This is a genomic window from Paracoccus sp. R12_2 (assembly GCF_017744015.1).
Lineage (GTDB): Bacteria > Pseudomonadota > Alphaproteobacteria > Rhodobacterales > Rhodobacteraceae > Paracoccus.
In genome coordinates this window covers 55,123-112,793 of sequence record NZ_JAGHRA010000005.1, presented here as the reverse complement: position 1 = coordinate 112,793, position 57,671 = coordinate 55,123, and the positions used below count along the sequence as shown (strand labels likewise).

General features: G+C 64.1%; 49 protein-coding genes, 1 tRNA gene, 1 pseudogene and 1 riboswitch (2 of these 52 only partly in view). Of the genes and pseudogenes, 22 read left to right on the top strand and 29 right to left on the bottom strand.

The genetic code is table 11. The features are described from left to right. The 4 genes from J7359_RS08240 to acs all read right to left on the bottom strand — a co-directional run. On the bottom strand, nt 1-1,602 hold the 5' portion of the coding sequence (locus J7359_RS08240; RefSeq protein ID WP_209056160.1) for a DUF294 nucleotidyltransferase-like domain-containing protein. It extends 207 nt beyond the left edge of the window; only the first 1,602 of its 1,809 coding nucleotides appear in the window; the start codon lies at nt 1,600-1,602; its stop codon lies beyond the left edge, outside the window. Nucleotides 1,603-1,665: 63 nt separating this feature from the next. Further along, nucleotides 1,666-3,477: a sodium:solute symporter family protein gene (locus J7359_RS08235; protein WP_209056159.1), complete on the bottom strand. Its 1,812-nt coding sequence runs from the start codon at nt 3,475-3,477 to the stop codon at nt 1,666-1,668. 12 nt (nt 3,478-3,489) lie between these two features. Continuing rightward, on the bottom strand, nt 3,490-3,747 hold the full coding sequence (locus J7359_RS08230) for a DUF4212 domain-containing protein (protein ID WP_209056158.1): 258 nt from the start codon (nt 3,745-3,747) through the stop codon (nt 3,490-3,492). Nucleotides 3,748-3,880: 133 nt separating this feature from the next. Continuing rightward, the gene (gene acs / locus J7359_RS08225) at nt 3,881-5,836 is read right to left on the bottom strand and encodes an acetate--CoA ligase (protein ID WP_209056157.1); all 1,956 of its coding nucleotides are present in this window, start codon (nt 5,834-5,836) and stop codon (nt 3,881-3,883) included. A gap of 264 nt (nt 5,837-6,100) precedes the next feature. Here acs and J7359_RS08220 point away from each other — a divergent pair, with 264 nt between their 5' ends. Then, nucleotides 6,101-6,595, top strand: a complete 495-nt coding sequence (locus J7359_RS08220) for a pyridoxamine 5-phosphate oxidase (RefSeq protein WP_209056156.1) — start codon at nt 6,101-6,103, stop codon at nt 6,593-6,595. A gap of 46 nt (nt 6,596-6,641) precedes the next feature. On the opposite strand, the gene J7359_RS08215 is transcribed toward J7359_RS08220, so the two are convergent. Both J7359_RS08215 and J7359_RS08210 read right to left on the bottom strand, forming a co-directional pair. Further along, the gene (locus J7359_RS08215) at nt 6,642-8,936 is read right to left on the bottom strand and encodes a right-handed parallel beta-helix repeat-containing protein (protein WP_209056155.1); all 2,295 of its coding nucleotides are present in this window, start codon (nt 8,934-8,936) and stop codon (nt 6,642-6,644) included. A 136-nt stretch (nt 8,937-9,072) separates the two neighbouring features. Next, nucleotides 9,073-10,662, bottom strand: coding sequence for a lysine--tRNA ligase (locus J7359_RS08210; RefSeq protein ID WP_209056154.1), 1,590 nt, complete (start codon nt 10,660-10,662; stop codon nt 9,073-9,075). Between the two features lie 88 nt (nt 10,663-10,750). Between J7359_RS08210 and J7359_RS08205 the strand changes: the two genes are divergently transcribed. Next, on the top strand, nt 10,751-11,173 hold the full coding sequence (locus J7359_RS08205) for a tellurite resistance TerB family protein (RefSeq protein WP_209056153.1): 423 nt from the start codon (nt 10,751-10,753) through the stop codon (nt 11,171-11,173). A 6-nt stretch (nt 11,174-11,179) separates the two neighbouring features. Here the strand turns inward: J7359_RS08205 and J7359_RS08200 are convergent, their stop codons facing one another. The 5 genes from J7359_RS08200 to J7359_RS08180 all read right to left on the bottom strand — a co-directional run bounded on the left by J7359_RS08200 (nt 11,180) and on the right by J7359_RS08180 (nt 15,322). Continuing rightward, nucleotides 11,180-12,583 (bottom strand): D-alanyl-D-alanine carboxypeptidase, encoded by a 1,404-nt coding sequence (locus J7359_RS08200; protein ID WP_209056152.1) that lies wholly within the window; start codon nt 12,581-12,583, stop codon nt 11,180-11,182. After that, nucleotides 12,583-13,203 (bottom strand): nicotinate-nucleotide adenylyltransferase, encoded by a 621-nt coding sequence (locus J7359_RS08195; protein ID WP_209056151.1) that lies wholly within the window; start codon nt 13,201-13,203, stop codon nt 12,583-12,585. Before J7359_RS08195 ends, J7359_RS08200 begins: the two co-directional genes overlap by 1 nt. Before the next feature lie 134 nt (nt 13,204-13,337). Further along, nucleotides 13,338-14,354 carry a GGDEF domain-containing protein gene (locus tag J7359_RS08190; protein WP_209056150.1) on the bottom strand — a complete coding sequence of 339 codons (1,017 nt, stop codon included), beginning with the start codon at nt 14,352-14,354 and terminating at the stop codon, nt 13,338-13,340. Beyond that, nucleotides 14,351-14,947: a heme NO-binding domain-containing protein gene (locus J7359_RS08185; protein WP_209056149.1), complete on the bottom strand. Its 597-nt coding sequence runs from the start codon at nt 14,945-14,947 to the stop codon at nt 14,351-14,353. Before J7359_RS08185 ends, J7359_RS08190 begins: the two co-directional genes overlap by 4 nt. An 84-nt stretch (nt 14,948-15,031) precedes the next feature. Continuing rightward, nucleotides 15,032-15,322 carry a DUF3572 family protein gene (locus tag J7359_RS08180; protein ID WP_209056148.1) on the bottom strand — a complete coding sequence of 97 codons (291 nt, stop codon included), beginning with the start codon at nt 15,320-15,322 and terminating at the stop codon, nt 15,032-15,034. A 123-nt stretch (nt 15,323-15,445) separates the two neighbouring features. Between J7359_RS08180 and J7359_RS08175 the strand changes: the two genes are divergently transcribed. The 3 genes from J7359_RS08175 to J7359_RS08165 all read left to right on the top strand — a co-directional run bounded on the left by J7359_RS08175 (nt 15,446) and on the right by J7359_RS08165 (nt 18,058). After that, entirely contained in the window at nt 15,446-16,840 is a 1,395-nt protein-coding gene (locus J7359_RS08175) for a diguanylate cyclase (protein ID WP_209056147.1), read from the top strand. Between the two features lie 106 nt (nt 16,841-16,946). Further along, nucleotides 16,947-17,363 carry a DUF983 domain-containing protein gene (locus J7359_RS08170; RefSeq protein WP_209056146.1) on the top strand — a complete coding sequence of 139 codons (417 nt, stop codon included), beginning with the start codon at nt 16,947-16,949 and terminating at the stop codon, nt 17,361-17,363. Beyond that, nucleotides 17,360-18,058 (top strand): NUDIX domain-containing protein, encoded by a 699-nt coding sequence (locus J7359_RS08165; RefSeq protein ID WP_209056145.1) that lies wholly within the window; start codon nt 17,360-17,362, stop codon nt 18,056-18,058. The genes J7359_RS08170 and J7359_RS08165 overlap by 4 nt, the downstream gene beginning before the upstream one ends. Nucleotides 18,059-18,066: 8 nt before the next feature. Here J7359_RS08165 and ampH read toward each other — a convergent pair whose 3' ends face one another. From ampH to J7359_RS08145, 4 genes are all read right to left on the bottom strand, one after another. Next, nucleotides 18,067-19,197 (bottom strand): D-alanyl-D-alanine-carboxypeptidase/endopeptidase AmpH, encoded by a 1,131-nt coding sequence (gene ampH / locus J7359_RS08160; protein WP_209056144.1) that lies wholly within the window; start codon nt 19,195-19,197, stop codon nt 18,067-18,069. A 99-nt stretch (nt 19,198-19,296) separates the two neighbouring features. Continuing rightward, nucleotides 19,297-20,811, bottom strand: a complete 1,515-nt coding sequence (locus J7359_RS08155) for an ABC transporter permease (RefSeq protein WP_247740267.1) — start codon at nt 20,809-20,811, stop codon at nt 19,297-19,299. Then, nucleotides 20,801-21,457: an ATP-binding cassette domain-containing protein gene (locus tag J7359_RS08150; RefSeq protein ID WP_209056143.1), complete on the bottom strand. Its 657-nt coding sequence runs from the start codon at nt 21,455-21,457 to the stop codon at nt 20,801-20,803. The genes J7359_RS08155 and J7359_RS08150 overlap by 11 nt, the downstream gene beginning before the upstream one ends. 5 nt (nt 21,458-21,462) lie before the next feature. Then, on the bottom strand, nt 21,463-22,329 hold the full coding sequence (locus J7359_RS08145) for a putative selenate ABC transporter substrate-binding protein (RefSeq protein ID WP_247740266.1): 867 nt from the start codon (nt 22,327-22,329) through the stop codon (nt 21,463-21,465). A 323-nt stretch (nt 22,330-22,652) separates the two neighbouring features. Between J7359_RS08145 and fdnG the strand changes: the two genes are divergently transcribed. The 7 genes and pseudogenes from fdnG (at nt 22,653) to J7359_RS08105 (ending at nt 31,717) form a co-directional block, all read left to right on the top strand. Continuing rightward, nucleotides 22,653-25,736 (top strand): formate dehydrogenase-N subunit alpha, encoded by a 3,084-nt coding sequence (gene fdnG, locus J7359_RS08135; RefSeq protein ID WP_280637493.1) that lies wholly within the window; start codon nt 22,653-22,655, stop codon nt 25,734-25,736. After that, on the top strand, nt 25,733-26,698 hold the full coding sequence (fdxH, locus tag J7359_RS08130) for a formate dehydrogenase subunit beta (protein WP_209056140.1): 966 nt from the start codon (nt 25,733-25,735) through the stop codon (nt 26,696-26,698). The genes fdnG and fdxH overlap by 4 nt, the downstream gene beginning before the upstream one ends. After that, nucleotides 26,698-27,384: a formate dehydrogenase subunit gamma gene (locus tag J7359_RS08125; protein WP_209056139.1), complete on the top strand. Its 687-nt coding sequence runs from the start codon at nt 26,698-26,700 to the stop codon at nt 27,382-27,384. The genes fdxH and J7359_RS08125 overlap by 1 nt, the downstream gene beginning before the upstream one ends. A gap of 45 nt (nt 27,385-27,429) precedes the next feature. Beyond that, nucleotides 27,430-28,344 (top strand): formate dehydrogenase accessory protein FdhE, encoded by a 915-nt coding sequence (gene fdhE, locus J7359_RS08120; RefSeq protein ID WP_209056138.1) that lies wholly within the window; start codon nt 27,430-27,432, stop codon nt 28,342-28,344. Beyond that, on the top strand, nt 28,344-29,720 hold the full coding sequence (gene selA / locus J7359_RS08115) for an L-seryl-tRNA(Sec) selenium transferase (RefSeq protein WP_209056137.1): 1,377 nt from the start codon (nt 28,344-28,346) through the stop codon (nt 29,718-29,720). The genes fdhE and selA overlap by 1 nt, the downstream gene beginning before the upstream one ends. Next, nucleotides 29,717-31,525, top strand: a pseudogene (selB, locus tag J7359_RS08110) (selenocysteine-specific translation elongation factor); the annotation flags it as partial. The gene selA and the pseudogene selB, both read left to right, overlap by 4 nt. 96 nt (nt 31,526-31,621) lie before the next feature. Beyond that, nucleotides 31,622-31,717: transfer RNA gene (locus tag J7359_RS08105), tRNA-Sec, on the top strand. Between the two features lie 35 nt (nt 31,718-31,752). Here J7359_RS08105 and J7359_RS19895 read toward each other — a convergent pair. Continuing rightward, nucleotides 31,753-32,139, bottom strand: coding sequence for a hypothetical protein (locus J7359_RS19895; protein WP_247740264.1), 387 nt, complete (start codon nt 32,137-32,139; stop codon nt 31,753-31,755). Between the two features lie 171 nt (nt 32,140-32,310). Here J7359_RS19895 and tig point away from each other — a divergent pair, with 171 nt between their 5' ends. Both tig and J7359_RS08090 read left to right on the top strand, forming a co-directional pair. Next, entirely contained in the window at nt 32,311-33,645 is a 1,335-nt protein-coding gene (gene tig, locus J7359_RS08095) for a trigger factor (RefSeq protein WP_209056263.1), read from the top strand. Nucleotides 33,646-33,820: 175 nt separating this feature from the next. Further along, nucleotides 33,821-34,243 carry a DUF1489 domain-containing protein gene (locus J7359_RS08090; protein WP_209056136.1) on the top strand — a complete coding sequence of 141 codons (423 nt, stop codon included), beginning with the start codon at nt 33,821-33,823 and terminating at the stop codon, nt 34,241-34,243. A gap of 7 nt (nt 34,244-34,250) precedes the next feature. Here the strand turns inward: J7359_RS08090 and fba are convergent, their stop codons facing one another. Genes fba through J7359_RS08065 form a run of 5 tightly spaced genes read right to left on the bottom strand, consistent with a single transcriptional unit; the run spans nt 34,251 to nt 38,303 of the window. Beyond that, on the bottom strand, nt 34,251-35,285 hold the full coding sequence (gene fba / locus J7359_RS08085) for a class II fructose-bisphosphate aldolase (protein WP_209056135.1): 1,035 nt from the start codon (nt 35,283-35,285) through the stop codon (nt 34,251-34,253). Nucleotides 35,286-35,290: 5 nt separating this feature from the next. Then, entirely contained in the window at nt 35,291-36,268 is a 978-nt protein-coding gene (locus J7359_RS08080; RefSeq protein ID WP_209056134.1) for a class 1 fructose-bisphosphatase, read from the bottom strand. A gap of 18 nt (nt 36,269-36,286) precedes the next feature. Next, nucleotides 36,287-36,748, bottom strand: a complete 462-nt coding sequence (locus J7359_RS08075; protein WP_209056133.1) for an RpiB/LacA/LacB family sugar-phosphate isomerase — start codon at nt 36,746-36,748, stop codon at nt 36,287-36,289. A 12-nt stretch (nt 36,749-36,760) separates the two neighbouring features. After that, nucleotides 36,761-37,519 (bottom strand): triose-phosphate isomerase, encoded by a 759-nt coding sequence (locus J7359_RS08070; RefSeq protein WP_209056132.1) that lies wholly within the window; start codon nt 37,517-37,519, stop codon nt 36,761-36,763. 4 nt (nt 37,520-37,523) lie between these two features. Continuing rightward, nucleotides 37,524-38,303: a DeoR/GlpR family DNA-binding transcription regulator gene (locus J7359_RS08065; RefSeq protein WP_209056131.1), complete on the bottom strand. Its 780-nt coding sequence runs from the start codon at nt 38,301-38,303 to the stop codon at nt 37,524-37,526. 147 nt (nt 38,304-38,450) lie between these two features. Between J7359_RS08065 and tkt the strand changes: the two genes are divergently transcribed. After that, nucleotides 38,451-40,481 carry a transketolase gene (gene tkt, locus J7359_RS08060; RefSeq protein ID WP_209056130.1) on the top strand — a complete coding sequence of 677 codons (2,031 nt, stop codon included), beginning with the start codon at nt 38,451-38,453 and terminating at the stop codon, nt 40,479-40,481. 135 nt (nt 40,482-40,616) lie between these two features. On the opposite strand, the gene J7359_RS08055 is transcribed toward tkt, so the two are convergent. Genes J7359_RS08055 through J7359_RS08035 form a run of 5 tightly spaced genes read right to left on the bottom strand, consistent with a single transcriptional unit; the run spans nt 40,617 to nt 46,778 of the window. Continuing rightward, nucleotides 40,617-41,576 (bottom strand): sugar-binding transcriptional regulator, encoded by a 960-nt coding sequence (locus tag J7359_RS08055; RefSeq protein ID WP_209056129.1) that lies wholly within the window; start codon nt 41,574-41,576, stop codon nt 40,617-40,619. Further along, nucleotides 41,576-42,718, bottom strand: a complete 1,143-nt coding sequence (locus tag J7359_RS08050) for an iron-containing alcohol dehydrogenase (RefSeq protein ID WP_209056128.1) — start codon at nt 42,716-42,718, stop codon at nt 41,576-41,578. The genes J7359_RS08055 and J7359_RS08050 overlap by 1 nt, the downstream gene beginning before the upstream one ends. A 27-nt stretch (nt 42,719-42,745) precedes the next feature. Continuing rightward, on the bottom strand, nt 42,746-43,678 hold the full coding sequence (locus J7359_RS08045) for a TIM barrel protein (protein WP_209056127.1): 933 nt from the start codon (nt 43,676-43,678) through the stop codon (nt 42,746-42,748). Between the two features lie 9 nt (nt 43,679-43,687). After that, nucleotides 43,688-45,205 (bottom strand): glycerol-3-phosphate dehydrogenase, encoded by a 1,518-nt coding sequence (locus J7359_RS08040; RefSeq protein WP_209056126.1) that lies wholly within the window; start codon nt 45,203-45,205, stop codon nt 43,688-43,690. Next, nucleotides 45,195-46,778, bottom strand: coding sequence for an FGGY-family carbohydrate kinase (locus J7359_RS08035; RefSeq protein ID WP_209056125.1), 1,584 nt, complete (start codon nt 46,776-46,778; stop codon nt 45,195-45,197). The genes J7359_RS08040 and J7359_RS08035 overlap by 11 nt, the downstream gene beginning before the upstream one ends. A gap of 610 nt (nt 46,779-47,388) precedes the next feature. Here J7359_RS08035 and J7359_RS08030 point away from each other — a divergent pair. From J7359_RS08030 to J7359_RS08010, 5 genes are all read left to right on the top strand, one after another. Then, nucleotides 47,389-48,054 carry a DUF2291 domain-containing protein gene (locus tag J7359_RS08030; protein ID WP_209056124.1) on the top strand — a complete coding sequence of 222 codons (666 nt, stop codon included), beginning with the start codon at nt 47,389-47,391 and terminating at the stop codon, nt 48,052-48,054. Next, nucleotides 48,051-49,607: a sugar ABC transporter ATP-binding protein gene (locus J7359_RS08025; protein WP_247740262.1), complete on the top strand. Its 1,557-nt coding sequence runs from the start codon at nt 48,051-48,053 to the stop codon at nt 49,605-49,607. The genes J7359_RS08030 and J7359_RS08025 overlap by 4 nt, the downstream gene beginning before the upstream one ends. A gap of 26 nt (nt 49,608-49,633) precedes the next feature. Further along, a complete protein-coding gene (locus J7359_RS08020) occupies nt 49,634-50,677 on the top strand; it encodes an ABC transporter permease (protein ID WP_209056123.1) in 1,044 nt (347 codons plus the stop codon). Between the two features lie 113 nt (nt 50,678-50,790). Then, nucleotides 50,791-51,735 carry a D-ribose ABC transporter substrate-binding protein gene (locus J7359_RS08015; RefSeq protein ID WP_209056122.1) on the top strand — a complete coding sequence of 315 codons (945 nt, stop codon included), beginning with the start codon at nt 50,791-50,793 and terminating at the stop codon, nt 51,733-51,735. A 102-nt stretch (nt 51,736-51,837) separates the two neighbouring features. Then, the gene (locus J7359_RS08010) at nt 51,838-52,698 is read left to right on the top strand and encodes a DeoR/GlpR family DNA-binding transcription regulator (RefSeq protein ID WP_209056121.1); all 861 of its coding nucleotides are present in this window, start codon (nt 51,838-51,840) and stop codon (nt 52,696-52,698) included. 124 nt (nt 52,699-52,822) lie between these two features. Here J7359_RS08010 and J7359_RS08005 read toward each other — a convergent pair whose 3' ends face one another. Further along, on the bottom strand, nt 52,823-53,299 hold the full coding sequence (locus tag J7359_RS08005; RefSeq protein ID WP_209056120.1) for a 6,7-dimethyl-8-ribityllumazine synthase: 477 nt from the start codon (nt 53,297-53,299) through the stop codon (nt 52,823-52,825). Between the two features lie 75 nt (nt 53,300-53,374). After that, nucleotides 53,375-53,502: riboswitch (FMN riboswitch) on the bottom strand. A 233-nt stretch (nt 53,503-53,735) separates the two neighbouring features. Here J7359_RS08005 and ccrA point away from each other — a divergent pair. Beyond that, nucleotides 53,736-55,025, top strand: coding sequence for a crotonyl-CoA carboxylase/reductase (gene ccrA, locus J7359_RS08000; protein ID WP_209056119.1), 1,290 nt, complete (start codon nt 53,736-53,738; stop codon nt 55,023-55,025). A 75-nt stretch (nt 55,026-55,100) separates the two neighbouring features. Here ccrA and J7359_RS07995 read toward each other — a convergent pair whose 3' ends face one another. Continuing rightward, nucleotides 55,101-55,307, bottom strand: coding sequence for a hypothetical protein (locus tag J7359_RS07995; RefSeq protein ID WP_209056118.1), 207 nt, complete (start codon nt 55,305-55,307; stop codon nt 55,101-55,103). A 90-nt stretch (nt 55,308-55,397) separates the two neighbouring features. On the opposite strand from J7359_RS07995, the gene J7359_RS07990 reads away from it, so the two are divergent. Continuing rightward, on the top strand, nt 55,398-56,945 hold the full coding sequence (locus J7359_RS07990) for an AAA family ATPase (protein WP_209056117.1): 1,548 nt from the start codon (nt 55,398-55,400) through the stop codon (nt 56,943-56,945). A gap of 30 nt (nt 56,946-56,975) precedes the next feature. Here the strand turns inward: J7359_RS07990 and J7359_RS07985 are convergent, their stop codons facing one another. Then, a protein-coding gene (locus J7359_RS07985; protein ID WP_209056116.1) for an EcsC family protein crosses the window boundary here: on the bottom strand, nt 56,976-57,671 show its 3' portion. It continues 99 nt past the right edge of the window; 696 of the gene's 795 nt are visible here — the last part of the coding sequence; its start codon lies off the right edge, out of view; it ends in the stop codon at nt 56,976-56,978.

Sequence of the window (57,671 nt, the reverse complement as noted above, 5' to 3'; positions counted from 1 at the left end):
GCCGCTGCCCGAGATCACGCCCTGCGCCTCGGCCTCTTGCAGCCTTGCCCGGGTGTTGACCGCCGTCAGACGCCCCTGCAACGCATAGACGCGCGCCAGATCGGTGACCGGCACGACGCCGTTATGTTTCATGTCGATATGGTGGCGATGCTCGCCGCTGCGGATGGTGGCGAACCCACCGATCAGACCCAGAGGCGGGCGATGCTTCAACGAGTTGGAGATCATGTGCGCGACGAAGATCGAATTCTTCGAGGCCATCTGCAACGTGTCTTGCTGCAACCCGGCCAGCAGCGTGGCATCGCCGCCGATCGCCCGAAGATCGAACATGACGCTGGCCAGCATCTGCGCCTCGGGGCTGGGGCGGTCGATCCAGTCCCGGAAATAGCGCTGCCAGACATCGCGCGGCTGCCGCCAGCGCGGATTGGTCGCCATCATGTCGCCGGGGCAATAGACGTAGCCGCATTCATTCAGCCCGTCGCTGACAAAGCGCGCCAGTTTCGCAAAATAGGGATCGGCGGGGTCGGCGCCCTCGGCCAGGATCAGGCAGTTGTCCTGATCGCTGACCCCAGTCTGTTCCTGACGGCCCTGGCTGCCGCAGGCCGCCCAAAGCCATGCGGCAGGGGCAGGCCCCAGATCGTCCTGAGCCATGTCCAGCAAACGCCGCGTCACCGCGTCGACGATATCGGTGATCATGCGCGTGATGACCTCGTGGCGCTGATGCGCGCGCACAAGCTGCAGCAGAAGCCCGGGAATCCGCGCGGTCGTTCTGGCCATCTGGGCGATACTGCCTGCTTCGGCCACCTCGCGGATCAGCGCCGAGGCGGTGATCGCCTGCACGCGGGTCAGGTCGGTCTGGCTGATCATGCCGATAAAGCGGCCATCCTCGACCACCGGCAGATGGCCGATGCGCCGTTCCAGCATGATGTTCAGGACATCATATCCCAAGGCCGTAGGCGGCAGGGTGATCGGGTCCGCCGTCATTACCGTTCTGACCGGATCATGCAGCTCGCGCCCCTCGGCCACGACCCGGTTCGACATATCGCGGATCGTGACCAGCCCGGTCAGCCGGCCATCCGACGCGACCCCAAGGCTGCTGATGCCTGCGTCGCGCATCATCCGCGCGGCGTCGATGATCGGCGTGTCCGGCGAACAGCTTTGCGCCCCGCGGTTGAGCAGATCGCCCACTTTCAGCAGGGCGATATCGGTGCCGCGCTCCATTGGCCCCCGACCGCGATCAAAGAACCGCGCCACCGGGCGATGGGCGTCGATCAGCCGCAACAATTCGGCCCGCGGCAGCATCAGCACGACGGACTCTTCTGCCGCCTTGGCCGATGTCACGGCGGCTCCGTCGCGCAGCAGGCCACGCTCGCCAAAGGAATTTCGGGGGCCCAGTTCGGATACGGAATCGCCGTTGCGGTCGGTGACCAGGACCCGGCCCTCTTCGATCAGATAGAGACCGGGCAGCAGATCCCCGACGTGATAGATTTCGGCGCCTGCGGGATAGGTTCTGCGGCTGAAGGAACTGGCGACGCGCGCCAGCTCGTTCCGCGGCAGACCGTCATAGGGGTGGACCGTGGCGATGAAGTCGGCGGTCTGGGACATGCCGGACAATCCTGAAGAGCGGGAAGGCCGCGCCCCCGAAACCGGGGGCGCGACGGGTTTAGATCAATGGGCGCGCGCCTGGCCGGCGCCGCGCGGGACGCGGATCGATTCGACCAGTTCCTGCACTTCCAGCGGCGGCTCCTCGGTGGCGTTCGAGACCACATAGGCGACACCGAAGTTGATCAGCGCGCCGATCACACCGAAGGATGCGGGCGAAATGCCGAACACCCATTCCGCCGGAACATCGTTCAGCGAGTTGGTGCCCGCGATGAAGAACCAGCCCTTGTACAGGAAGATATAGACCAGCGTGGACAGGATCCCCGCCAGCATCCCCGCGATCGCGCCCTGCTTGTTGATGCGCTTCGAGAAGATGCCCATCATCAGAACCGGGAAGATCGAGCTGGCTGCAAGGCCGAAGGCCAATGCCACTGTCTGCGCCGCGAAGCCCGGCGGGTTCAGCCCCAGGATGGTAGCCACCAGGATCGAAACCGCCATCGACACACGGGCCGCGAACAGTTCGCCCTTTTCGCTGATATTCGGGTTCAGCGCGCCCTTGACCAGGTCGTGGCTGACCGCGCCCGAAATCGCCAGCAGCAGACCCGCAGCGGTCGAAAGTGCGGCGGCCAGACCGCCAGCAGCGACGATGGCGATCACCCAGCCCGGAAGGTTGGCGATTTCCGGATTGGCCAGAACCATGATGTCGTTGTTCACCGTGGTCAGTTCGTTGCCTTGCAGGTTCTGCTCGGCCACGGCTGCGGCCAGCGGCTCCTGCTCGGCGGCGGCTTCGTTGTAGTATTGGATCAGTCCGTCGCCGTTCTTGTCTTCCCAGTTCAGCAATCCGGTGACCTGCCAGTTGCGCATCCACTGCTTGTCGTCGTCGTTCTGGATCGAGTCCAGCGATACGGCAGGCTGGCTGAAGGTCTGGCCGGTTTCGGCGCCCGGCCACATGGTGCTGGTCAGGTTGAAACGCGACATCGACCCGACTGCCGGGGCAACGGTGTAGAGCAGGGCGATGAAGACCAGCGCCCATCCCGCCGACTTCCGTGCGTCCGACACCTTCGGCACGGTGAAGAAGCGGATGATGACATGCGGCAGGCCCGCGGTGCCGATCATCAGCGCCAGCGTGAACAGAACCATGTTCAAGGTGCTGCCGTGATGGCCGGTATAGGATTTGAAGCCCAGATCGGTCACCACCTGATCCAACGTCGTCAGGAACTTGGCGTCGGTGCCGTTCAGCGTGCCGAACAGCCCCGTCTGCGGCAGAGCGTGGCCGGTCAGTTGCAGCGCGATGAAGACCGCCGGGATCGTGTAGGCGATGATCAGAACCACATACTGGGCAACCTGCGTGTAGGTGATGCCCTTCATGCCACCCAGAACGGCATAGCAGAACACCAGCCCCGCGCCGATCCACAGACCGGTCGAGTTCGACACCTCGAGATAGCGCGAGAAGGTGACGCCCACGCCGGTCATCTGACCGATCACATAGGTGATCGAGATGATCAGCAGGCAGATCACGCCGATGATCCGCGCGGTACCCGAATAGAAACGGTCGCCGATGAATTCCGGCACGGTGAACTTGCCGAACTTGCGCAGATATGGCGCCAGCAGCATCGCCAGCAGAACATATCCGCCGGTCCAGCCCATCAGATAGGTCGAGTTGTCGTAGCCGGTGAAGGCGATCAGACCTGCCATCGAGATGAAGGATGCCGCCGACATCCAGTCAGCCGCGGTCGCCATCCCGTTCATCACCGGGCTGACACCACGGTTCGCGGCATAGAATTCGGCCGTCGTTCCGGCGCGGGCCCAGATCGCGATGCCGATATACAGGGCAAAGCTGAGGCCGATGAAGATCAGGTTAAGTGTAAACTGGCTCATGTTACGTCCCCCTCACTCGTCCACGCCGTGGTCGCGGTCGAGCTTGTTCATCCGCCACGCGTAGAAGAAAATCAGTGCAATGAAGACCAGGATCGAGCCTTGCTGCGCGAACCAGAAGCCCAGATCGGTCCCGCCGATCTTGATGCCCGAAAGCAGCGGCCTGAGGATGATCGCAAAGCCATAGGACACAAGTGCCCAGATCGCGATGCAGATATAGATGATCTTCAGATTGGCCTGCCAATAGGCGTTCGATGATTGTCTGTCACTCATGTCCTTCGGACCCTCCCTGTTCAGACTTGACCCTCTTTCCGCCATTGCTTTGGACACACCGCCCCGGTTCCCGGCGGAAAGGCCGGGGCGGCTTGCCGGGGCCGACATGCGGCCCCGTTCGTCTGTCGATGGATCAGCCCCGGTTCATCCGGTTCTCGATCAGTTCGTCCACGACCTCGGGCTCAGCCAGGGTCGAGGTGTCGCCAAGCGCGCCATAGTCGTTCTCGGCGATCTTGCGCAGGATGCGGCGCATGATCTTGCCCGACCGGGTCTTGGGCATTCCCGGCGCCCACTGGATCAGGTCCGGCTTGGCAATCGGGCCGATCTCGGTCCGGACCCATTTCTCCAGTTCCGCGCGCAGTTCGTCGCTGGGTTCCACGCCGTTCATCAGCGTGACATAGGCATAGATCCCCTGCCCCTTGACCGGATGCGGATATCCGACCACGGCGGCCTCGGCGACCTTGTCATGGGCGACCAGCGCGCTTTCGACCTCGGCGGTGCCCATGCGGTGGCCGCTGACATTGATGACGTCGTCCACGCGGCCGGTGATCCAGTAATAGCCATCTTCGTCGCGGCGACAGCCGTCGCCGGTGAAGTAATAACCCGGATACTGCTGGAAATATGTTTCCATGAAGCGTTGGTGATCGCCCCAGACGGTGCGCATCTGGCCGGGCCAGCTGTCGGCGATGCACAGCACGCCCTCGGCCGGATCGCCCTCAATCATTTCGGCACTGTTGGGATCAAGAACGGCGGGCTTGATCCCGAAGAACGGCAGTGTCGCCGAACCGGCCTTGGTCTCGATCGCACCGGGAAGCGGCGTGATCAGGTGGCCGCCGGTTTCGGTCTGCCACCATGTATCAACGATCGGGCAGCGCCCCTTGCCGACATTCTCATTATACCAGTTCCAGGCTTCCGGGTTGATCGGCTCGCCCACGGTGCCAAGCAGACGCAGGCTGGACAGGTCGTGTTTCTCGACGAATTCGGTGCCCTTGCCCATCAGCGCGCGAATGGCGGTCGGCGCAGTGTAGAACTGGTTGACCTTGTGCTTGGCGCAGACTTCCCAGAAGCGACCGGCGTCAGGCCAGGTCGGCACGCCTTCGAACATCAGCGTGGTCGCGCCGTTCGCCAGCGGACCATAGACGATATAGCTGTGGCCGGTCACCCAGCCCACATCCGCGGTGCACCAGAACACGTCGCCTTCGTGATAGTCGAAGGTGTATTGATGGGTCATCGCGGCGAAGACCAGATAGCCGCCGGTCGAATGTACGACGCCCTTCGGCTTGCCCGTCGAGCCAGAGGTATACAGCACGAAAAGCGGATCCTCGGCATTCATCGGGCGCGGCGGGCAATCCGGGCTGACCTCTTGCATCTGCGCCTTCACATCCACGTCGCGGCCCTCGACCCAGGTCGTCTGGTCGCCGGTGTGCTTGACGACCAGGCATCGCACACTGTCCGAACAATGCAGCAGCGCCGCATCTGCATTCGACTTCAGATTGGTCTTGCGCCCACCGCGCGGCGCGCTGTCGGCGGTGATGACGACCTTGGCGCCGCTGTCGTTGATGCGGTTGGCCAATGCATCGGGGGAAAAACCGGCGAAGACGATGGAGTGGATCGCACCGATCCGGGCGCAGGCCAGCATCGCATAGGCTGCCTCGGGGATCATCGGCAGATAGATCACCACGCGGTCGCCGCGCATCACGCCCTGGCTCAGCAGGACATTCGCCATCCGGTTCACATTTTCGGAAAGCTGATTATAGGTGATATATTGCGCCTCGGCCTTGGGATCGTCGGGCTCGAAGATGATCGCCGTCTGCTCGCCACGCCGTTCCAGGTGCCGGTCAACGCAGTTGACGCTGGCATTCAGAACGCCGTCTTCGAACCACTTGATGCTGACCTGACCGAAGGTGAAATCGGTGTTCTTGACCTTGGTATAGGGCTGGATCCAGTCCAGCCGCTTGCCCTCGCGCCCCCAGAAACCGTCAGGATCGTTGATCGATTCGGCATACAGCCGTTGATAATCCGCAGGCCCCGCATGGGCATTTTCGAAACCTGCCGGAATGGCATGTTTTCCAACGTTTTCAGAGCTCATGTAATCCCCTCCTCGCAGCAATGTCCCGGCCATCGACCAAAGCGCGCGCAAGCGTCACGCACAGGATGCACGGCAATCCTGCGGGAATGTTAATCACAAACAGAGCTTGATGTTAAGTAATTTTTAAATAACGATTTTTTTGTAAATTTATTGACCGATACATTAGCTAATTTGTAAATCTTCACAACTGCGCGAACGGGCTGTGCCAGGCGACACCTCGCCTGATCTGTTGCAAAGCGAGCAACGCGCCAGCTAGATCATGGCATGAGCGAACCTCGATTCCAGCCCCCCGACGACCGCGCCCGCTCGGTGCTGATGTCGATGCTGGACCGGATGCGGCATGCGACGCTGGCCGTCCTTGATCCGCGATCGGGCCATCCTCATCAGGCCCGCATCCTCTGTCAGACCGCCGGCGACGGAACGATGACGGCCCTTCTGGCGGGAATCGCAACACACAGTGAGGCGCTGGCCCGCGATCCCCGGGCAGGGCTGCTGGTTGAGCAGACCGAGGAGAAGGGCGATCCGATGACCTGGCCGCGCCTGTCGCTGCAGGTGACGGCCCGGCTGCTGCCCGCGAACGCCGATATCCGTGATCGCTGGTTGCAACGGCATCCACGCTCGCGGCTGTTCATTGATCTGCCGGATTTCCGGTTCTGGTCGCTGACGCCACAGCGCGGGCTGTTGAACGCAGGTTTCGGTGCGGCCTTCCGGCTGACGGATCAGGACCTTCGCGGCGAAAATGCGAAAACGCCCCCATGACCTTCCGGCTCATGGGGGCGCCTTGGCATCCGAAACTGGATCCGCCTCAGACAGGACGATCCATGCGCGCATAGACGCAGATATTCCCCTTCACCGGGGTGCTCCAGTTCACGCGGATCTGGCGTTTGCTGGATCCGACAAAGCCCTGCACCCAAGGCATCGCATCAAGTCTGTTTCCTGATGCGTTGGTGATCGGCCCTTCAAGGACCACCGACTGGATCGATTTGGCCCAGCCCTGGAAGGGCAACCCCTGGATCACCGGCAAGGTCCAACTGCTGGACAGGCTGTTCTGGGTATGCTGCACCATCAGTGGGTTGGAGACATAATTCGAGATGCCGTTGAAGGTATTGGCCTCGAACTGGACGTTGCGCATGTTGTTGTAGTCCAGATCGGCGATCGAGGTATCCACGCGCTCGATCCGGTCGATCGAATTGTAAAGCGCCTTGAACACGTTACCGGCAACGGTAAGGCCGTGGATGTAGTGCCCGGTTCCATAGGGCTTGACCGTCAGCCAGGTGAACCAGGGCACCGTGCGACTGCACAGGCAGGTATTGCCGGTGATGGTCAGGCCGCCAAAGCTGTATTCGCCGCCCGTGAAATCGGGATAGGCGCTGTGTTCATTGGTCCATTCGATCGAGGCGTTGTCGATATAGTTGCCCGAGATCGTCGTCTGGATATTCGTCTGGGTCAGAACCAGCCCCGCATAGCGCAGCCCGTCATTGCTGTTGTCGCCTTGGAACCAGTGGTTTCCGCTGACGATGTGCCCGCCACCCGCCGCGACCATGAAGTGGGCAAAACGGACAAACCGGTTGTTGCGCATCTTCACGTCGTTGCCGTTCACGTTGATGGCGATGGTATGGCGCTGCTGTGCCGGCAGGGTCATCTCGTCTGACAGGAACTGGCATCGATCCACCAGCAAGTCCTGACAACCCTTGCCGATCGAGGTGATCGCGCGGTCCTTGGGGCGGGTGATATAGCAGTCGCGCACCGCGATCATCTCACCGTCGGGTGGCAGCATGATCGCGCTGCCGACACCCTGACAGTTCAGGTCCAGATCGACAAAGTTCAGCCGGTCCAGCTTTTCCATGCCCGAAAAGTCGAACATGTAGCGATATCGTTCAAAGCTGTAATTGCGCGTGCTGGCACCGCCATACAGCGGTTGTGACAGGCTCAGCCAACCCTCGCTGACATTCTTTCCGTTGACATAGACCTCGCGACCGACGCCGTTGCCGATCACCCGGCTGCCGATCTCGACCGCAGCGACGTTGACGACATCCGTCAGCCGCAACGGGTTCGCCGGGTTGTAGGTCGCGCGGCTGCTGCTGGTGCCGGTCTGCCATGCCGGACCGTTCACCGACATCACACTGCCATTGCAGATGACCCGGCGATTGGAAAAATCCGCCAGGTCCGGCGCGATGTCCGAGATGACCATCGGTTCAGTCAGATCGACCCTGCGGCCGCACAGATCCAGGGCAACATGGTCGGTATACCCGAACAACGCCTGCAAAGCCTTGCGGAACCCCAGCGTCTCGTCTCCGAACGCATCCGCATAGGTCGGAAAGTCGAAACTTTCCAGAAAGGACACGCGCGTGGAATCGGGCGTGGTTAGCCTGCCCTTGAAGCGGATCGGACTGCGGATGCCGATGTCGCCAACGATCCGAAAACTGCCTTCCGGCACAAGGATCCACCCGCCATTCGCGGCGTTGTCCGCAGCCATGAATGCGTCTCGATCATTGGTGACCCCGTCACCGACCCCGCCATAGTCCCGCACATCCACCCAGTCGATCAGCGACGGGACGAAAGCGGCGGTGACGTCTTCGATCCGAATCGATTCGACGCGTATCGCGCCGCCATTGGCACCGATCAGGTCCAGACCGAAATGGCCAAAGACCGGCCGGGTGCCCCATGGCATGTTCACCCCACCGCGCGCGCCTACGCCGACGATCGCACTGACCTCGACCACCTCGTTATGCGTCTGCAACGGCAACGTCGGACCGGTTTCGGTCAACCCCGAGACATGATTTCTGCCGCCATCGCCTGCCCACCCCGCGATGCGCACGCTGCACAGCGGGCCCGCCACTGCCTTGACCCGCGCCGAGATGCGCAGATAGACGCCCGGGATCATCGGCGTCTCGCCCATGAACCGGATGCTGGTCGTCGTCTGCTGCTTGAGGATTTCAAGACAGGTGCCGAAATCCTGATCCGAAGGATTGATGCCGGCATTGTCGGCACTGGCCCAGGTCGCACTGCCCGAGGTACCATCGCTGCGTGACCATGCATTCAGACCGGCGCGAAACGCCGGCGGCATCAGCAGCAGCCCGTTGGTGATCGCAATGTTCATGTCCTATCTCCTCAAGGCGGTGCGCAAACGGGTCCGTGACATGACCCCGCGTGATACCTGAAGAAATAGTTTGCGAAAGCTTAACCGACGGTGAACGCGGCGAACGGTGCAACGCGTGTTCCGGCAACACCCGGATTTAGGTCGCGGTCCCGTCCGCCAACTCGCCGGCCAGCGCGCGTTCAATCAGACCGCGCGTTTCGTCGATGCCGTAAAGCGCCACGAACCCGCCGAACCGCGGCCCCTGATCGGCGCCCAGCAACACCTGATACAGGGCCGCGAACCAGTCGCGCAGCGGCTCGAACCCGTGGTCCTTGCCGACAGCAAAGACCATCGACTGCAATGCCTCGGGATCGGCGGGCTGGTCCCACGCAGCCAATCGCCCGGCCAGATCCTCCATCGCGCGACGTTCGATTTCGTTGGGCGCACGGAATGTCCGGGACGGTGCGACAAAATCCTTGAAATAGCGCAGCGCAAATCCCGCCGCCTGATCCAGGCCCGGATGGGTTTCGGGACTGGCCTCGGGCGCGTAACGCCGGATAAAGCCCCACAGCCCGTCCTTGCCGCTGGCCCCCGCGACCGAGGCGAGGTTCAGCAGCATCTGGAATGGCACGACCATGTCCGACACAGGCACCTGACCGCCATTGATGTGAAAGACCGGATTGGCAAGCTGCTGTTCAGGCGTCTGATCCGGAAAGGCGCGCAGTTGCTGGTGATATTCGTCCACCGCCTTCGGGATCACGTCGAAATACATGCGCTTGGCCGTTTTCGGCTTCTGAAACATGAAATAGGACAGGCTTTCTGTTGCCGCATAGGTCAGCCATTCGTCGATCGACAGGCCGTTGCCCTTGGACTTGCTGATCTTCTGCCCGTGCTGGTCAAGGAACAGCTCATAGGTGAAATGTTCGGGCTTCCGGCCCCCAAGAATCTCGCAGATGCGGTCATAGATCGGCGTGTTCGTGCTGTGATCCTTGCCGTACATCTCGAAGTCGACATCCAGCGCCGCCCACCGCGCGCCGAAATCGGGCTTCCACTGCAGCTTCACCTGTCCGCCCGTGACCGGCAGCGTCAATTCCTGCCCGTCCTCGTCGAAGGTGATCGTGCCGGCTGCCGCGTCGACATGCTTGATCGGGACATACAGCACCCGTCCGGTTGTGGGACTGATCGGCAGGAAGCAGCTATAGGTCTGCTGTCGCTCCTCGCGCAGGCTGGCCAGCATGACCTGCATGATCTGGTCATATTTCTCGGCCGCGCGCAGCAACGTCTCGTCAAAGCGCCCGGACTTGTAGAACTCGGTCGCGCTGATGAATTCGTATTCGAACCCGAACGTATCCAGAAAGCGGCGCAGCATCGCATTGTTGTGCCCGCCGAAGCTGTCATACCGGCCGAACGGATCGGGCACGCTGGTCAGCGGCTTTTGCAGATGCTGGTGCAGCATTTCCTGTTGCGGAACATTGTCGGGCACCTTGCGCATGCCGTCCATGTCATCCGAAAAGCAGATCAGCCGGGTCGGAATATCGCTGATCATCTCGAATGCGCGGCGGATCATGGTCGTGCGCGCGACCTCACCGAATGTCCCGATATGAGGCAGGCCGGACGGGCCGTAACCCGTCTCGAACAGAACGAACCCCTTTTCGGGATCTTTCTTCTCATAGCGTTTCAGCACCCGGCGCGCCTCCTCGAACGGCCAAGCCTTCGATGTCATCGCAGCGTCGCGCAGGGTTGTCATGATTCAGCTCCTGTTCCAAGCCTTCGACGCCATATTGAAAGCAGGCGGAATCGTCAATAATTTGAACCCATCATCAGGAGACGTCAGCATGACCGCCGAACTGCCCTCTTTCTCGCCCTGCGATGCGCTTGTCGCGGTGATGGTTGCCGTTTCGGCCTCGGACGAAACGATGCGAACCTCGGAACTCGTGGCGATTCAGCGCAATGTCGATCACGCGCCGGTCTTTGCGGACTATGATGAAAGCCGCATTCGTGCGGTCAGCCAGACCGTGATCTCATTGTTCGAGGACGAAGACGGGCTGGATGCGTTGTTCGGGCTGGTCCGGGATGCGCTGCCAGAGAAGTTGTATGAAACCGCCTATGCATTGGCTTGCGACGTGGCCGCGGCGGATGGCAGGCTTTACGAGAACGAGATCGAGATGCTGGCCGAGATCCGCGACCAGATGTCGATCGCCCGCCTGCATGCCGCCGCCATCGAGCTGTCGGCGCAGGTGCGTCACCGCGTTCTCTGACGCCTTCTACAGATATCGCTGCGCCCATGACGCCAGAAGCTGGCGTTGCAGGGTTTTCGCCTGCCGCGTCCAGCCGCGCACTCCGGCAGGCAAGTCGGTGCCCGAGGTCGCGATGTGACGCGGCTGATCCGTACACAGGATCGCGAAGACACCCTGTCGCCCATCCGTGCCAATGCGACCTGCCAGATTCGAGACGAAGTTCAAGGTGCCGGTCTTGGCGGCAACCTCGTAGCTTTGCGAGGCAGGCGTACCCAGATCCTCGGAAAGTGGATCCCGTTTCAGCAGGGATCCCAGTTCCGCCGCACCTTCAGCCAACAGGATTGCGCGTGCAAGCCCCTCGGCCGTCACACGGCTGGTATCGGACAACCCCGAATGATCGGCCAGATCGAAGCCGTCACCCAATCCCTGATCGCGCAACCAACCCTGCATCCGTCGTGCCGACGCCGCCGGATCGCTGGCCCCGCTTGCGTGCAGGCCCACCACCTCGGCGGTCAGGTTGGTCGAGTAATACAGCATGTCACGCAGAATTCGGTCCAGTCTCTGGCTGCCATGCGCCACGATCTCATCGCCAGCAGGAAGGACATCGATCACTTCGGGCGATGGCAACACCAACCCCTTGGCGCGGCACAGCGTCTGGAACACGTCGCCGGCATATAGTTCGGGCCTGCGAACCGGCAGCCAGCGGCTTCCGGGCCGAGCCAAGGCGGACCGCGCCACGGACCAGTGTTCGACACGATCATCCGCGCGATATGTGAACAGGTTGCGCTGATCGACGGGCTGGGCGGTGACGGTATAGGCGCGTGGCGAATTCGCGGCGGCGCGTGCCTCGAGCCGCATCTGCAAACCGCCGCCGACATGACGCCAGCCCAGATGCACACGGTTGAAATTCAGGATCATTCCCGAAACGGCAGGATTATAGGCCAGATGATCGGGCTGATCCGGGACGATTTCGGTCAGTCGCGGCAGCGCACCGCCCCACACCGCGAAGCGTGCGGGGCTGGTCTGACCCGACGCGACCAGATCGGCGGCCAGCGTTTCCAGATCATCGCTGGACAGGATCGGATCACCGCCCCCGACCAGAACCAGCATGTCACCCGCGCGAACGACGCGGGTCCGGAACCGATGATCGGGACCCAGCCGGGCAAGGGCATATAACGCCGTCAGCACTTTCATGGTGCTGGCCGGCGGCAAGGGCTCTGACGCCAAAGCGCCGTCCAGAAGCGTGCCGCGGTCGTCAAGCAGCGCGTATCCGACCGTTCCGCGCAGGCGCGACGCTGCGACCAGCTCTGCCGCATCGGGGATCGGTCTGACGGGCGGCCGTTGCGCCAGACCGACATCCTGCCCCCACAGGCGGGCGGCAGGCAGACTTAACGCGGCGCCCAGAACAGCACGGCGGCTCAATTGGGTCATTATTCCGCCCCTCCGTCTGGCTTCAACTCGTTTCGGGCCGCTCGAATGGCGGTCGACGACTGCGGCGACATCGGCAGGTTGACCAGAACCCAGGCCGGCGGGTCGCACATCGCAAGTTCACCGGCACGGAATTGCGGCAATCGCCAGCGGCGCATGATCTGCGCGGCTGGCGCGTGACGGGCGGCCACACGCGATCCGGGCCGTGACAGGACGCCGATCGGCACCGAAGCCGCAATCTGCCGCCAGCGGTCCCACCGGTCGAACTGGACCAGATTGTCGGATCCCATCAGCCAGACGAACCGGACCCCGGGATAGCGGCGCTGCAATTCGCTGATCGTGTCAGCGGTCATTCGGGTGCCGAGTCGCGCCTCGACATCCGTTACCACGATATCGGGATCGTGCAGCAATCGCCTTGCCGCGCCGATCCGGTCCTGCAACGGCGCCGGACCGCGCGACTTGAGCGGATTTCCCGGAGAGAGCATCCACCAGATCCGGTCAAGCCCGAAGCGGTGTTTTGCAAAGCGGGATATATCGACATGCCCGCAATGGGCAGGATCGAACGATCCGCCCAGAACTCCGATCCGCATACCCGCGTGCGCCATTGGAAATCCTGTCGCCATTTCCAAGGATTAGATCATCGCATCGGCCAAGCCAACTGGCCCGCCAAGGTAAGCAGGATATGTTCCGCAACTTGCCCGATCGTCTATGGCGATCCTTGGACCGTAACCGAGCGTGCTTGCATAAGACACGCCAGTCAATCGGCACCGGGCGCGTCGATAATTGTGACGCGCGCCCTGCCGTCGCGTTTCGACCGATACAGGGCAGCATCGGAATCGGCCAGCATCCGTTCGGCGGACAGGTTCTTGTAGAACCGTGACAGCACGATCCCCATGCTGGCCGAAACGCCGCAATCCTCTTGCTGGTCAAGCGCGGCCTCGATTCCCGCGATGATCCGTGCGGCCAGACGCTTCAACATGTCCGGATCCTCAAGCCCTTTCAGGATCAGGACGAATTCATCGCCACCGATTCTGGCTGCCGTATCGTCGCTGCGAGTCACCTCTTGCAGGACCCGGGCAACGTGCCGCAAGACCAGATCGCCTGCCGCATGCCCCAGAAGATCATTCACCTGTTTGAAATGATCCAGATCCAGATGCGCCAGCGCAAAACCCGTGCCCTTCCCCGTGGCGTCACCGTCCCGCGCCAGCCGCAGCGCGTTGCCGAGTGCCAGTTCCAGCCCCCTTCGGTTGCGCAATCCGGTCAGCGGATCGGTATGGGCCTGAACCTCGGCGGCCTCGCGCGCCGCCTCCAACTGGCTGTTGAAACGCGATAACTCGCCCAGAACGCCCCCGATCGCCTCGCGCATGAACAGCAGTTCCATGGCCAGTTCGGGCGGCGCGAAATCCGCATCCGTCAGCCCCGCAATGCGCACCGCGTCGTAGATTTCGATCCCGAAGCCAAGATTCAGCAACACCGTTCCAGATTGCGCGCGAACCGCATTGCCCCTGAGATTCAGGTGCGGCGCTTGTCGCATCCGCAGAAACAGACGATCGCCGTTTTCTGCGGCGGCGTCGATCCGATCCAGCAGCGTGCCGGTATCACCGGCACGCCCGTTCTGGAACAGATCACCAAGATGTTCCCCGCCGCCGATGATCTTGGCCAGGGTCGGCCCGGTCGACAAGATCGTGCCATCAGCCGTCATCCAAAGATGCATGGGCAACAGCGCCTTCAAGGCCCCCATCTCCAGTCCAAGGATCTGTTCCCGATGCGTCATCGGGGCGTCGCCATGTCGGCAGCACGATCACCAACCAGACGAAACTCTCGCCCCTCGGCAAACGCATCGTCCGAGATCTGGACATGGACTTCATCACCATTGACCTCGATCAGCGCCAGCGTGCCATAGTCGTCTGCCATGACGCGCAAAACCCCTGCCAGAATCTCGGACCAGCCGGGCGCGGAACGCGGAAAAGACAGTCGCAGCGATTGATTGGACTGCAACGTGATCTTGATCTGCGGCATGGCCAGATCCGGAATGACGAAATGTGCCCGTCCGGGCAGTTCTTCCAACCGCATGAGGAAGTCCCTGAAATCACGCCCCGAAAAGCGCAACAGACGCCGGATTGCCTCTCGACTCGCCAGCCAGGCGCCCATGTCCTCGAGCAACTCGCCGACCGGCCTTCGAAGCCGTTCTGCGGTCACCGACAACAGTTGATGGATCTGTCGCTCTCGATCGCGCGGCACAGGTTCCGAACCTGTCACGCCGTCCCGTGCCCGCGCGTCGCAGTCCGCGACGACCCACGTCCACAGCGCATCTCCATGGGTGTCACGCAGGAATTCTTCGATCGCCCGAACTACCAGCCTTTGCATTCGTCACCTCTGCTCGCCTCCCGCAGGTAGCGCAGAAAGATGAACAAGTTTCTAACAGAGGCAGGAAACGCCGCCTGCCACCGGTCAGTCCGCTTCCCAGCCATAGCTGCCCGGTCCCGCGATCGCCGTTCGTGCCGCAAGCAAGTCCTGTGGTCGCATCGACATCGACGACGCGGCTTCGACCACGCGCGAATCATCTTCAAGAAGAAAATCCAGGACATGCAGCCCAAGCTCTGGCGTGTCGGCAAGAGCACGCAGGTCGTCAGGCCTCAGCCCCGTCGCATTCATGAAGCCCGACGCCAGATCAGGTTGTTCGAGGATGTACAGCAGCGCGTCGGTCGCCAGATGTCGCGCGGCTGAATGGTTGAAGCTCATCGTTCACCTCTTCGTGGTCTAAGCGGAAATCGGCTCATGAGATCCGGCCGGAAACCGTTTGTTAAGTATTTGCTGAAAGGGTTCAGCCTGGAAGCAACGCTTGTAAAGAGGGCGACACGTCCGATGACCGCACGCATCCTTGTCGCAGATGGGATGGCCACCAACCGCATCACCCTGAAGGTGCGCCTGGCTGCCGCTTGCCATGATGTGGTGACAGCGGGGACGTACACCCAGCTTCTGCAGCAGGCGCGCGCCGCGCGTCCGGACATGATCATCCTGGGAGGCGGCTTCGTCGACCGGTACCCCGTCCAGATCTGCGAGGAACTGGCCCGCGACCGCGACCTTGCCCGGATCCCTGTTCTGATGCTTGCCGGCAAGACCGCGATGCTGCCCGCACTGAGGGCGGGTGCCGCAGCGGTGCTTGACCCAACGGTCGAGGAACAGGTGCTGCTGGCCCGGATCAGGGGGCTGCTGCGAGATACAAGCGCCGGCCACGAACCGCAGCGGTCAATGGCCGAAGCACAGGCAGAATTCACGGGTCAGCCGGTTACATCCGGCGTCACGCTGGTCGCCGATTGCGCAGCACGGGCACTGCTGTGGCGGCACCTGCTGCAACGTCGCTTGAACAGCCGCTTCAGCATCTGCAACACCGAAGAAGCGCTGGCCGCCGCCGCTGCGGGTCGCGCCGCCGATCTGTATCTGATCGCCGCGGATATCGAGACGCGGGGCGACGGGTTGCGGCTGCTGTCCGAACTGCGGTCCCGGTCAGGCTCGCGCGATGCCGCCTTCGTGATCGCGACCGGACCCCATCGGGCCGAGCTGGCCGCGATCGCGCTGGATCTGGGTGCGGGCGAGGTTTTGCCCATCGACCTGGGCGGCGAGCCGGGCGTAGAGGTTGCCGCGTTGGCCTTGCAGATGCAGCTGGCCCGCAAGAAGCAGAGCGATCAGCGCCGGGCAGACGCGTTGCGCAACAGATTGTGGGCCATGACCGACCCCCTCACCGGGCTGTACAACCGCCGCTACGCCCTGCCACGTCTGACCGAGATCGCCCGCGACGCCTTGCGGGAAAAGGACAGCTTCGCCGTCATGGCGCTGGATCTGGATCGCTTCAAGCGGATCAACGACAGTCACGGTCATGCGGCAGGCGATGCCGTTCTGCGCGATGTGGCGGCCCGCCTTGAGGCCGTGATCGGCAGCAGTGGGATCACCGCGCGCCTCGGCGGCGAAGAATTTCTGGCGGTCCTGCCCGGAATGGGCGAGCGCGAAGCCTGGACCCGCGCCGAAGAGGTGCGTCGGGTAGTCGAAGCACGCCCCGTCGCGCTGTCGGATCTGTCGGGTGGCGGGCATGTCGGAATAACACTTTCCGCAGGCGTCGCGATCGGTCGCTGCGTCTCTGCGACCTTTCAGCCCGAACGTCTTGCCGAGATGTCGCTGGAACGCGCGGATCGTGCGTTGATGTCGGCCAAGGCGCTGGGGCGGAACCGGGTCATGCTGGCGCAGGCCGAACACGCGGTCTGAGTGCCGCCGATACCTGTGTGCCGTCAGGACTGGCGGAAAGCCTGTTCCGGCACTAGATTGACGGAAACGGGCACCGAACGGGATCCCGGTCCAGACGGAGCAGCGCATGACGCAATCGCAGCTTTCCACGAACACGGCGGACGCCGAGCGTCCGACCGGGCAGGCAATGCTGCGCGGGACGCGTGGCCGATGTCCCGCCTGCGGCGAGGGAAAACTGTTTCAGGGTTATCTGAAAGTGGCAGACCATTGCCCTTCCTGTGGCGAGGCGATGCACCACCAGCGTGCCGATGACGGACCGGCCTATCTGACGATCCTGCTGGTGTCGCATCTTGGCGCCCCGATCCTGCTGGCCAGCTTCATCGCGTGGCGCCCTTCGGCAATGACGATGATCATGACCTTCGGGCTGGGTGCCATTGTCCTGTCGCTGCTGCTGCTGCCGCGCATCAAGGGTGCGATGATCGGGCTGCAATGGGCGCGGCGCATGCATGGTTTCGGTGACGCGGCCGAGCCCGCCTCATCATGACGATGCAGACGCCGGACATGCCGATCCGGGATGCCGCGACGATGATCCTGCTGCGGCGCGACGCGGGCGGCGGCGCGGTTCTGATGGGAATGCGCGGCGCGTCTGCGGTATTCATGCCATCGAAATATGTGTTTCCGGGCGGCGCCGTCGACGCAACCGACGCCACCGCGCCGATGGCGCACGGTCTGACCGAGCCGCATCGCAGCCGTCTGCTGTGCGACCCGCGCGGCGACGCCTGTGCGGACCCCCACGCGATCGCCGCCGCCGCGCTGCGCGAACTGGCGGAAGAGACAGGACTGCTGATCGGCTGCGACGCGGGACCACGTTGCGGCTGGCCGGGATATGCCGATACCGGGATAAGCCCAGACGCCTCGGGCCTGCAGTATGTCTTTCGCGCGATCACGCCGCCGGGTCGCCCCCGCCGGTTCGACGCGCGCTTCTTTCTTGCCGATGCCGCGACGATCTGCGGCGATCCGGATGATTTCAGCCGCGCGTGTGACGAGCTTTCGCATCTGCACTGGGTTCCGCTGTCCGACGCCCGCGCGCTGGACCTGCCGTTCATCACCGAGGTGGTTCTGGCGGAAATCGCCGAACTGGCCGGGGCGGTGCCTTATCACGCGCCATTGCCGCAGGCCGACACCGTGCCGTTCTTCGATAATCGCGGTGCTGCACCGCGATTTTCCCAGATCGCCTGACGAAGCGATCAACGCCCCGCAAGCTGCGCGATCAGGTCGTTCGCGAATGCCGCAATGGCCAGAGATGCGTCGAAATCGAACTGATTTATCGCGACGAACACCCCGATATCGTGGGCCGGGGCGAAAGCGTGATAGACAAACATCCCCTGCAGCCCACCGGCCTTTTGCAGGATCAGCGGTCGTCCGGCATCCGGCCGCATGATCACCCAGCCCAGCCCCATCGCGTCCATATGGCCGGATTCGTCCATCGCGAAGACCGGGCTTCGACCATCACGCGGCACCCAGGCGGCGTGATCCAGAAGCCGCGCCTCTGTCAGCGTGGCGGCATCCTCCGCCAGATGCCATTCCAGCCATGTCAGCATGTCGTCGGCGGTCGAATACAGCCCGCTGGCCCCGGACATGACGGAGGTCGTGGGAATATCGGGCAACGCCTCGCCCTGGAATCCGTGGCCTTGCATCAGCCGGTCGTGTTCGCGCGGGGCAAAGACGGTGTTCTTCAGGCCGATCGGGTCCAGAAGCCGTGTTCGAAGAAGATCGCGATAGGCTTGCCCGCCCACCTGCCCCAAGGTCATGGCCAGCAGATCGAATCCCATGTTCGAGTAGCTGATGCCACTGCCCGGCGCAAAAAGTCGCGGCTGGTCTGAAATCGCCTTGCGGTAGGCCGTCTCGGTCAGCGTGGCGAAGGGGTCGTCTTCCGGACCGGGCTCGCGGTCGGCCTCGCGCGGCAGCCCGGCACCATGCGTCGCAAGATCGATCAGGCGGATCGCGGGTCCGTCGGTCGCATCGATATCGGGCCAGTCCAGATGATCGGCCAAGCGATCGGTCAGGCTGACCTCTCCTTCGGCGGTCATCTGTGCCAACATCGCGCCCGTGAACACCTTGGTGATAGACCCCACCCGCATCAGCGTTCCACCATCGGGCGCGGCCTGCCCCGGCGCGGCCTCGCCGAAGCCCGCGATGCGACGGTCGCCGTCCTGCGTCACGGCAAGGATCAGGGCTGGCGTGCCCAGTTCCAGCCACAGGACCTGTCCGCCGAAATCCACTGCCTCGTTCAGCATCGGCTGATCCGCCGCCGCTGGCGCGGACCAGATCAGCGACGCAGCCAGAACCGTCCACCGGATCCTAGGATTTACGTTCATTCCATCCTCCCCGCCTCACTCAAAAAATGGCCCGTCCATCACGACCCAGCCACGAACCCGAGATAAGGAAGACCCGTTCGGCTGCGGTGGTCAAGCGCGTCAGATCGCGGCGGCAAGATTGCCGCCCTCGTTCCTGCGCAGTCGGGTTCGCAAATGACCCGCACCAAGGCTTGCCCGCAGCTTGCGCGACAGCGTGTCGATGCCAGCAGTCACAAGTCCGGTCGCGACAAGGATCGCAACCGCGCGATCCAGCCGCAGTTCCGCGATGGCGTCGTCCAGATAGAAACCCAACGTGGCGATCCCCAGAATGCCCAAGATGGCACTTTCGCGGATGATGATTTCCCACCGGTAAAGACACAGCGCGACGAACTGGCCGAACAGGCGCGGCACGATTTCCCACCCCCACAGGGTCAGGCCGGTCGGGGCGTCGGGGCGCAGGGCCAACCCGGCGGCCTGCCGCCCCAGCAGGTGCCCGATGATTGCACCGTTATGCAGACCCAGCGCAAGGATCGCGGGCAGCATGGACGGCCCGAAGACCTGCAGGAACAGATAGGCCAGCATGTATTCGGGAAAGCTGCGCAGGATCACCAGCACCAGATGGCCCAGCATGGCACCCGCGCGACCGGTCACGCGCGGCACGATCAGCGATTGGGCGAGGAACGCGATCAGACCGGCCAGAACAAGCGCCAGCTGCGCGACCAGCATCGTCGCGAACAGTCCCGGCAGGATCGCGTCCTGCATCAGTTCGGACAGCCACGGCCACAGTCCTGCCGGATCGCCCTGCCGCAAGGGCGCGGGCACGATATCCTGTGTCAGGAACCGCCAAAGAACCCCCGCCCCCATCGGTGGCGCCTTGACCTGCGCCAGCATCGCGACGGCAGCGATCAGCCACAGCCAGACAAGTCGCGGGCGCATCCAGACACGGACCGAGGCGATCAGCGCGATGTAGATCACCATGATCGCCCCCGCCGCGCCGTATTCGCCCTGCTTGAAGAAGCTGTCCAGTTGGAACCCCAGCGTGGGCAGACCGATAAAGCCCAGAACAGCCGACGACCGCAGCCCGCATTCCAGGCGATAAAGCGCATAGTTCACCATCTCGGGCCGGGCCAGCGGTGCGCGCGCCCAAAGGAACCGGCTGAGCGGATCCACCCTGCATCCCAGCCATTCCGAAGGGCGCGGATCGGCCTCGTCCAGGATTTCGGACAGAACCTTGGCGAAGATGCCCGCATAGGGCAGCGCGATGGCCAGAACGCCGGTGGCGACACCCATTCCGGTCACCTGCATCAGCATCAGCGCCCAGAACAGCTCGTGCACGGACCGCAGCGCGATGCAGGTCCAGCGCACCACGCGAAACCGATAGAATGGTGCCATCAGCAGGCCAGCAAGGCCGCCCGCCACGACACCCGCGACCGCAAAGGCGATGGTCAGCGCGACCGAGCGGAAAATCTGTTCGACGGCACCGAAATCGGGCCGCAGGAACCCGGCGGCCATGCGCCCCAGCGCCGCCCACGGGTCGTGTCCGGCCTGCTGCAGATCGGCGAAGGGCAGGCACAGCGCCGCGACCGCCAGAAACCCCGCGACGATGCCAAGCCTCGACACCCGGTCAGCGCGCATAGAGTGCCTCGATCAGGTCGCGCGGGATATCAGGCGCGCTGTCCAGCAGCAGCTGCCCGTACTTCAGGCCGATCAGGCGCGTCGCAAAACCCAGGGCCAGGTCAACGTCGTGCAGGGCCAGAATGGCGGTCGGGAACGCGTCGCGGATCACCCCTGCCAGCGTGTCGGCCTGCGCGGGATCGACGGCGGACAAGGGTTCGTCACCGACCAGGACATCCCCGCCGCGATACAACGCGCGGGCCAGCGCCACGCGCTGTTTCTGACCGCCCGACAGGGTCTCGACGGCACGATCAGCCTCGGGGCGCAATCCGACCTGATCCAGAACCGCCATCGCCGCGTCACGATCGGCGCGGCGCGGGCGGATCAGCGTGGCCAGATTATACGCCGCGCCGTGATCGTCCAGCCGACCCATAAGCACGTTGCGCAGCGCGGAAAGCTGCGGGACCAGGGCATGATCCTGCGGAACCAGCGCGACCCGTCGCCCCTGATCCAGCAAAGCCTGCCGGGCAGCAGCCAGCAGCGTGGACTTGCCCGCGCCGCTGCGGCCCAGCAACACCAACCTTTCGCCCACCGCGACATGCAAGGTGACGCCACGCAGCACCGGCGTGGCGCCATAGCCCAGATCCGCAGCCTCAAGCAGGTGCAAGCGGCCTACTCCAACAGGCCCAGATCGCGTCCGACCTTCTCGATCGGGGCGTAATCGTCGTTCGATGCCGCAATGAACCGCGTGCGCGGGAACGCCGCCAGAAGATCGGGGTCGTCCATGCCGATCAATGTGGCCTGGACCTTGTCGGCGAACCCTTCCCCCCAACGCGCATCCACATCGCCCCGGATCGTCCAGTTATAGTCGGGATAGGGCGGCGTCTTCCAGATGACCTTCGCGGTCTCGATTTCGGGCGCGCCGTCGGCAACGGCCTGATCATAGACGGCAAAGTTCAGCGCGCCGATCTGCCACGCGCCGGACGCCACCAATCGCAGGGTCTGACTGTGATTGCCCGAGAATCCGACGCGGTCGAAGAAATCCTCGGGCGCATCGCCGGTTTCCTGACGGATATGGAATTCCGGCATCAGCCGCCCCGAGGTCGAGGTCTTGGCCCCGAAGGTGAAGGACATGCCGCTGGCCGCATCGGGAAAATCCGCGGATTCGGTCAGTCCGGTATCGGTATGGGCGATGAAATAGCTGACGAACGTCTGATCCTCGTCCCCTTGCGCGATCGCGCGGGCCTCGGGCACCAGCAACCTTGCCTGCACGCCGGACAACCCACCGAACCATGCCAACTGAACCTGATCGTTGCGGAATGCGGTAACCGCCGCAGGATAGGATTTCACCGGCACGAACTGAACCGGCACATCAAGCTGTTCGGACAGGTAATCGGCAACCTTGTCGAAGCGTTCGGCCAACCGCGTCTCATCCTCGTCCGGGATGGCCGAGAAATACAACGTGTCCTGCGCATGGGCGCTGCCAAGCATGGCGGCAAGCGCAAAGGCGGACATGAACAGGCGGGGCAAAAGACGCATGGCGGACCTCATCAGCCGTTGTTGTGGGTTCGGGAAGGACGGGGACCCTGGCGCGCTGGGGTTGCGCCGCCACTCATCCTCCCGACAAACCCCTGACGGAGAGTGCGGCATCTTGAAGGACACCGCCCCGAGCGCCGCCGGCGCATCGGTCTGCCTGCGGAAAGAATAGCAGTCCACCGCGACCCGCCGCAAGCCGCGACAAGCTGCCAGCGGCGCGCTCAATCACAAGTGGATCGTTCTGGATGGTTTTTCTTGACTCGCGAAAGTCACCTTCGCACGATGATTGCGTACCTATCGTCATGACAGGCAAAGTGGAGGGTCCCATGAATATCGACCTGACGCGCCGCGGCTTTCTAAGGCTGGCAGGTGCGGGGGTTGCGGCGACCTCGCTGGGGGCCATGGGCTTCGGCGAGGCAGAGGCGGCAGAAGCAGCGCATGTGCGGGCTTTCAAGCTGACCACGACAACGGAAACGCGCAACACCTGTACCTACTGCTCGGTCGCCTGCGGGATCATCATGTATTCCAAGGGCGATGTGAAAGCCGGCGAAACCGCCGAGATCATGCACATCGAAGGCGACGCCGACCATCCGACGAACCGCGGCACGCTGTGTCCCAAAGGCGCGGCCCTGAAGGATTTCGTCAAGGCCCCGACACGCCTGACCCGGCCGCGCTATCGCGCAGCGGGCGCCACCGAATTTCAGGATGTCACCTGGGACGAAGCGCTGGACAAGATCGCCCGCGCGATGAAGGACGACCGCGACGCCAATCTGGTGCAGGTCAGCGAGGCCGGCGTGCCGGTCAACCGTTGGACCACGACCGGGTTCCTTGCGGCCTCCGCCACCACGAACGAAACCGCATGGCTGACCTACAAGGCCGTCCGGTCACTGGGAATCGTCGGCTTCGACAACCAGGCGCGCGTCTGACACGGCCCTACGGTAGCCAGTTTGGCTCCAACATTTGGCCGTGGCGCAATGACCAACGCCTGGACCGACATCAAGAACACCGATCTGGTGATCGTCATGGGCGGCAACGCCGCCGAAGCCCATCCCTGCGGCTTCAAATGGGTGACCGAAGCCAAGGCGACGCGTGGCGCCAAGCTGATCGTCGTCGATCCGCGCTATACCCGCACTGCCTCGGTGTCGGATTATTATGCCCCGATCCGTCCGGGCAGCGACATCGCCTTCCTGATGGGGGTGATCCGCTGGTGCATCGAAAACGACAAGGTACAGTGGGAATATGTCCGCAACTTCACCAATGCCGCGTTGCTGGTGAAGGACGGCTTCGGCTGGTCCGACGGGCTTTTCAGCGGCTATGACGAGGAAAAGCGCGACTACGACAAGGCGGACTGGGATTACCAGATCGGCGATGACGGCTATGCCAAGCTGGACATGACCCTTCAGGATCCGCGCTGCGTGTGGAACCTGCTCAAGGCGCATGTCGACGTCTATACACCCGAATTCGTGGAAAATGTCTGCGGCACGCCAAAGGACCGCTATCTGCAGATCTGCGAGATGATCGGGGAATGCAGCGCGCCCGAGCGGGTGATGACCTCGATGTACGCGCTTGGCTGGACGCAGCATTCCAAGGGCGCCCAGAACATCCGCGGCATGGCGATGCTGCAGCTGATCCTGGGCAATATCGGCATGCGCGGCGGCGGGATGAACGCGCTGCGGGGGCATTCGAATATCCAGGGCCTGACCGATCTGGGCCTGATGTCGAACCTGATCCCCGGCTATCTGAACATCCCGACCGAACGGGAACCCGACTGGCAGACCTATATGTCCACGCGGGAATTCAAGCCGCTTCGTCCGGGCCAGACCAGCTATTGGCAGAACTATTCCAAGTTCATGGTCAGCTTCATGAAGGCGATGTGGGGCGATGCCGCCACGGCCGAGAATGATTGGGCTTACCACTATCTGCCCAAGCTGGACGTGCCGACCTATGACGTCCTGCGGATGTTCGAGCTGATGAAGCAGGGGCAGGTGAACCTGTATTTCTGCCAGGGCTTCAATCCGCTGATGGCCTTCCCCAACCGGGCCAAGCTGACCGAGGCGCTGTCCAAGCTGAAACTGCTGGTCGTGATGGACCCGCTGGAGACCGAGACCGCGCATTTCTGGGAAAACCACGGTCAGTACAATGACGTGGATTCCGCCTCGATCCAGACCGAGGTGCTGGAACTGCCGACGACCTGCTTTGCCGAGGACGAAGGCGCGCTGGTCAATTCGGGCCGTTGGCTGCAATGGCACTGGCCGGGCGGCTCGCCTCCGGGCGAGGCGAAGAACGACACCTGGATCATGGCCAACCTGTTCCAGAAGCTGCGCAAGCTTTATCAGGATGAAGGCGGGGTGTTTCCCGAGCCGATCCTGAACCTAAGCTGGAACTATGCCGATCCGCTGGATCCCAAGCCCGAGGAACTGGCCAAGGAAATGAATGGCCGCGCGCTGCGCGACATCGAGGATCCGGCCAATCCCGGCACTACACTGGTGGCCGCCGGCAAGCAGGTGAAGAACTTCACCCAGTTGCAGGACGACGGCTCGACGATGTGCGGCTGCTGGATCTTCTCGGGTTGCTGGAACGAGGATGGCAACAACATGGCGCGGCGGGACAATTCCGATCCCGGCGATGCCGGCATGTTCCTGAACTGGTCCTATTCATGGCCGGTCAATCGCCGCATCCTGTATAACCGCGCCTCGGCCGACATGCAGGGCAAGCCGTGGGATCCCGATCGCAAGCTGATCGAATGGACCGGCGAGAAGTGGGAAGGCTATGACGTGCCCGATATCGGCGTGACGTCGAAGCCGGGCGAGGTCATGCCCTTCATCATGAACCAGGAGGGCACATCGCGCCTGTTCACCCGCGGAATGATGCGGGACGGCCCCTTCCCCACGCATATGGAGCCGTTCGAAAGCCCGATCGCGAATGTCCTGAACCCGAAGATGCGCGGCAACCCGGTCAGCCGGGTCTTCGTGGACGACGCCGAGCAATTCGCGACCAGCGAAGAGTTTCCGTTCGTCGCCACGTCCTACCGGCTGACGGAACATTTCCACTACTGGACCAAGCACAACAAGGTGAACGCCTCGTTGCAGCCCGAGTTCTTCGTCGAGATCAGCCAGGAACTGGCGGCCGAGAAGGGCATCACCGGCGGCAGCCGGGTGCGTGTCTGGGGCAAGCGGGGACAGGTCTGGGCCAAGGCCGTGGTGACCAAGCGGATCAAGCCGATGCAGTGCGACGGAAAGACCGTCCATGTCGTGGGCATTCCGCTGCACTGGGGCTTCATGGGTGCCGCCAAGAAGGGCTGGGGGCCGAACAGTCTGACGCCGTTCGTCGGTGACGCGAACGTGGAAACGCCGGAATTCAAGGCGTTCCTCGTCAATATCGAACCCGCAGCAGAGGAGCCGGTGGCATGAGCGATACCGCACCTCAACCCACGACCGCGGCGGCGAACCCGCCCGTCCAGCCGCTTGAATCGAACTTGCTTCCCTCCGACGTGGTCCGAATCTCGGCCACGCCGGATGTGCCACAGCCGACGCGGCAACTGACCAAGGTCGCCAAGCTGATCGACGTCAGCAAATGCATCGGCTGCAAGGCGTGCCAGTCGGCCTGCGTGGAATGGAACGATACCCATCCCGAGATCGGCGAGAATATCGGCAGCTACGAAAACCCGCATGATCTGACGCCGGACATGTTCACCCTGATGCGGTTCAGCGAATGGGAAAACCCCGCAACCAACGAACTGGAATGGCTGATCCGCAAGGATGGTTGCATGCATTGCGAGGATCCGGGCTGCCTGAAGGCCTGTCCCGCCCCCGGCGCGATCGTGCAGTATTCGAACGGCATCGTGGACTTCATCCACGACAACTGCATCGGCTGCGGTTATTGCGTGACCGGCTGTCCGTTCGACATTCCCCGCATCAGCAAGGTCGATCACAAAAGCTACAAATGCACCCTGTGTTCGGATCGGGTCGCCGTCGGCCAGGGGCCTGCCTGCGCCAAGGCCTGCCCGACAAAGGCGATCACCTTCGGCACCAAGGACGACATGACGGCGCTGGCCAATGAACGGGTCGAGGATCTGAAGTCGCGCGGCTACGAGAACGCCGGGATCTACGATCCCAAAGGCGTCGGCGGCACGCATGTCTTCTATGTTCTGCACCACGCGGACAAGCCCTCGATTTACAGCAACCTGGCTGAAAACCCGCGCATCTCGCCCATTGTCGAAGGCTGGAAGGGCGTCACCAAGACCGCCGGCATGGCAGCGATGGGCGTCGCGGCGGCGGGCGCCGTCCTGATGGGCCTGTTCACCCGCAACAAGGTCGAACCCGAAGAGGAAGAGGCCGCCGAACGGCTGGTGCAGGACCGGGAGGGGATCTGATGCACAAGCCATTCTATTCCGACCCCGCGGATCACATCGAAAGCACCGCCCCGGTTCGCGTCAGTCGCTATCGCGGCATCACACGGTTGAACCACTGGGTGACGGCGCTGTCGCTGATCGTCCTGGCGCTGTCGGGCCTGGCGTTCTTTTCACCCCATCTCTACTTCCTGACCGGCCTGTTCGGCGGCGGACAGATCGCGCGCTGGCTTCATCCGATCATCGGCGTGGTGCTGTTCTTCAGCTTCCTTCTGCTGTTCCTGCAGATGTGGCGGCTGAACCTGCCCAAGCCCGAGGACACCACCTGGGTGTCGCGGATCGGAGATGTCGCGACCGGCCACGAAGAGCGATTGCCCGAGATGGGCAAGTACAACGCCGGACAGAAATTCATCTTCTGGGCGATGTCGGTGCTGATCGTGGTGCTGATCGTGTCCGGCATCATGATGTGGCAGCAGTATTTCGCCGGTCTGGTGTCGATCCCGGTGCGCCGCGTCGCGACACTGGTTCACGCGCTGGCCGCCGTGGCGATCATCCTTGTCTTCATCCTGCATGTGTTCGCGGCCTTCTGGGTGCGCGGCACGCTGCGCGCGATGACACGCGGCGATGTCACCGGCGGTTGGGCATGGCGGCATCATCGCAAATGGCTGCGCGAGGTCGCTGGACGTTCCAGCAAGGGACCGGCAGAATAGTTTCGGCAACGCAACCCTCAGTGGCCGGTCCGGCCCGGAGTGATCATGGCGACTTCCATTCAGCCCGACCCTTCCGTCATCGGTGGCGTTCCGACGCCGCCGCTGGCATTCCTGCCCGATCCGGACCGCCTGTTCGCGACGCGCGCGCGGCGGTTCCTGTTTCTGGCCGAACACGATCCCCGACTTGGCCCCTATCTTGCCTTCCTTGGCGAACTGACCGCGCTGCAGGCGCGTCTGGTCGATGAACTGCCCGAACCCGATCCGATCCCGACCGAACGGATCGAACAGGCCCGCACCTATCGCATGCCGCCCATTGATCGCGAGGCTCTGGCGAGCGATGAGGTGCTGCACGAAACACTGATGACGCTGTCCGATCAGGCGCAGGCGCTGGACATGCCGCAGCCTGCGAAACTGGCGCTGCAGGCGGTGCTGGCCTCGGATCTGGCGGACCGGCACTGGCTGCTGGAAAACCTCCTGTCGGATCGCATCCCGGAAGACAGCGCCGCCCCGCATTTGTTTGCCGCTGCGGCAGTGCAGGTTCACATGGCGCGGCTGGCCGCATCGCTGGATGCATCATCGCTGGTCCCGATCCGCGCTGGCACCTGCCCGACCTGCGGCGGTCGTCCCGCGACATCCAGCGTGATGGCGGCGCAGGGCATCGAGAATGTGCGCTATGCCACCTGCGCCTGCTGCGCGACGCAATGGAACGAGGTGCGGATCAAGTGCCTGTGCTGCGGATCGACCAAGGGCATCAGCTACCGCTCGGTCGAAACGGACGAGGCGGCGGTGAAGGCTGAAATCTGTTCCGAATGCGATAGCTGGGTCAAGATCCTGTATCTGGGCAGGAATCACAGCCTCGATCCGATCGCCGACGACGTCGGCAGTCTGGGGCTGGACCTTCTGATGAAGGAAACCGGCTTCGGTCGTGGGGGGGTGAACCCCTATCTGGCGGGGTATTGATGACGGGGTTTCGCGCCCTGCCCTCGGTCGATCAGCTTCTGCAGTCGGACATCGGACAGACGCTGATCGCGGAACATGGACGCACTGCGGTCACCACCGCCGCGCGCGCCCGACTGGACGCGGCACGGGTGGCGATCCGCGATGGCGCCAGCGGCGACGATCAGGCCGCCCGGCTGCCGGATCTTCTGGCGGCCGACCTAGCCCAGGCTGCGCGACCCACGCTGCGCCCGATGCTGAACCTGTCGGGAACGGTACTGCACACCAATCTGGGCCGCGCGATTCTTGCGCCCGAGGCGATCGAGGCCGCCCGCACCGCGATGGCCGCGCCGCTGCCGTTGGAATTCGATCTTGACGGCGGTGGACGCGGCCAGCGTGACGATCATCTGCGCGGATTGCTGCGCGAACTGACCGGCGCCGAGGACGCAACCATCGTCAACAACAACGCCGCCGCGGTGCTGATCGCGCTGAACACCTTCGGTCAGGGGCGCGAGGGGATCGTCTCGCGCGGGGAACTGATCGAGATCGGTGGCGCGTTCAGAATGCCCGACATCATGGCCCGCGCTGGAACACGGCTGGTCGAGGTGGGCACCACAAACCGCACCCATCCGCGCGACTACGAAAGCGCGATCACCGCCGATACCGGCGTGATCATGAAGGTGCACACATCGAACTACCGCATCCAGGGGTTCACGTCCGAAGTGCCCGCGCCGCAACTGTCAGGGATCGCCCGGGCGGCGGGCATACCGCTGTTGAACGATCTGGGCGCTGGATCGCTGGTCGATCTGTCCGCCTATGGGCTTCGGCGCGAACCGACCGTTGCCGAGGCGGTGGCCGAGGGCGCCGATTTGGTCACATTCTCGGGCGACAAGCTGCTGGGTGGGCCGCAGGCGGGGTTTATCGTGGGGCGTCGCGACCTGATCGCGCAGATCAACAAGAACCCGCTGAAGCGTGCGCTGCGGCTGGACAAGATCCGCATCGCCGCGCTGCAGGCGACGCTGCGGCTGTACCGCGACCCGGACCGTCTGGCCGCACGTTTGCCCACCCTGCGCCACCTGTCGCGGCCGCACGATCAGATCGCCGCGCAGGCGGCGCGACTTGCCCCGAAGATCGCCGCGCTGCTTGAACCGCTGGGATATGCAGCCCGACCATGCGACTGCGCCAGCCAGATCGGTTCGGGCGCCCTGCCGGTCGACACGATCCCGTCGGCCGGGTTGCGGCTGACCGGCCAGGGCGGGGACGCACCGGACCGCCTGTCGGTGCGTCTGCGCACCCTGCCGTGCCCGGTCATCGGTCATATCCGGGACGGCGCACTGATCCTTGACCTGCGCTGCCTTGATGACGACAACCCCCTGCTGGACGCGATGGCGGCGCTATGATCGTCGGAACGGCAGGCCATATCGACCACGGCAAGACAGCGCTGGTCAAGGCCCTGACGGGCACCGACGCCGACCGTCTGGCCGAGGAAAAGGCACGCGGCATCACCATCGACCTGGGCTTCGCCTATGCAGATCTGGGGGGTGGCGCGATCACCGGATTTGTGGATGTGCCGGGGCATGAACGTCTGATCCACACCATGCTGGCGGGGGCGGGCGGCATCGACATGGCCTTGCTGGTCGTCGCCGCGGATGACGGGGTGATGCCGCAGACGCGTGAACATCTGGCGATCCTTGATCTGCTGGGAATCACGCAGGGGATCGTGGCGCTGACCAAGTGCGATCTTGCCGATGCCGCACGGCAAGCACAGGTGACGGCACAGATCCGTTCCGCGATCGCGGGAACCGGGCTGGCGGATGCGCCGATACTGCCCGTTTCCTCGCGGGACGGAAACGGGATAAGGGCCCTGCGCCTCGCGCTGCGGGACGCAGAGGCCGGGACCGCCGCGCGCCGCGCCGAAGGTCCGCTGCGCCTTGCGGTGGACCGCAGTTTCACGTTGGCCGGAACGGGCACGGTGGTGACGGGCACTGTCGTCAACGGCCGCGTTGCTGTCGGCGATCAGGTGATGGTCAGCCCGTCGGGCCTTGCCGCGCGGGTCCGTGGCATCCACGCACAGAACCGCGAGGCGACCCAGGGATTGGCGGGACAGCGTTGCGCGCTGAACCTTGCGGGCGAGCATGTCACGAAAGCGGCGATCCGCCGCGGCGATGTCATTCTGGCACCGGGCCTGCACGCGCCGACCGACCGGATCGACGCAACCCTCACCGTACTGCCGACCGAGCCGAAGCCCATCGGCACCTGGTTTCCTGCCCGTCTGCACAGCCACGCGACAGAGGCCGGGGCGCGGATCGTGCCGCTGGCAGATCCGATCCCACCGGGCGGCAGCGGACCGGTGCAGATCGTCCTGGATCGGCCTGTCGCCGCGTTGGTGCTGGACCGGTTCATCCTGCGTGACGTGTCGGCCAGCAGGACCATCGGCGGGGGATTGTTCCTCGACCTGCGCGGGCCGGCGCGAAAACGCCGCGCGCCGGATCGGCTTGCCCTGATCGCTGCGGCAACGGCCCAGGATCCGGCCCAGGCACTGTCTGCGATGCTGGCCATCGCGCCGGTCGATCTGAACGTCTTTACCCGTGATCGGGGCCTGTCCAAGGACGCGCGCGATGACGCGATCTCGATCAGTTCTGCCGAACGTATTGGCGAGCTTGCCTTGTCAGGCGCGCAGTTGAATGCCCTGCGCACACAATTGTCCGGAAACCTTTCCCAATTTCACGAGGCGAACCCGGATCTGCCGGGTCTGGGCCGTGAGAAGCTGCGGCTATCGCTGCACCCCAGGCTGCCCAAGCCTGCATATCTGGTGTTCCTTCAGTCCGAGGCGGAAGCTTGCCACGTCGTGCTGGATGGCGCCTTTGTGCGCCTGCCGGGGCACGAGGTGAAGTTGTCTCCAGAAGACGAGGCCCTGTGGGCTCGCATCGCTCCCACGCTGATCGGCGAGAACCGCTTTCGGCCGCCGCGTGTCCGCGATTTCGCGGGCGAACTGGACATCGACGAACGCGAGATACGTCGCGTCATGAAACTGGCCCAGAAGCTGGGCCGAACCGATCAGATCGCACGCGACCATTTCTTCGCGCGCGCCGTCACGGCCGAGATGGTCGAGATCGCACAGGACGTGGCAGCCGCGTCAGAGGATGGCTGGTTCAGCGCGCCTGGCTTTCGCGATCGCGTCATGAACGGTCGCAAGGTGGCCATCGAGATCCTTGATTTCTTCGACCGTCTCGGCGTGACCTTGCGCCGGGGCGATCTGCGTCGCATCAATCCGCACAGGGTGGATCTGTTCGGCGCATCCGGAAGGGAATCGTCCCCGGTGGGGCGGCCGGTCTTCAAAACCGGTTGGGGCAGCGAGCCTGTCCCGGGTGGGTTCGACTCCCATTCCCTTCCGCCAGTTTCACGCACAGAGACGGGGGGCGGCGGCTTACCCTAGCAGTCGGGCAGGCCGGCCAAGTCCTGCGAGGCGGGCTTCGGCGCGTCCTGCGGCTGGTCGGCGGGTTCGGGCCGTCCCTGCAGGTCCAGCCCACGCGCCGTCGGGGCGTGCCACGTCACCGAGGACGGCACAGCACCCTGCGAGTTGGTACCGATCTGTGACCCACCGGTTCCGCCTGTCCAGCCGGTGCTGCCGGAATTGCCGGGCGCGGTGCCGTCATCGGACGGCTGCGGCTGTGTCGCAGGCAAGGCGACGCCCGCATCGTCGGCGCATTCACCGCCGGTCGCAACGTCGGGCTGCGACTGGGCCAAGGCGCCTGTCCCACCCAGCATCAGGGCGACCGCCGCGACACCGCCGAACTTCAGGATTGAATGGGTTGTCATGGCTTCGCCCCCTCTTGTGCCGGGAATTGCTTTAACGGGCAACGCCGTTGCCGCGCGACGGTTCCGTCGGCCGCCAAGCTATCTGCTTGCAGAGCATGGCCCCGAAGAATAGAACTGCGGAAATTTTCAGGCCGCCGCTACCCGGCGGCCCTTCTTGCTATGAGGACGATGATGCAGGTCAAGGAAACCCAGAACGAAGGTCTGAAGCGGGGCTACCAGTTCACCCTGCCCGCCGCCGAGCTGGCCGAGACGGTCGACGCCAAGCTGAAAGAGGCGCAGCCCGAGGTCGAGATGAAGGGCTTCCGCAAGGGCAAGGTCCCGATGGCGATGCTGAAGAAGCAATTCGGCCAGCGCATCATGGGCGATGCCATGCAGGAAGCCATCGACGGCGCACTGCGCAAGCATCTTGAGGAATCGGGCGACCGTCCCGCCGCCCAGCCCAAGATCGAGATGGAGAACGGCGAGACCTGGAAAGAGGGCGACGATGTCGTCGTCAACGTCTCGTACGAATCCCTGCCCGAGATCCCCGAGGTCGATCTGGCCAAGCTGAAGCTGGAAAAGCTGAGCGTTCCCGCAGAACAGTCCGCGATCGACGAGGCGCTGGAAAATCTTGCGAAATCGGCCCAGAACTTTGACGACCGCCGCAAGGGCAGCAAGGCCAAGGACGGCGATCAGGTCGTGATCGACTTCAAGGGCTTCGTGGATGGCGAGGCGTTCGAAGGCGGCTCGGCCGAGGATTATCCGCTGGTCCTGGGATCGAACAGCTTCATCCCCGGCTTCGAGGAACAGCTTGTCGGCGCGAAGATGGACGAAGACGTTACCGTCAACGTCAAATTCCCCGACGAATACGGCGCGCCGCATCTGGCCGGCAAGGACGCAACCTTCGAATGCAAGATCAAGGCCGTGAAGGCCCCCAAGCCCGCCGAGGTCGACGACGAGCTGGCCAAGAAATACGGCGCCGAGGATCTTGACGGTCTGAAGAAGCAGATCGCCGAGCGGCTGGAACAGGAATATGCTGGCGCGGCGCGCGCGATCATGAAGCGCGCCCTGCTGGACCAGCTTGACGATCAGGTGAAATTCGATCTGCCCGAATCGCTGGTCGAGGCCGAGGCCGGACAGATCGCCCACCAGCTGTGGCACGAGGAACATCCCGAGGAGCAGGGCCACAACCACGGCGAAATCGAAGCCACCGACGAGCACAAGAAACTGGCCGAGCGCCGCGTCCGTCTGGGCCTGCTGCTGGCCGAAATCGGTCAGAACGCCGAAGTGCAGGTGAGCGATCAGGAAATGACCCAGGCCGTGCTGCAGGCCGCGCGCCAGTATCCGGGCCAGGAACGCGCGTTCTTCGAATTTGTCCAGCAGAACCAGGCCGCCCAGCAACAGCTGCGCGCCCCGATCTTCGAAGACAAGGTCGTCGATCACATCGCCGAGCAGGCGAAGGTCGAGGAAAAGCAGGTCAGCAAGGAAGAGCTGGAAAAGGCTGTCGAGGCGCTGGACGAACTTTGATCCGCGCCTGACTGGCATTCCCCGAAAGCCGCGGCCCCCGCCGCGGCTTTCTTCTTTTCACGCCATCCCGCGGCCGCGTTTCCCGACAGGCCGAAGCCTTCGTCAGGGATAGTTGCGCAAAGAAGAAGCCTTAGGCGCGCTTGCGGGTCCGCGTCGCCGGACCTATCTTGCGCTCATGTCCGGTTCCCTCAATCTCATGAAGCTGTGCGTCGGTGCCGAAGGGCCTGATGACCTGCTGCGCTGGCAGCAGCAACGGTTCGGCGACGCGCCTGCCTGCCATGTCACACGCATGTGGCCCAGGCGAGAGGCCGAGTTGCTGGACGGCGGATCGATCTATTGGGTCTTCAAGGGTGTGATCCTGGCGCGACAGCGAATCCTGAGGCTGGACGAGCGGATCGGTGACGACGGGATCCGGCGCTGCGCGCTTGTCCTAGATCGCGATCTGGTGCGGGTCGGCGCCGTTCCCCGAAGACCGTTTCAGGGCTGGCGCTATCTGGACGGAAAGGACGCGCCCGCCGACCTGCCGGAAGGCCGCGACGCCGAAGAAGCGCTGCCGCCAAGCGTGGCAGCAGCCTTGTCCGAGATGGGGCTGGTCTGAATGACGCTCAGTAACGCGCTGCCATTTCAGCCAGCGTAAGCGGCAGGATCTTCGAGGCGTTTCCAGCCGTCCCGAATGCCTCGAATCGCTGCTGGCACATCTCGGCCATCATCGCCATTGCCGGTTTCAGATACTTGCGCGGGTCGAACTCGGACGGGTCTTCAGTCAAGGTCTTGCGGATCGCGGCGGTCATCGCCAATCGGCTGTCCGTGTCGATATTGACCTTGCGCACACCGAACCGGATGCCGCGCTGGATCTCCTCGACGGGGACGCCCCAGGTCGGGCGAATGTCGCCACCATGGGAATTGATGATCTGCTGAAGATCCTCGGGAACCGAGGACGATCCGTGCATGACCAGATGGGTGTTCGGAATCCGCGCGTGGATCGCCTCGATGACATGCATCGCAAGGATCTGGCCATCAGGCTGACGGGTGAATTTATAGGCGCCGTGGCTGGTCCCCATCGCGACGGCCAGCGCGTCAACGCCGGTATCAGCCACGAAACGCGCGGCCTCGTCGGGGTCGGTCAGAAGCTGATCCTCGGACAGTTTCTCGGTCGCGCCGTGGCCGTCTTCCTGATCGCCCATCCCGGTTTCAAGGCTGCCCAGCACGCCCAGTTCACCCTCGACCGACACGCCGCAGGCATGGGCCATCTCGACGACGCGCGCGGTGATGTCGCGGTTATAGTCGTAATCGGCAGGCGTCTTGCCGTCGGATTTCAGGCTGCCATCCATCATCACGCTGGTAAAGCCGTTCTGGATCGCCGTCGCGCAGGTCGGCAGGCCGTTGCCATGATCCAGATGCATGCACAGGGGAATTTGCGGAAAGGCACGCGCCAACCCCGCGATCAGCCCGGCCAGCACCTGATCGTTGGCATAGGACCGCGCCCCGCGGCTGGCCTGAAGGATCACCGGGCTGTCGGTCCGGGCAGCCGCCTGCATCACCGCAAGCCCCTGTTCCATGTTGTTGATGTTGAACGCCGGCACCGCGTAGCCGTGCTCGGCGGCGTGGTCCAGAAGCTGGCGAAGCGTAATCATGGCCATCGGATCTATCCTTTGTTGCCGGCGAGATAGGCGAGGATCGTGTCCACCTCGTCCGTGGCGCCGAAGATCAGGGGAGTGAAGTCGTGCAGCCCGCGCGGCCGGCGGTCGAGGACCGGTCGCTGCCCGTCACTGGCCGCACCGCCCGCCTGTTCGATCAGAAAGGCGATGGGCGCGCATTCGTAGATCAGCCGCAAACGGCCATGCTCATATCCTGCGCGGCCATCGGAGGGGTAAAGAAATGCGCCGCCCTTCAGAAGGATACGGTGCAACTCGCCCACGGCGGCCGCCAGCCAGCGCATGTTGAAATCGCGCCCTCGCGGCCCATCGGCACCCGCGCGCAGATCGCGCAGCCATGCCTGCAGACCCGGCGACCAGTGCCGTTCGTTCGAGGCGTTATAAGCGATGGTCGAGGTGGCGGGTTTCAGCGTCACGTCATCCCGGACCACGCGGAAATGGCCCGCCGCCGCGTCGAACCCCGCGATCTGAACGCCCTGTCCGACCGACCAGCCGAAATCCAGCGAATGCCCGAAGGACGCATATCCCGCCGCCACGATGGACCGGCCGGTGCGCAGGAATCCCGCTGGCGCGGCAGGCAGGACCGAAAACAACATCCCCAACGGTGCGCCGACGCCTATGCTGCCCGATCCGTCTATCGGATCGATGGCGACGTCGAATAGTCCGTCGTCGTTCAGGCTGATGATGTCTTCCGCCTCTTCCGACAGAACCTGTCGGACGCCAACTGTGCGCAGCGCGTCCAGCATGTGGTAGTGGGCCGCGACATCCAGCGCCTTCTGCTTGTCGCCGCTGTCATTGATGCCGACGATGGCCTCGGGATCGCCATGCAGCCGCCCCGCCGCAAGACGCGCGGCCAGCGGCGGCAGGGCCTGCGCCAGTGCCAGCACGACAGCGTCGGGCCCGTCCTGCGTCAGCGCATCATGGATCGGCCGGCCCCGCGCGGGACCGTCATCGGGCAGTGTCAGCATGGCGACGTTCCGGGGGCCTCAGCCCTTGTTGTATTTCGCATCGACCTGGTCGATGGCATTCACGTTGCCGGCCGATTTGCCGGCAGCGTCGAAATTCATCGTCTCGGCCAGCCAGGCATCGGCGATGGTCTTGGCGACCTCGGCCCCGATGACACGGGCGCCCATGGTGATGATCTGCGCGTTGTTCGACAGCGCGGCGCGCTCCGCCGAATAGGTGTCATGGGTCAGCGCGGCGCGGATGCCCGGCACTTTGTTGGCCGCGATGCAAACGCCGATGCCGGTGCCACAGACCAGGATCGCGCGGTCATAGGTGCCGTCCAGAACCTGCGACGCCACCCGGTCGGACAGGTTGGCATAGAACGCATCCGGACCAGCGTCGGTCCGGCTGATTTCAGACACCTCGTGCTTGTCCATCAGGTAATCGGCCAGAACCTTGGCCAGACCTTCGCCCGCGCTGTCGCCTGCGATAGCCAGTTTCATGTCGTCACTCCTTCAGATTTTCGCGGCGCAGCGCGCCAGAATGTCCAGATATCCCTCGACCTTCCAGGCCGAGCGTCCGATGAACAGCCCGTCGATATGCGGGCATTGGATCAGTTCTTCGCAGTTCTCGGGATTGACCGAGCCGCCATAGAGGCAGGGTAGCTTGCGACCCAGGACGTTCCGGGCAACCGCCGTGATCTCGGCCTGCCGCGCATCGGCATAATCCGAAGTCGCGGGAATTCCGTTCACGCCGATGGCCCAGACCGGTTCATAGGCCAGAAGGATCGGCGCCGCTTTCTGATCGTCTGTCAGCCGCCCCAACGCACCACGCACCTGCGCCTCCAGCACGTCCTGGGCGCGGCCCGCCTCGCGTTCGGCAAGTGTTTCACCGATGCAGATCAGCGGGATCAGCCCGTGACGAACCGCGGCCTCTGTCTTCAGCCCGACGGTTTCATCGGTTTCCCCAAAATGTTCGCGGCGTTCGCTGTGGCCCAGTTCGACGATGTCGAGGTTGCAGTCGTTCAGCATCACCGGGCTGACCTCGCCGGTCCAGGCACCCTCATCGGCCCAATGCATGTTCTGCGCCCCGACCTTGACGCTGGTCCGGTCCAGCATCGCCTTGACCTCGCGCACGGCGGTAAAGGGCGGGATCACAAAGCGTTGAATCCGGTCGTCGCGATCGGCATCGGCGGCGGCCAGCCCTTCGGCAAAGTCGCGCGCCTCGGCCAGCGTCTTGTTCATCTTCCAGCTTGTTCCGATCCAGAACGTCATGTCGTCAATCCTCGGTGGCTCGGGCGCTGGCGATTGTCAGGGCGATGCCCGCGCGATCCAGCGCCGCACGATCTTCGGGCGCCGGGGGCGCGTCGGTGATGATGGCGTCGAATTCGGACAGATCGGCCAGCAGGTGCAGGGCCGGGCGTCCGAAACGCTGATGATTGACCAGCAGCACGCTGCGTTCGGCCCCGGCCATCATGGCGCGCTTGGCCCGCACCACGGGTTCGTCCATGTGGAAGGCCTGCAGTCCCGCAAGCGCTGGGGTCGAAATGAAGGCGATATCAGCGCGCAGCCGGGCCAGCGCATATTCGGTCACCAGCCCGAAATAGCCGTTGAACTTGGCACTGTAGCCCCCCCCCAGCGCAATCAGCGTGACCCGTGGCGCATCCTTCAGATGATCCAGCACTGCGGCGTTGTTGGTGATGACGGTCAATGGCGCCTTGTCCGCCAGCCGCGCCCCCAGCAGCGACGCCATCGAGCCGTCATTGACCATGACGCTCATCCCCGGCTCGACCAGATCCAGCGCGACATGGGCCATTCGCGACTTGGCGCTGCTGTCCTGCAACTCGCGAATGCGGAAATCGCTTTCGAATTGGGTGCCCGCCTCGATGGTGGCGCCGCCGCGCACCTTGCGCAGCAGCCCGGCCTGCTCAAGATCGTCCAGATCGCGGTGGATCGTCATTTTCGACACCGCGAAACGGTCAGCCAGATCGTCCAGATCGACGGCCCGGTCTTCGACCAGAATATCCATGATGGCCTGTCTGCGCTCGTCGCGTTTCACGGCAACCTCCTGGCCAATTCCGTTTCGCCTTATGATGTTTCTAACACCCATATCACACAATGCAACATAATTTTTGTGACTTTGTGATTTTATCTTGTGATTTTTCGCGTCCGCGGGTATCACCATCGCAACACAGGAGGACCGAACATGCCCTTGGATACCCCGAAAGACCCTGCAATCGCCGAAAAGGCCGCACTGGACCCGGAAAACTTTGCCTTGGCAAACTGCATTCGCGCGCTATCGATCGACGCCGTGAACGCCGCCAATTCCGGCCACCCCGGCGCGCCGATGGGGATGGCGGATGCCGCGACCGTGCTGTTCCGCAACCATCTGAAATTCGACGCATCCAACCCTGACTGGCCGGATCGCGACCGTTTCGTGCTGTCGAACGGCCATGCCTCGATGCTGCAATACAGCCTGCTGCACCTGACCGGCTATGAGGACATGACGCTGGATCAGGTCAAGAACTTCCGGCAATGGGGCGCGATCACGGCAGGCCACCCCGAATACGGCCATGCCAAGGGGATTGAACTGACCACGGGTCCGCTGGGTCAGGGCCTGGCGATGGCGGTCGGCATGGCGCTGGCCGAACGCCGGCTGGCGGCCGAGTTCGGCGACGATCTGGTCGATCACCATACCTATGTCTTCCTAGGCGATGGCTGCCTGCAGGAAGGTATCGGGCAAGAGGCGATCAGCCTTGCCGGTCACCTGGGGCTGGGCAAGCTGATCGTGCTTTACGACGACAACAGCATCACCATCGACGGCCCGACCTCGATCAGCTTTTCCGAGGACGTGCCCGCCCGCCTGGCCGCCTGCGGATGGCATGTGCAATCCTGCGACGGTCATGACGGCCGCGCGCTGGACGCCGCGATCACGGCTGCGAAGGCCGAAACCGGTAAACCCTCGCTGATCGCGATGAAGACGGTGATCGGTTTCGGCTCGCCCAACAAGGCCGGCACCTATTCCGTCCACGGCGCGCCGCTTGGTGCAGACGAGGCCGGGCTGACGAAAGAGGCGCTTGGCTGGTCTGCGGCCCCCTTCGACATTCCGGCAGATCTTGCAGCCGAATGGCGCAGGATCGGCGCGCGCGGCGCCGATGCCCGGACCGCTTGGGAAGAACGGCTCGCAGCCAAATCGACGGATCTGCAAGCCGAATTCACCCGCCGCCTGTCGGGCGCACTGCCCGCCGACTACGATTCCGTCGTCAAGGCCGCGCGCGACCGGCTGTTCGCAGAACCGAAAAAGGCCGCGACTCGCAAGGCCAGCCAGATGGCGCTGGAGCCGCTGACCGAGGCCGTGCCCGAGATGATCGGTGGATCGGCCGATCTGACCGGATCGAACCTGACCCGCGTCAAAGCCGTGGACAGCCAGTATTCCCGCGAGGCGCCCGGCCGCTACATCGGCTATGGCGTGCGCGAATTCGGCATGGCGGCGGCGATGAACGGCATCGCGCTGCACGGCGGCTTCATCCCCTATGGCGGGACGTTCCTTGTGTTCTCGGACTATGCCCGCAACGCGATCCGCCTGTCGGCGCTGATGGGCATCGGCACGATCTATGTGATGACGCATGACAGTATCGGTCTGGGCGAGGATGGCCCGACCCACCAGCCGATCGAGCATCTTGCATCCCTCCGCGCCATCCCTGGCCTGACGGTCCTGCGTCCCGCCGACACGGTCGAGACGCTGGAGGCGTGGGATATCGCGATCCGCAACCGCAAGGTTCCGTCGCTTCTGGCGCTGTCGCGTCAGGACGTGCCGCAATTGCGGACCGAGTCTGGGGAGGAGAACCTGACCGCGAAGGGCGCCTATGTCATCCGCCAGTTCGGCGAGGGCCGCGACGTGACCCTGATCGCCACCGGCACCGAGGTCGCGCTGGCCGTCGAGGCCGCCGAGACGATGCATCAGGACGGCATGAATGTCGCCGTCGTCTCGATGCCGTCGTGGGAGCTGTTCGATGCCCAGCCTCATGACTACCGCAAGGCCACCCTTGGCGACGCCCCGCGCATCGCCATCGAGGCGGCGGGCAAGTTCGGCTGGACCCGCTATGTCGCCAGCGAGGATGACGTGATCGGCATGACCGGCTTTGGCGCTTCGGCCCCCATCGACCGTCTCTATCGCGAATTCGGCATCACCAGCGACGCGATCATCGCGCGCGCGAAGGCGCTGGCTGGCAAGTAACCTCGCGCCGGGGCTGCCCTCGCGGCCTCGACGCCTTTCCTTGCGCGCGCGAAAGCACGCGCCCGGGGCCCAGTGGCAACGACCGGGCCGGGCTTTGCCCGGCCCGACCCCTTCATCGGTCACAAAGGGGGTATCTCAGATCTGGTCGCCGACCAGGGCAGTGGCGGTCAGTTCATCGGTGATCAGACCGTTGACATGGCCGCTGTTCAGGACAGCCCGCAGTCCCGCGACCTTGGCCGGTCCCCCGGCGATCACCACGATCCGGCTGCCTGCCGGACCGGACAGATCCACGGACAGCGTACGCGCCGACAGCGTGGTGTGCAGCACCCGCCCCTTCGCGTCGAAGAAATGTCCCAGCATCTCGCCCATGCCCCCCGCCGCCTCGATCTCGGCGATCTCGCGCGGTTCGATCATCCCCGAAGCGACCAGTTGCGCCCCCGCATCCGCCGTGCCCATCCCCGCGATCTTCAACGACGCGGCATTCGACAGATCGAAGATCTCGCGCACGCCGGGCTGCGCCAGCAATACCGCCCGATCCTTCTCGGAATTCGCGAAGAACGGCACCGGCAGCACGAATGCCTGCGCCCCGGTCTTTTCGGCAAGGCGATGCATCACGTCATGGGGATTGGCCGCGTAGTTGCGCGTCAGGCCCCCAAGCAGGGACACGAATCTTGCGTTGCTTGCGTCGAAACGGGGCAACTGATGCACCGCCGCCGCAAGTGTCCGCCCGTGGCCAAGGCCGATCACCGGATGCTCGCCCCGTTCGATCTGGCGACGCAGGAAGGCTGCGCCGGCTAGGCCCAGGGCGCGCAGCGGAATGCCGTCCTCGCCCAGATCCGGCGCGACCTCGCAGTAATCAAGTCCGTATCGCGTGCATAGCCGGTCCTCCAGCATCGCGCATTCGACGATTTCGCCGTCGATGGACATCTTGACCACTCCATCCGCGACCGCCCGCGCGATCAGCCGGTGTGCCTTGACCGACGGCAGGCCAAGCCGCTTGGCGACCGCCGCCTGTGTCAGCCCGCCAGCGTAATGCAGCCATGCAGCGCGTATCGCGAGGCTTTGTTCCGGATCGATCCCGCCGCCGCGCGCCATCAGCCGGCGGCCTGCATCAGCGCGCGCAGATCGTCCGGCGACAGGACCGCCGGGTTCGCCTTCATCGACGACGACGCAGCGGCGGCCGTGGCGGCCGCGTCCTGCGCCGTGCTGTCGATACCAAGTTCGCGCAATGACGGAAGCCCGGCGGCCCGAGACCAGTCGGACAGGGCCATGGCCGCCTGGGCCAGGGATGCTTCGGGCATCTCGAAAGCCTGTCCGATCCAGCGCCCGACCTGGTCCAGCCGTCCGGCGTCCACGACCGCGCCACGATTCGCGATCAGCACATGCGGCAGCAGCGTTCCGCAGATCGCGCCGTGCGGGGCGCCTGTCAGGCCACCCAACGGACCGGCCAGGCCATGCACCGCACCAAGCCCGGCATTGGCCAGCGCCAACCCGCCGCACAGGCTGACCCAGGCCATCTCGTCGCGCGCGGCAGGGTCCTCTGCCTCGATCAAACGACGAATGGCGGCCAGTCCGCGCGGGATCGCATCGCGGCACAGGGCATCTGTCATCGGGTTGGCCCGGGTGCTGACATAGGGTTCGATCACCTGGGTGATCGCATCCAGCCCCGAGGCAAGCGTCACGGCCCGCGGACAGCCATCGGTCAGCGCGGGGTCGACGAAGGCAAGGCGCGGCAGCATGCGCACATCGCGCAGGCTAACCTTGCGGTGGTGTTCCGGCACGCCGATCACCGCGTTTCGCGTGACCTCGGCCCCGGTGCCCGCCGTCGTCGGCATCGCGACAAAGGGCAAGGGCGCGTGATCCAGCGCCAGACCGCGCCCGACCACCTCGAGATAATCCAGCATGGGGCGCGTCGCGGGCATGAGCGCCGCAACCGCCTTGCCGGAATCGATGACCGCCCCGCCCCCCATCGCCACCACGACCTGCGCGCCCCCCGCACGTGCCGCAGCAACGCCTGCCTCGATCATCGCCATGTCGGGTTCCCGGGCAACGGCAAATCCGGTGACGTGGCAGCCGCTTGCCTCAAGCCCCGCGCGCAAGCCGGCGCTGCGCGCCGGGTTGCTGCCATGAACCAGAAGCACGGCACGTCCCAGCGCCGCGATCCTTGACGGTGCGCTGTCCGCCTGCCCCCGGCCGAACAGGATCTCGGTGGCGGTGGCAAAGGCAAATTGCTGCATCTGTCGCTCCTGCAAATTCTCGTCGGCTCAGATATTCAGCTTATCGGCCCCTGTGTCGATATGCGGCGCCCAGAAAGCGACGCTTTCGGCGATCTGGGGGATCACTTCGCGATCGTTCGGCTCTCGCTCCTTGAAGCTGAGTTCAAGGCAGATCTCGTTGTCGGTCGCGCCGCCTTCGGCAAGGGCCGCAAGCAATGGCGCCGGCTGGATGCGGCCGCGTGCGTTGAAATCGGCGGTAAAAGGGCGATGCCCCCCCTTGTCCATCAGCGACTGCTTGATGTGGATGATCGGGCTGACCTTCGGAACGGCGCGCGCCCATGCATAGGGATCGTAGTCATCGGGATTGTCGCTGGTCACATCGCCGTGGTCGATGTCAGCCATCATCCACATCGGCACCGCCATATCGGCCGCCGTCAGCCGGTGCTGCAGCGTCATGCATTCGGATATCGTCTCGCCGAACTCCCGCCCGATGCTCATCGGTTCCCAGAAGACATAGTCCAGACCGGCGGCCTTGGCGTGGGCGGCGACCTCGGCCCAGCAATCGATGGCGATGCGGATCAGATCTTCGCGCCGCGCCGGGTCATCGTAATCGCGATAGGTGAAGATCGCGAACTGGGTGCCGACGCTGGTTCCGCCAAGATCTGCGGTGATATCCGCGAAGGTCTTGAACCAGTCCACATAGTAGCGGCGCACATCGCGGTCGGGATGACCGAAATGGTTCAGCCGCCCGTAGGGGCCGGTCATGCCGCTGGTCACGCGCACGCCGGTGCGATCCAGCGCCGCACCCATCTGCCGGGTCAGCCGCCGGATGACCGGGGCGGGCCATGACGGATTGATGAACTCATGGGTCAGTTGCAGGTCGCGGATCCGCAGATCACGGGCGACCGTATCGATCAGGTCATCGGGATCGGCAAAGCGATTGACCAGCGGATTGGTGTTCAGGGACAGCGTCAGGGGCATGTTGTTTCCTCAGGCTGCCTTGGCCAGATCAGAGGCATTGAACCAGTCGGAAAAATCCTTCCGCTGTGCCTCGGTCAGGTGCAGATAATGCTTGGTGCGCCGCCACAGGATGTCTTCGGGACGCTGCGCCCATTCCCTCGCGACAAGATAGCGGGCTTCTGCCTCGTACAGCTGGCCGCCGAAATGTCGGCCCAGATCGGCAAGGTTCATCGCGCCTGCGACGACATCCTTCGTCCGTGCGCCATACAGGCGGCCATAGTGATGAACCAGCTTGCGCGGCATCCATGGATGCAGTTCGCGCAGCAGGTTGGCATAGCTTTCGTAATCGGCATTGGCGATCTCACCGCCGGGCAACGGGGCGGTCTCGGTCCAGTCGCCGCCCATCTGCGGAAAGATATCCTTCAGCTTGTGCATGCCGCGTTCGGCAAGTTCGCGGAAGGTGGTGATCTTGCCACCAAAGACATTCAGCAGCGGTGCCCCACCGGCCTGGTCCAGGTCAAAGACGTAGTCGCGCGTCACCGCCGAAGGGTTGCCCTGCCCGTCGTCAAACAGCGGGCGCACGCCCGAAAAGGTCGTCAACACGTCCGATCGGCGCAGCTTCTCCTTGAAATAGCGGTTCACGGCGTTCAGCAGATAGTCGATCTCGGCCTCGTCGGCGGCGACATCCTCGGCCCTTCCGTCATAGGCGATATCGGTGGTGCCGATCAGCGCCTTGTCCCCCTCGTAGGGGTTGATGAAGATGACGCGCTTGTCGTGATTCTGGACCAGATAGGCGTTGTTGCTCGGCCAGAACTTCGGAACGATGATGTGGCTGCCCTTGACCAGCCGAACATTGCGCGACGAATTCGCGCCGGCGACCCGGGTGATGAAATCGGTGACCCAGGGCCCCGCGCAATTGACCAGACAGCGGGCGCGGAAGGTCCGGGTTTCGCCGGTCACGTCGTTGCGGGTCTGGACCGTCCATGCACCGTCTTCGCGGCGGGCCGAGATGCAGGGGCTGCGGGTCAGAACCTCGGCCCCTTTCTCGGCGGCATCCACGGCATTCAGCACCACCAGACGCGCATCGTCGACCCAGCAATCGCTGTATTCAAAGCCCTTGGTGTATTGATCCAGCAGCGGCGCACCTTCGGGGTCGCGGGTCAGGTCCAGCGTGCGCGTGCCAGGCAGTTTCTTGCGCCCGCCCAGATGGTCATACAGAAACAGCCCCAGACGGACCAACCATGCGGGGCGGTCCTGCGGGCTGTGGGGCAGGACGAAACGCATCGGCCAGATGATATGGGGAGCCGCACGCATCAGCACCTCACGCTCGATCAGGGCCTCGCGGACCAGCCGGAACTCGTAATATTCCAGATAGCGCAGGCCGCCATGGACCAGCTTTCCGGACCGCGACGAGGTGCCTTCGGCCAGATCGTCCTTTTCACACAGCACGACTTTCAGGCCACGGCCCGCCGCGTCCCGCGCGACACCGGCGCCATTGATGCCGCCGCCGATCACGAACAGGTCGATCATGTCGCTGTCATTGCTCATCCTGATTTCCTTTCGAATATGCGGCGCGGGCGGCGGACAGCGCGTCCCACGCGGGCGGCAGCGCCTGTCGCGACGCCGTGAAGGCCGGGAACAGTCGGTCATAGGCGGCAACCAGATCGGCGTCCGGCGGCTCGGCCGGCCCCAGCAGCGGCGTGACCCATTCGGCGATACAGGCATCCATGTCCGGGTAGGCGCCGATGGCGACCGCCGCCATCATCGCCGCGCCCGCAGCCCCCGCCTCTTCCCGGTCAGAGACGCGAACGGGCGCGTTCAGGCTGGCCGACATGATGCCGCGCAACGCCTTCGACCGTGCAGCGCCGCCGGTCAGGCGCAACTCGCCCGGCAGCGGACCCATCGCGGCATAGCAGTCGCGCATCGCCATCCCCAGCCCCTCGGCCACGGCGCGAATGAGGTCAGGATAGCGATGGCTGGCATTCAGCCCGGCAAAACCGGCGCGGGCGGCGGCGTTGACGAACGGACCGCGTTCGCCCGCCTCGGAGATATAAGGGTGATAGACGATCTGGCCCGGCCGTGACCGGGCCAGCCAGCCATCCATATGCGCGATCAGGTCACGATGCGTCACCGCCGCCCCCATGTCGGACAAGATCCCGGCCGCGACACCCAGAATCCAGTCCAGGTTCAGCGTTGCCGCCATGTTGGTCTGGACCTGCGTGACCATATCCGGGATCGGCAGGCAGATCACATAGCCGGTGCCCTCGGCATTCAGATGCACCCGATCCGGATGCACCGCGCGCAGATGCACCCCGGTCGAGCCGACGGTGGAACAGGCGACATCGCCCGGCGCGCCGCCATGGACGCCTGCGCCAAGCGCTGTCATCACCATGTCCACATAGCCAAGGCAGACCGGCGTGCCCGCACGCAATCCGGTCTGGGATGCCGCATCCTTCGTCAGCGGATGGGTGATCCGCGTGCCCTCGATGATCTCGGGCAGCAAGGCGCGGCGGTGGGTCAGGCCAAGCGCATCGATGACCGAATCATCATAGGCGCGGCTGCGGAAGTTTCCGAAGGTGAAGCTGGCCTCGGAAGGGTCGGTTGCGCGAATGCCGGTCAGGTTCAGATACAGCCAGTCCTTGCAATGCAGCGCAACCTGTGCGCCGTCCAGCAGTTCCGGGGCGTGCGCGTCCATATGCGCCATCTGGCTGCCCTGCTGGCAGGTGTTCAGTCCGGTTCCCGTCGCCTCGAACCGCGCGCGGTTGCCGGGTCCGGCAGCCAGTCGCGCAACGGTCGGCGCGGCGCGTGCATCCAGCCAAAGCCAGGCATCACCGACCGGGCCATCGCGACCGACCAGCCAGGTACCATCGCCCTGCGCGGTCACTGACAATGCAGCCGTGCGGCCCGCAAGGCCGTCGATCTTCTCGCCAAGCCCGCGCAACGCGGCAGCGCAATCGTTCCAGGTCTGCGGCAGAGACTGCGTCGCGCTGCCATCGGCACCGGCATGATAGCGATTCGGCACGGATGACGACGCCAGCTGCCTGCCGGTCAGGTCAAAAGCCACCGCCTTGATGACAGACGTGCCCGCATCGATTCCGACCAGAATATCAGCGCCCTGCATGGATCGCCCGCGCCTTTCCCGCCATCGCCTCAGTGCGGATCATCCGACTCTCCCCCGTCTTGATCGTCACGAACTTTCGTGATGCCAGTCATTATACCACATAGCTATCATAGTGAACGTATTTTTTTTCGGACATAGCAATTTATTTCATGTAGAATAACCCCCGAGGAGGACATCTACCCAGCGCCGCGACGAATGCGCAAGCGCAGCCAGCACGCCGCGCCAAGCGCATCTGGTTAGGCGCGATTATCGCATAATATACGTATACTTTCCCAGACTCCATGGCCGACAGCCACGCGCGCCTGGAAGCAGGAAACGGAGGGTCAGGCGGAATGAATACCGAGGTTCGAAATCCGATCCCAGCCATCCCGCGGACGCGTCAAGCGCCCCCGCTCGATAGGTCAGAATTATCCTTATTGACTATCATTATCACATTACGATAACATAAACGAACGGACCGACCCGACCGCCACCAAGATCGGCGGCGCTGGCCCGGAAAAAGGGAGGACAACATGCACATATTCCTGCGGCCCCTGTGTCGACCTCATCTGATTCGCCGCCGCCGCGCCGCGTCGGCCCCGCCCCGCAATTCGCATTTCGAGGCTTGCACATGACACACGGCTCCGCCCCGACCTCTCCTGCACCAAAAGCCCCGGCGCCGTCGCGCCGAGGGCTGATCATCAGCGCCGCCGTCGCCGTCGCGGTTCTTGCCGCAATGGCACTGGACACCACGGTCGTTCAGGTTGGCTCTGACGCCGATGTACGGGCGCAGGCCTTCTCGCCCGACAATTATGGTCAGACCGAATTCCCGCGCATCGCGGAGTTCGTGAAGGGCAAGTCCGTTGACGCGGCGACGCTGGCCCCTGCCGTTCTGGCCGACAAGGACGCGGCGGCGGAACAATACGGCACCCCCGCATCGACCGGGGCGATCATGTTCACGACCGTCACGGGCACCGTCGGCGAGGGAAAATCGGGCGTCTATACGTTGCAGGCCGACGGTGTGCCCGAAGACATCACCGTTCGCGTCCAGACCGGCCCGGCCATCAACGGCACGGATCTGCGCGACGCACCGGGCGATATCGAATTCGGACAGTTCAAGAACCAGATCGAATACCAGGACGCCGGGTCGGGCATCAACCGCGCCATGAAGGCCGCCGTGCTGGACCCGGTCGACACCTCAAACCTGACCGGCAAGACCATAACCGTGACCGGCGCGTTCCGCCTGATCAATCCCAAGAACTGGATGATCACCCCCGTCGAGGTCGGCATCCAATGAGCGGCCCCGTGAATGCGGCGGGCGAGATGCCCCAAGGCAATCCCGATGCGCGCGAAGTCGTTCTGGCCGCCCGCAACGTCGCCAAGTCCTATGGCCAGGTTCATGCGCTGAAAGGCGTCAATTTCGACATCCATCGCGGTCAGGTCACCACGCTGTTCGGCGAGAACGGCGCGGGCAAATCCACGCTGATGAAGATCCTGTCGGGGGTGATCCAGCCGACCGGCGGAGAGATCATCCTGGATGGGCAGCCGGTGTCCTTCAACAACTCGACCGAGGCGCGGGATCGGGGCATCTCGATCATCCACCAGGAACTCAGCCTCGCCCCGAACCTGTCGGTGCGCGACAACATCTTCATGGGTCGCGAGATCATGGGTTCGACCGGCGTGGATTTCGCCGAAGAGGAACGCCAGACCCGCAAGCTGATGGAAGAGCTTGAGGAAAACATCGACCCGCTGACCCCGGTCGAGGAACTGCGCCTTGGTCAGCAGCAGATCGTCGAGATCGCCCGCGCCCTGTCGGTGGACAGCCGCATCCTGATCATGGACGAACCGACCAGCGCGTTGTCGGCCAGCGAGGTCGAGGTGCTGTTCAAGGTCATCCGCGACCTGACCGCGCAGGGTGTCAGCATCGTCTATATCTCGCATCACCTGGAAGAGGCGTTGACGATCACCGATCACGCGGTGGTGCTGCGCGACGGCAACATGACCGCCTATGCGCCACGTGCCGAGATCGATCTGGAATGGATCGTGCGGAACATGGTTGGCGACAATTACGACCTTGGCAGCCCGCCCGATACGGACATGGGCCAGCCCGCCCTGTCGATCCGAAATCTGACCCTGCCGGACCCGGCAGGCGGGTTCAATCTGGTCGACGGGCTGTCGCTGGATGTCCGCGCGGGCGAGATCGTCTGCATCTACGGGCTCATGGGCGCGGGACGCACCGAACTTCTGGAAACCTGCGCGGGACGGCTGCGCGCCAGTTCCGGCGAAATCGTCCTCGAGGGCAAGGAAATCTCGCATCTGTCCATCGCCGAACGCATCGCGCGCGGTCTTGCGCTGGTCCCCGAGGACCGTCAGCGCGACGGCCTGGTGCAAACCATGAGCGTGGGACAGAACCTGTCGCTGGCCTCGATCGCCAGTTTCACGAAGGGGCTCTTTACCCAGCGCAAGGCCGAACAAAGCCTGATCGACGCCAGCATCCGTGAAGTGACAGTCAAGACATCCGGTCCTGCGGCCGCCATCGGGTCGCTGTCGGGCGGCAACCAGCAAAAGGTCGTCATCGGCAAGATGCTGGCCACGAAGCCGCGTGTCATCATGCTGGACGAACCCTCGCGCGGCATCGACATCGGCGCCAAGGCCGAAGTGTTCCGCCTGCTGTCCGAAGAAGCCAGGCAGGGCCTTGCCGTGATCTATTCGACATCCGAAGTCAGCGAATGCCTGTCGATCGCGCATCGTATCATCGTCATGCACAAGGGCCGGATCTCGGCCGAATTCGATTCCACCGTCTCCAAGGAAAAGATCATGGCCGCCTCGGGCGAGTCCGTGGCCGCCTGACGGGCGTGAGAGAGAGGAAGCAATCCATGTCTGCCGCTACGACCACCGCCTCTGCCGCCGACAAGAAGAAATCCGATTTCAGCATCGGTCGGCTGCTGCTGGAAGGCCGCGCCTTCTTTGCCCTGATCGCGATCATCGTGGTCTTTTCCATCCTGTCGCCGAATTACCTGACGATCAGCAACCTGCTGATCATGTCCAGCCACGTCGCCATCTACGGCATCCTTGCCATCGGCATGCTGCTGGTGATCCTGAACGGCGGGATCGACCTGTCCGTTGGGTCGATCCTGGCGCTGGCCGGGGTCAGCGCAGGCGCCATGATGCAGGGCCTTCAGATCGATGCGGCGGGGGTGATCCTGTATCCGCCGGTATGGGCCGTGGTGATCCTGACCTGCGTGCTGGGCGCGCTGGTCGGCGCGGTCAATGGCGTGCTGGTGTCGATCTTCAAGGTGCCGGCCTTTGTCGCCACGCTTGGCGTCATGTATGTGGCGCGCGGTGTCGCGCTGCTGATGACCAACGGCCTGACCTACAACAACCTGTCCGGGCGCCCGGAACTGGGCAATACCGGCTTCGACTGGCTGGGCTTCAACCGGATTGCCGGTGTGCCGATTTCGGTGATCGTCCTGGCGGTGCTGGCCATTCTGGGCGGGCTGATGCTGTCGCGTTCGGCCTTCGGGCGCTGGCTATATGCCTCGGGCGGGAACGAGCGTGCGGCCGAGTTGTCGGGTGTTCCGACCCGCCGCGTGAAGATCACCGTCTATACATTGTCGGGCATGCTGTCGGCGATCGCGGGTCTTGTGCTTGCCTCGCAACTGACGTCGGCCGGTCCGACCGCGGGCGTGACCTATGAACTGACGGCGATCGCGGCGGTCGTGATCGGCGGCGCCGCACTGACCGGCGGGCGCGGCACGATGCGCGGGACCATGCTGGGTGCCTTCGTGATCGGCTTCCTGTCGGACGGCCTGGTGATCATCGGCGTGTCGTCCTACTGGCAAACGGTCTTCACCGGCGCCGTGATCGTTCTGGCCGTGCTGCTGAACTCGCTTCAATACGGCGGCGGTCGCAAACGCTGACCCCGCATCCAGGCTTCCCCGCCCGGCGAAATCAAAAGCGCGCCGGGCGGAAAGACTGCCCACGGAACAGTCCCGCAGGGCAGGTCCATCAACCAAGGGAGAGAAGACAAATGATGAAGATGACGCGCCGCCTGCTTCTGGCCGCTGTCGCCGCCGCGCCGCTGATGGCCGGGGCCGCACAGGCCGAGGGGCTGATCTCGATCATCGTGAACGACCCGGCGAACCCCTACTGGTTCACCGAGGGCGAGGTCGCAAAGGCCACGGCCGAAGAACTGGGCTATGACGCCAATGTCGCCGCCCACAAGGGCGACACGAACACCGAAAGCACGCTGATCGACACCGCGATCACCAACCAGTCCAAGGCGATCATCCTTGATCCCGCCAATGCGGACGGTTCGGTCGGCGCGGTCAAGAAAGCCGTCGATGCGGGCATCCCGGTCTTTCTGGTCAACGCCGAGATCAACCAGGAAGGTCTGGCCAAGGCGCAGCTTGTGTCCAACAACGCGCAGGGCGCAGCACTTGGCGCACAGGCATGGGTCGAGGCCGTCGGCGACAGCGGCAAATATGTCGAGCTGTTCGGCAACCCCGCCGACAACAACGCACAGACCCGTTCGAACGGCTTCGAGACGGTTCTGACCCAGTACCCCGACCTTGAGAAGGCCGGTCAGGAGGTCGGCAACTGGGACCGCACGCAGGGCTACCAGAAGTCCCAGTCGCTGCTGCAGGCGAACCCGGATATCATCGGCGTCATCTCGGGCAACGACGAAATGGCCCTGGGCGCGATCGCCGCGCTGAAAGAGGCCGGCAAGCTGGACCAGGTCAAGGTCGGCGGGTTCGACGGCTCGCCCGACGCGGTGGATGCGGTGAAGGCCGGCGAGATGCAGTACACGGTCCTGCAGCCGGTCGCCGTCTTCTCGGAAGAGGCGGTCCGTCAGGCCGACAACTTCATCAAGAACGGCGAGACCGGCGCGGCCAGCGAAAAGCAGCTTTTCGACTGCATGCTGATCACGGCTGACAACGCCGACAAGTACAGCGCACCCTTCGTGCTGGACCAGTGACCTGACGGGGGCGCGGGTTATCCGCGCCCCCTCACCATCCGGTGACGCCGGATCTCGCCTTTCGTGGCATCCGCCGTTATTGCGATGGTCAAAGGATACGCCATGAACGATGCCAAAGCCCCCTCCCCGTCCACCGACCAGATCGAACGCCTGGTGGTCGACGACCTGCCTTCGGACAGCCGGCAGGCACGCCAGATCGCGCGCCGCCAGCTGATCGCGGAAACGGTGATCGCCGAAGGCACGATGCGGATAGAGGATCTGGTCGATCGTTTCGGCATCAGCCTGATGACCGCCCATCGCGATCTGGACGAACTGGCCGCACGGGGCCTGCTGCGCAAGACGCGCGGCGTCGTCTCGGCGGCGCCGACCAGCCTGATCGAATCAAGCGACGCCTATCGCGAGTCACGCCAGGGCGCCGAGAAATCCGCCATTGCCGCGCTTGCGGTTCAACAGATCGAACCCGGACAGGCGGTGTTTCTGGACGATTCGACCACCGTCTCGCGCATGGTTCCGCACCTGGGGACCAAGGTGCCGCTGACGGTCATCACCAATTCGCTTCTGATGATGAACGCCCTCAAGGGCATCCGCGATCTGACCCTTCTGGGTCTGGGCGGGCAGTTCCATCACTGGTGCAATGCCTTCATGGGTCATGTCACCACTCAGGAAATCCGCAACCTGCGCGCGGACACGGCCTTCATCTCGCTGTCGGCGATCACCGACGGGATCGTGTTCCACCAGTCGCCCGAGATGGTCGAAACCAAGCGCGCCATGTGGGGCAGCGCCAGAACGCGCATCCTTCTGGCCGACCACACGAAATTCGAACGCCGGGCGCTGCACGCGATGGGTCCGCTGGACGATTTCGACATGGTGATCGTCGACGACCTGACACCGCCCCTGCTGATCGACAGGCTTCGCAGTGAAGGCATAAGGATCGCCGTGGCGCCGACCGATCACGCCGCCTAGTCGGACTGAGAACCGTCCTGGTCTTCGGCATGACCGCGCGCGCAGCGCGCGTCCGGCCCAGCGGCAGCGACCGGGACGGGCATCCTGCCCGTCCCGCCCCCTCATCCTTCATGTCGTTTGAAGCTCAGGCGACGGCCGACCGGTCCGCCGCTGCAAGCTGCGCGTCCAGTTCCAGGATCTGCCGAACCGCCTCGGCGGCCTCGGCACCCTTCTTGACGAAATGCTCGCGATAGAAGCCAGTCAAGGCCTCGACCTCCTGATAGTTATGCGGGGTCAAAGACACCGAGAAGCAGGGAACACCCGTCTCCAGCCCGACATTCATCAATCCGGTGACAACCGCACCTGCGACGAAGTCATGCCGATAGATGCCGCCATCGACGACGAAGGCTGCGGCGACGACGGCATCGTATTTTCCGGTCTGCGCAAGCTTCTTGGCCAGCAACGGCATCTCGAACGCGCCCGGCACGTCGAAGGCGTCGATCCGGGCCCGCGGCATCAGTCGCGCGATCTCTGCGGTAAAGCCCTCATGCGCGCGATCGACGATATCGGCGTGCCAACGCGCCTTGACGAAGGCGATGCAGGGGTTGGTGGTCTTGGTCATCATTTCGGAACCTTCCGTTAAACAGCGTCAGGTCCCAGAGCACGAGCCTTGACCGACCCGCGGGATCGGGGCGGCCTCGGTTCTCTTCCATCCGGACTATACCGTCGGCTCCGGAGTTTCACCGGATCTGCTGACCCTTCCTTCGAAGGCGCTCGCGGGCTTTCACCGCCGGTGGGGAATTGCACCCCGCCCTGAGAACGCACGTCAGATAGCATGCGCATCTTTTCACGCCAATATGCCGATTTCGCCACCCGCAGATATTGCGCTGCAGCAGAGCGCCTTCTGCGACGCGGCTAGAATTGCGTCACAAGCCACACCTTCCGGACATAATATTACCAAAAAGACCATCAACGCTGTTGCATTGTTGCGTGCACGACGTTACGCAACTGCAATACGCCCGGCGATTCTGCGCCGCGGCACGACGAAGGAGAACCCGATGGCCCTTGATGCCCCGACCCAGATTGCGCCCTACGACGCCCCCCAGAAGGACCTCTATGACATCGGCGAGATGCCTCCGCTTGGCCATGTGCCACGGCAGATGCACGCCTGGGCGATCCGCCGCGACCGGCAGGGAGAGCCCGAACAGGCGATGCAGCTGGAGGTCGTGGACACGCCCGCCATCGACAGCCACGAAGTGCTGGTCCTGGTGATGGCGGCGGGGGTGAACTATAATGGGATCTGGGCCGGGCTTGGCGTGCCGGTCAGCATGTTCGACGTCCACAAGCAACCCTATCACATCGCCGGGTCGGACGCGTCGGGGATCGTCTGGGCGGTGGGCGACAAGGTCAAGCGCTGGAAGGTCGGCGACGAGGTCGTGATCCACTGCAATCAGGACGATGGCGACGACGAGGAATGCAACGGCGGCGATCCCATGTATTCGCCCACGCAGCGCATTTGGGGATACGAGACGCCGGATGGTAGCTTTGCCCAGTTCACCCGCGTGCAGTCGCAGCAACTGATGCCGCGCCCCAAGCATCTGACATGGGAGGAATCGGCCTGCTACACGCTGACGCTGGCCACCGCCTATCGCATGCTGTTCGGCCATGAACCGCACGAATTGAAGCCGGGCATGAACGTGCTGGTCTGGGGCGCGTCGGGTGGCCTGGGTTCCTACGCGATCCAGTTGATCAACGCCGCCGGCGGCAACGCGATCGGCGTGATCAGCGAAGAGGACAAGCGCGAATTCGTCATGTCACTTGGCGCCAAGGGCGTCATCAATCGCAAGGACTTCAGCTGCTGGGGCCAACTGCCCACCGTGAACACCCCCGAATACAAGGAGTGGTTCAACGAGGTGCGCAAGTTCGGCAAGGCGATCTGGGACATCACCGGCAAGGGAAACAATGTCGATATCGTCTTCGAACACCCCGGCGAGGCGACGTTCCCGGTCAGCACCTTCGTCTGCAAGAAAGGCGGCATGGTGGTGATCTGCGCCGGCACCACCGGCTTCAACTGTACCTTCGACGTGCGCTATCTGTGGATGCACCAGAAGCGCGTGCAGGGCAGCCACTTCGCGCATCTGAAACAGGCCAGCGCCGCGAACAAGCTGATGCTGGAACGCCGGCTGGACCCCTGCATGTCCGAGGTCTTCCCCTGGGCCGAAATCCCGCAGGCGCACATGAAGATGTACAAGAACCAGCACAAGCCCGGCAACATGTCGGTACTGGTTCAGGCCCCGACCACGGGTCTGCGCACCTTCGAGGACGCGCTGGAGGCAGGTCGTCGCTGACCCGCTGAGAAACGCACCTTATGGGGCACCGCCGGTTCGCCGTGCGGTGCCCTTTCGCTTTGCAGCAGGGCTCTTTCAGGTCTTGCGATCCGCCTGACCCGCCCGGCGGCATTTCCATTCGCGCACCCTCTCTCGCGGATGCGTCTCGACCCACCGGGCCAACTCGTTCTGGCCCAGCAGCATGCAGGTGAACAGCCCGTTCTGTTCCTCGAACAGCAGGCTGTGGTCCTGACAGGCCTCGGGCTCTGACAGCAGGCAGGTGACGAAGAACAACTCTATCATCGGACGTCCTCCATGTTCCCACTCACGCAGGAAACCGGCAAGAGTTGCATCCCCCTTCGCTTTCCGTGCGCGCCGGGCTAAGGCTGGGCCATGACCGGTCAGCCCCAAGCCCCCGCAGCAAACCGCCCCGCCCTGTCGCCGGACCAGGCCGACGCATGGGATGCGCTGGCCGAGACATTTCAGAACGCCGGCGTCGATCTGGTGGCGGAAGAGATCAGCCCACCCAAGCCCGGCAAGGGGCGCGTGATGGCCGTGATCGGCAAGGCCGGATCGGGCAAGACGTTGCTTTTGTCGGAAATCACCCGCGCGCTGCGCGAGGCCGGTGTCGACCTGATCAGCGCCGATTACGAAGGCCGGCGCCGCAAGGACCGCCGCACGGTCGCAATCCTTGCACCTACCAACAAGGCGGCGTTCGTGCTGCGCACCCGCGGCGTGCCCGCCACGACCATCCACCGAATCCTCTACACGCCGGTCTATGACCCCGAATACGAACGCATCGCGGAATGGCTGAACGGCGAGGGCACGCGCCCCGCGATCGAGGGGCTGACCGACGAGGCGTTGGACCGCGCGAAGGCGTTCTATGACATCCATGCCTCGGTTCCCGGCGCGCTGGCGGCTGCGGGGCTGCGTGGATCGGACTTCATCAAGGGCTGGAAACGGCGCGAGGACGGGCTGGATATCGGCCTGATCGACGAGGCCTCGATGTTGGACGAACGCCAGTTCGACGATCTGCGGGAAATCTTTCCAGTGCTGGTGCTGTTCGGCGATCCGGCCCAGCTTGCCCCGGTCGGACAATCGGGCGAGATGGTCTTCGACAAGTTGGCCGACAGCCAGCGGCTGATCCTTGACCGCATCCACCGGCAGGCCGATGACAGCCCGATCCTGGATCTGGCACATGCGCTGGCCAACGACCGGCTGACCTTCGATGAATTTGAACGCATGGTCCGCGAGGCGGCGTCCCGCGACGACCGCGTGATCTGGGCGGAACGGGTCGAATCCGACCTGATGGCGCGCAGCCCTGTGCTGGTCTGGCGCAACGCGACGCGGATCCGGCTGATCCATGCCTTTCGGGCCGCGTTCGGGGCCCCGGGCGACGCGCTGCTGCCGGGCGAGCCGCTGATCTGCGACGGTCTGGAACTGCCGCTGAAATATCGCAAGAAGCGCATCGACCTCGAGGCGCGCGGCCTGATCAAGGGCGCGCAGGTGGTCTATCTTGGACCGGGCCGCAAACCGGGCTTTTCTCGTCTGCACGTCATCGGCGCCGAGGATCCGCGCCTTTCGGCTGCCAGCATCGTCAAGATCGAGATGCCCGAACAGGATGAACCCTTCATCCCCTATGCGGCGCGCATGGGCGCGGCTTTTCTGCATGGTGCAGCGGTGACGATCCACAAATCGCAGGGCAGCCAGTGGCCCGATGTGCAGGTCTTCGCCCCCGATATCAACGCCGCCGCATGGTCGAACCGAACCGAAGCCGGAATCGCCCTGTGGAAACGCCTGGCCTATGTCGCGATCACCCGCGCGCAGGAACGTATGTTCTGGGTCACCCGGCCCCGTCTTGCGCGCCCCACGCAGGCGCTGTCGACAGAAGACCTTGCGATACCGGCCGCCCCGCTGTCTCTGGAACTGCAGGACGACTGACTTCTTCCCTGCTCGGAAAACCGAACTCGATCACCGCTGCCGAACCGCCCGCCGGGACTGTGTCCGTTCGATCGACAGACGCAGCCTCTCGACCAAAGCCTCGTGCGGTATTCCGGTCTCGAGCGACAGGCGCATGATGCCGAAATGCACGCGCGCCAGTTCCTGATAATAGCGGGCGAACGTATAGTTGATCGACGCGCCGACGACCGCGCCGAAGACAGGCGCTGCCTGCGCGGCCAATTTTTGACCCAGCGACACCGACAGCCGCGGCGCAACCCGGCTGATCAACCCCTGAACGGTCTGGCCGGTCACCGACAACCGTGCGGCCAGCAAACCCAGATCAGTGCCGTCGTCATCCTCCATCGGCCCGGCGGCCGCGAAAATGCGCAGGCATTCCATCCGGACTTCGTCGCTGTCGGGGTCAAGCCCGTGTTCGGCCGCGATTTCCAGCATCGACCGCAGAAGCAACGTGACCGTGAACGGCAGTTCGACCATCGCACCGGCAAAACCGCCCGCGCCGCCTGCCGCGCCACTGAAGGTCGAAGCCATGCGGTTGAACCAGTCGCCCCGGTCGCGGACCATCCGACGCGTGCCTGCCGCCGCCGAGAAGGCGCGGCTAAGCGCGGTCCGCGTCAGCCCGTCCATCCGGTCGCGCACGAATGCGGGCAGGCGTTCCACCAGCCCCTCGGCGCTATTGCCGATGATCGACATGATCTCCATGCCGAA

Coding starts and splice junctions, on each gene's coding strand:
- J7359_RS08035 (WP_209056125.1), bottom strand. CDS start 46,778: ATGCAGGGCGCTGATATTCTGGTCGGAATCGATGCGGGCACGTCTGTC.
- selA (WP_209056137.1), top strand. CDS start 28,344: ATGACGGGGTTTCGCGCCCTGCCCTCGGTCGATCAGCTTCTGCAGTCG.
- J7359_RS08070 (WP_209056132.1), bottom strand. CDS start 37,519: ATGACGTTCTGGATCGGAACAAGCTGGAAGATGAACAAGACGCTGGCC.
- J7359_RS19895 (WP_247740264.1), bottom strand. CDS start 32,139: ATGACAACCCATTCAATCCTGAAGTTCGGCGGTGTCGCGGCGGTCGCC.
- fba (WP_209056135.1), bottom strand. CDS start 35,285: ATGGCCATGATTACGCTTCGCCAGCTTCTGGACCACGCCGCCGAGCAC.
- J7359_RS08080 (WP_209056134.1), bottom strand. CDS start 36,268: ATGCTGACACTGCCCGATGACGGTCCCGCGCGGGGCCGGCCGATCCAT.
- J7359_RS08170 (WP_209056146.1), top strand. CDS start 16,947: ATGACGCAATCGCAGCTTTCCACGAACACGGCGGACGCCGAGCGTCCG.
- J7359_RS08210 (WP_209056154.1), bottom strand. CDS start 10,662: ATGACAACCCTGCGCGACGCTGCGATGACATCGAAGGCTTGGCCGTTC.
- J7359_RS08005 (WP_209056120.1), bottom strand. CDS start 53,299: ATGACCAAGACCACCAACCCCTGCATCGCCTTCGTCAAGGCGCGTTGG.
- J7359_RS08055 (WP_209056129.1), bottom strand. CDS start 41,576: ATGGCGCGCGGCGGCGGGATCGATCCGGAACAAAGCCTCGCGATACGC.
- J7359_RS08205 (WP_209056153.1), top strand. CDS start 10,751: ATGACCGCCGAACTGCCCTCTTTCTCGCCCTGCGATGCGCTTGTCGCG.
- J7359_RS08185 (WP_209056149.1), bottom strand. CDS start 14,947: ATGCAAAGGCTGGTAGTTCGGGCGATCGAAGAATTCCTGCGTGACACC.
- J7359_RS08125 (WP_209056139.1), top strand. CDS start 26,698: ATGCACAAGCCATTCTATTCCGACCCCGCGGATCACATCGAAAGCACC.
- J7359_RS08220 (WP_209056156.1), top strand. CDS start 6,101: ATGAGCGAACCTCGATTCCAGCCCCCCGACGACCGCGCCCGCTCGGTG.
- J7359_RS08200 (WP_209056152.1), bottom strand. CDS start 12,583: ATGACCCAATTGAGCCGCCGTGCTGTTCTGGGCGCCGCGTTAAGTCTG.
- J7359_RS07990 (WP_209056117.1), top strand. CDS start 55,398: ATGACCGGTCAGCCCCAAGCCCCCGCAGCAAACCGCCCCGCCCTGTCG.
- J7359_RS08235 (WP_209056159.1), bottom strand. CDS start 3,477: ATGAGCCAGTTTACACTTAACCTGATCTTCATCGGCCTCAGCTTTGCC.
- acs (WP_209056157.1), bottom strand. CDS start 5,836: ATGAGCTCTGAAAACGTTGGAAAACATGCCATTCCGGCAGGTTTCGAA.
- J7359_RS08020 (WP_209056123.1), top strand. CDS start 49,634: ATGTCTGCCGCTACGACCACCGCCTCTGCCGCCGACAAGAAGAAATCC.
- tkt (WP_209056130.1), top strand. CDS start 38,451: ATGCCCTTGGATACCCCGAAAGACCCTGCAATCGCCGAAAAGGCCGCA.
- J7359_RS08175 (WP_209056147.1), top strand. CDS start 15,446: ATGACCGCACGCATCCTTGTCGCAGATGGGATGGCCACCAACCGCATC.
- ampH (WP_209056144.1), bottom strand. CDS start 19,197: ATGAACGTAAATCCTAGGATCCGGTGGACGGTTCTGGCTGCGTCGCTG.
- J7359_RS08230 (WP_209056158.1), bottom strand. CDS start 3,747: ATGAGTGACAGACAATCATCGAACGCCTATTGGCAGGCCAATCTGAAG.
- J7359_RS08090 (WP_209056136.1), top strand. CDS start 33,821: ATGTCCGGTTCCCTCAATCTCATGAAGCTGTGCGTCGGTGCCGAAGGG.
- ccrA (WP_209056119.1), top strand. CDS start 53,736: ATGGCCCTTGATGCCCCGACCCAGATTGCGCCCTACGACGCCCCCCAG.
- J7359_RS08030 (WP_209056124.1), top strand. CDS start 47,389: ATGACACACGGCTCCGCCCCGACCTCTCCTGCACCAAAAGCCCCGGCG.
- J7359_RS08050 (WP_209056128.1), bottom strand. CDS start 42,718: ATGCAGCAATTTGCCTTTGCCACCGCCACCGAGATCCTGTTCGGCCGG.
- J7359_RS08180 (WP_209056148.1), bottom strand. CDS start 15,322: ATGAGCTTCAACCATTCAGCCGCGCGACATCTGGCGACCGACGCGCTG.
- J7359_RS08040 (WP_209056126.1), bottom strand. CDS start 45,205: ATGAGCAATGACAGCGACATGATCGACCTGTTCGTGATCGGCGGCGGC.
- J7359_RS08025 (WP_247740262.1), top strand. CDS start 48,051: ATGAGCGGCCCCGTGAATGCGGCGGGCGAGATGCCCCAAGGCAATCCC.
- J7359_RS08145 (WP_247740266.1), bottom strand. CDS start 22,329: ATGCGTCTTTTGCCCCGCCTGTTCATGTCCGCCTTTGCGCTTGCCGCC.
- J7359_RS08045 (WP_209056127.1), bottom strand. CDS start 43,678: ATGCCCCTGACGCTGTCCCTGAACACCAATCCGCTGGTCAATCGCTTT.
- J7359_RS08015 (WP_209056122.1), top strand. CDS start 50,791: ATGAAGATGACGCGCCGCCTGCTTCTGGCCGCTGTCGCCGCCGCGCCG.
- J7359_RS08155 (WP_247740267.1), bottom strand. CDS start 20,811: ATGCGCGCTGACCGGGTGTCGAGGCTTGGCATCGTCGCGGGGTTTCTG.
- J7359_RS07995 (WP_209056118.1), bottom strand. CDS start 55,307: ATGATAGAGTTGTTCTTCGTCACCTGCCTGCTGTCAGAGCCCGAGGCC.
- J7359_RS08165 (WP_209056145.1), top strand. CDS start 17,360: ATGACGATGCAGACGCCGGACATGCCGATCCGGGATGCCGCGACGATG.
- J7359_RS08195 (WP_209056151.1), bottom strand. CDS start 13,203: ATGGCGACAGGATTTCCAATGGCGCACGCGGGTATGCGGATCGGAGTT.
- fdxH (WP_209056140.1), top strand. CDS start 25,733: ATGAGCGATACCGCACCTCAACCCACGACCGCGGCGGCGAACCCGCCC.
- tig (WP_209056263.1), top strand. CDS start 32,311: ATGCAGGTCAAGGAAACCCAGAACGAAGGTCTGAAGCGGGGCTACCAG.
- fdhE (WP_209056138.1), top strand. CDS start 27,430: ATGGCGACTTCCATTCAGCCCGACCCTTCCGTCATCGGTGGCGTTCCG.
- J7359_RS08190 (WP_209056150.1), bottom strand. CDS start 14,354: ATGACGCATCGGGAACAGATCCTTGGACTGGAGATGGGGGCCTTGAAG.
- J7359_RS08075 (WP_209056133.1), bottom strand. CDS start 36,748: ATGAAACTGGCTATCGCAGGCGACAGCGCGGGCGAAGGTCTGGCCAAG.
- J7359_RS08010 (WP_209056121.1), top strand. CDS start 51,838: ATGAACGATGCCAAAGCCCCCTCCCCGTCCACCGACCAGATCGAACGC.
- J7359_RS08215 (WP_209056155.1), bottom strand. CDS start 8,936: ATGAACATTGCGATCACCAACGGGCTGCTGCTGATGCCGCCGGCGTTT.